At 63.5% G+C, this 56,220-nt stretch carries 54 protein-coding genes, 1 tRNA gene and 2 riboswitches (1 of these 57 only partly in view); of the genes, 32 read left to right on the forward strand and 23 right to left on the reverse strand.

Translation table 11 applies throughout. From position 1 onward, the window contains the following. Positions 1–328: 328 nt before the first annotated feature. The 6 genes from GSQ83_RS10660 to GSQ83_RS10685 form a co-directional block, all read right to left on the reverse strand. Positions 329–1,486, reverse strand: a complete 1,158-nt coding sequence (locus GSQ83_RS10660) for a CaiB/BaiF CoA-transferase family protein (protein WP_158802872.1) — start codon at positions 1,484–1,486, stop codon at positions 329–331. Further along, positions 1,486–2,925 (reverse strand): aldehyde dehydrogenase family protein, encoded by a 1,440-nt coding sequence (locus GSQ83_RS10665; RefSeq protein WP_158802873.1) that lies wholly within the window; start codon positions 2,923–2,925, stop codon positions 1,486–1,488. The genes GSQ83_RS10660 and GSQ83_RS10665 overlap by 1 nt, the downstream gene beginning before the upstream one ends. 240 nt (positions 2,926–3,165) lie before the next feature. Further along, positions 3,166–4,089: a hydroxymethylglutaryl-CoA lyase gene (locus GSQ83_RS10670; RefSeq protein WP_158802874.1), complete on the reverse strand. Its 924-nt coding sequence runs from the start codon at positions 4,087–4,089 to the stop codon at positions 3,166–3,168. Continuing rightward, entirely contained in the window at positions 4,086–5,324 is a 1,239-nt protein-coding gene (locus GSQ83_RS10675; RefSeq protein WP_254065612.1) for a CaiB/BaiF CoA-transferase family protein, read from the reverse strand. Before GSQ83_RS10675 ends, GSQ83_RS10670 begins: the two co-directional genes overlap by 4 nt. 55 nt (positions 5,325–5,379) lie before the next feature. Beyond that, positions 5,380–6,192, reverse strand: coding sequence for a class I SAM-dependent methyltransferase (locus GSQ83_RS10680; protein ID WP_158802876.1), 813 nt, complete (start codon positions 6,190–6,192; stop codon positions 5,380–5,382). 70 nt (positions 6,193–6,262) lie between these two features. Further along, entirely contained in the window at positions 6,263–6,907 is a 645-nt protein-coding gene (locus tag GSQ83_RS10685; protein WP_158802877.1) for a hypothetical protein, read from the reverse strand. Between the two features lie 391 nt (positions 6,908–7,298). Here GSQ83_RS10685 and GSQ83_RS10690 point away from each other — a divergent pair, with 391 nt between their 5' ends. Next, positions 7,299–8,627, forward strand: a complete 1,329-nt coding sequence (locus GSQ83_RS10690; protein ID WP_158802878.1) for an MFS transporter — start codon at positions 7,299–7,301, stop codon at positions 8,625–8,627. Positions 8,628–8,787: 160 nt separating this feature from the next. On the opposite strand, the gene araD is transcribed toward GSQ83_RS10690, so the two are convergent. After that, positions 8,788–10,527: an L-arabinonate dehydratase gene (araD, locus tag GSQ83_RS10695; RefSeq protein WP_158802879.1), complete on the reverse strand. Its 1,740-nt coding sequence runs from the start codon at positions 10,525–10,527 to the stop codon at positions 8,788–8,790. Between the two features lie 274 nt (positions 10,528–10,801). On the opposite strand from araD, the gene GSQ83_RS10700 reads away from it, so the two are divergent. From GSQ83_RS10700 to GSQ83_RS10710, 3 genes are all read left to right on the forward strand, one after another. Beyond that, a complete protein-coding gene (locus tag GSQ83_RS10700) occupies positions 10,802–11,167 on the forward strand; it encodes a copper resistance protein CopC (protein WP_158802880.1) in 366 nt (121 codons plus the stop codon). Between the two features lie 4 nt (positions 11,168–11,171). After that, on the forward strand, positions 11,172–12,248 hold the full coding sequence (locus GSQ83_RS10705) for a YeiH family protein (protein WP_158802881.1): 1,077 nt from the start codon (positions 11,172–11,174) through the stop codon (positions 12,246–12,248). A 227-nt stretch (positions 12,249–12,475) separates the two neighbouring features. Further along, on the forward strand, positions 12,476–12,757 hold the full coding sequence (locus GSQ83_RS10710) for a hypothetical protein (protein ID WP_158802882.1): 282 nt from the start codon (positions 12,476–12,478) through the stop codon (positions 12,755–12,757). A gap of 29 nt (positions 12,758–12,786) precedes the next feature. Here GSQ83_RS10710 and GSQ83_RS10715 read toward each other — a convergent pair whose 3' ends face one another. The 3 genes from GSQ83_RS10715 to GSQ83_RS10725 are packed head-to-tail and all read right to left on the reverse strand — an operon-like array spanning position 12,787 to position 14,697. Then, positions 12,787–13,008: a Trm112 family protein gene (locus GSQ83_RS10715; protein ID WP_254065613.1), complete on the reverse strand. Its 222-nt coding sequence runs from the start codon at positions 13,006–13,008 to the stop codon at positions 12,787–12,789. Between the two features lie 16 nt (positions 13,009–13,024). Beyond that, a complete protein-coding gene (locus GSQ83_RS10720) occupies positions 13,025–13,690 on the reverse strand; it encodes an LON peptidase substrate-binding domain-containing protein (RefSeq protein WP_158802884.1) in 666 nt (221 codons plus the stop codon). Between the two features lie 50 nt (positions 13,691–13,740). Beyond that, positions 13,741–14,697, reverse strand: a complete 957-nt coding sequence (locus GSQ83_RS10725; protein WP_254065614.1) for a tetratricopeptide repeat protein — start codon at positions 14,695–14,697, stop codon at positions 13,741–13,743. Between the two features lie 173 nt (positions 14,698–14,870). Between GSQ83_RS10725 and GSQ83_RS10730 the strand changes: the two genes are divergently transcribed. Together GSQ83_RS10730 and GSQ83_RS10735 are read left to right on the forward strand one after the other, a co-directional pair. Then, positions 14,871–14,945, forward strand: a tRNA-Gly gene (locus GSQ83_RS10730). Positions 14,946–15,249: 304 nt separating this feature from the next. Further along, positions 15,250–16,176: a CatB-related O-acetyltransferase gene (locus tag GSQ83_RS10735; RefSeq protein ID WP_305782244.1), complete on the forward strand. Its 927-nt coding sequence runs from the start codon at positions 15,250–15,252 to the stop codon at positions 16,174–16,176. 142 nt (positions 16,177–16,318) lie between these two features. On the opposite strand, the gene acnA is transcribed toward GSQ83_RS10735, so the two are convergent. Next, positions 16,319–19,012, reverse strand: a complete 2,694-nt coding sequence (acnA, locus tag GSQ83_RS10740; RefSeq protein ID WP_158802885.1) for an aconitate hydratase AcnA — start codon at positions 19,010–19,012, stop codon at positions 16,319–16,321. A gap of 127 nt (positions 19,013–19,139) precedes the next feature. On the opposite strand from acnA, the gene ccmA reads away from it, so the two are divergent. Both ccmA and ccmB read left to right on the forward strand, forming a co-directional pair. After that, a complete protein-coding gene (gene ccmA, locus GSQ83_RS10745; protein ID WP_254065615.1) occupies positions 19,140–19,736 on the forward strand; it encodes a heme ABC exporter ATP-binding protein CcmA in 597 nt (198 codons plus the stop codon). After that, a complete protein-coding gene (ccmB, locus tag GSQ83_RS10750; RefSeq protein WP_158802887.1) occupies positions 19,733–20,401 on the forward strand; it encodes a heme exporter protein CcmB in 669 nt (222 codons plus the stop codon). Before ccmA ends, ccmB begins: the two co-directional genes overlap by 4 nt. 19 nt (positions 20,402–20,420) lie before the next feature. Here ccmB and GSQ83_RS10755 read toward each other — a convergent pair whose 3' ends face one another. From GSQ83_RS10755 to GSQ83_RS29620, 4 genes are all read right to left on the reverse strand, one after another. Continuing rightward, a complete protein-coding gene (locus GSQ83_RS10755) occupies positions 20,421–21,926 on the reverse strand; it encodes a HAMP domain-containing sensor histidine kinase (protein ID WP_254065616.1) in 1,506 nt (501 codons plus the stop codon). 22 nt (positions 21,927–21,948) lie between these two features. Continuing rightward, positions 21,949–22,635, reverse strand: a complete 687-nt coding sequence (locus GSQ83_RS10760) for a response regulator transcription factor (RefSeq protein WP_158802888.1) — start codon at positions 22,633–22,635, stop codon at positions 21,949–21,951. A 27-nt stretch (positions 22,636–22,662) separates the two neighbouring features. Beyond that, positions 22,663–23,676, reverse strand: coding sequence for a S1C family serine protease (locus GSQ83_RS10765; RefSeq protein WP_254065617.1), 1,014 nt, complete (start codon positions 23,674–23,676; stop codon positions 22,663–22,665). Positions 23,677–23,752: 76 nt separating this feature from the next. Continuing rightward, positions 23,753–23,935 (reverse strand): hypothetical protein, encoded by a 183-nt coding sequence (locus GSQ83_RS29620; RefSeq protein WP_174246653.1) that lies wholly within the window; start codon positions 23,933–23,935, stop codon positions 23,753–23,755. On the opposite strand from GSQ83_RS29620, the gene GSQ83_RS10770 reads away from it, so the two are divergent. Together GSQ83_RS10770 and gpt are read left to right on the forward strand one after the other, a co-directional pair. Next, positions 23,934–24,257 (forward strand): tRNA-binding protein, encoded by a 324-nt coding sequence (locus tag GSQ83_RS10770; protein ID WP_254065618.1) that lies wholly within the window; start codon positions 23,934–23,936, stop codon positions 24,255–24,257. The genes GSQ83_RS29620 and GSQ83_RS10770 overlap by 2 nt on opposite strands. Continuing rightward, entirely contained in the window at positions 24,257–24,733 is a 477-nt protein-coding gene (gene gpt, locus GSQ83_RS10775; RefSeq protein ID WP_158802890.1) for a xanthine phosphoribosyltransferase, read from the forward strand. Before GSQ83_RS10770 ends, gpt begins: the two co-directional genes overlap by 1 nt. An 11-nt stretch (positions 24,734–24,744) precedes the next feature. Here the strand turns inward: gpt and GSQ83_RS10780 are convergent, their stop codons facing one another. Continuing rightward, positions 24,745–25,953 carry a UbiH/UbiF/VisC/COQ6 family ubiquinone biosynthesis hydroxylase gene (locus tag GSQ83_RS10780; protein WP_158802891.1) on the reverse strand — a complete coding sequence of 403 codons (1,209 nt, stop codon included), beginning with the start codon at positions 25,951–25,953 and terminating at the stop codon, positions 24,745–24,747. Between the two features lie 163 nt (positions 25,954–26,116). Here GSQ83_RS10780 and GSQ83_RS10785 point away from each other — a divergent pair, with 163 nt between their 5' ends. Further along, positions 26,117–26,455: a P-II family nitrogen regulator gene (locus GSQ83_RS10785; protein WP_158802892.1), complete on the forward strand. Its 339-nt coding sequence runs from the start codon at positions 26,117–26,119 to the stop codon at positions 26,453–26,455. A gap of 13 nt (positions 26,456–26,468) precedes the next feature. Further along, positions 26,469–27,794, forward strand: coding sequence for an ammonium transporter (locus tag GSQ83_RS10790; protein WP_371417999.1), 1,326 nt, complete (start codon positions 26,469–26,471; stop codon positions 27,792–27,794). A 242-nt stretch (positions 27,795–28,036) separates the two neighbouring features. Here GSQ83_RS10790 and GSQ83_RS10795 read toward each other — a convergent pair whose 3' ends face one another. Continuing rightward, a complete protein-coding gene (locus GSQ83_RS10795; RefSeq protein ID WP_158802894.1) occupies positions 28,037–29,701 on the reverse strand; it encodes an alpha-amylase family protein in 1,665 nt (554 codons plus the stop codon). A 79-nt stretch (positions 29,702–29,780) separates the two neighbouring features. Between GSQ83_RS10795 and GSQ83_RS10800 the strand changes: the two genes are divergently transcribed. Genes GSQ83_RS10800 through GSQ83_RS10815 form a run of 4 tightly spaced genes read left to right on the forward strand, consistent with a single transcriptional unit; the run spans position 29,781 to position 34,458 of the window. After that, positions 29,781–31,361, forward strand: coding sequence for an alpha-amylase family glycosyl hydrolase (locus tag GSQ83_RS10800; RefSeq protein WP_216850040.1), 1,581 nt, complete (start codon positions 29,781–29,783; stop codon positions 31,359–31,361). Between the two features lie 48 nt (positions 31,362–31,409). Beyond that, entirely contained in the window at positions 31,410–32,192 is a 783-nt protein-coding gene (locus tag GSQ83_RS10805) for a DUF3750 domain-containing protein (protein WP_371417996.1), read from the forward strand. A gap of 48 nt (positions 32,193–32,240) precedes the next feature. Next, positions 32,241–33,194 (forward strand): dicarboxylate transporter/tellurite-resistance protein TehA, encoded by a 954-nt coding sequence (gene tehA, locus GSQ83_RS10810; protein WP_158802896.1) that lies wholly within the window; start codon positions 32,241–32,243, stop codon positions 33,192–33,194. A gap of 25 nt (positions 33,195–33,219) precedes the next feature. Next, positions 33,220–34,458: a D-arabinono-1,4-lactone oxidase gene (locus GSQ83_RS10815; RefSeq protein ID WP_158802897.1), complete on the forward strand. Its 1,239-nt coding sequence runs from the start codon at positions 33,220–33,222 to the stop codon at positions 34,456–34,458. A gap of 2 nt (positions 34,459–34,460) precedes the next feature. Here the strand turns inward: GSQ83_RS10815 and GSQ83_RS10820 are convergent, their stop codons facing one another. Next, the gene (locus tag GSQ83_RS10820; RefSeq protein WP_158802898.1) at positions 34,461–34,688 is read right to left on the reverse strand and encodes a hypothetical protein; all 228 of its coding nucleotides are present in this window, start codon (positions 34,686–34,688) and stop codon (positions 34,461–34,463) included. 120 nt (positions 34,689–34,808) lie between these two features. Further along, positions 34,809–34,961, reverse strand: a complete 153-nt coding sequence (locus tag GSQ83_RS10825; RefSeq protein ID WP_158802899.1) for a hypothetical protein — start codon at positions 34,959–34,961, stop codon at positions 34,809–34,811. Positions 34,962–35,288: 327 nt separating this feature from the next. Next, positions 35,289–35,390, forward strand: a riboswitch (glycine riboswitch). 1 nt (position 35,391) lies between these two features. Then, a riboswitch (glycine riboswitch) is annotated at positions 35,392–35,489 on the forward strand. Between the two features lie 62 nt (positions 35,490–35,551). Here GSQ83_RS10825 and GSQ83_RS10830 point away from each other — a divergent pair. After that, positions 35,552–36,787 (forward strand): D-amino acid dehydrogenase, encoded by a 1,236-nt coding sequence (locus GSQ83_RS10830; protein ID WP_158802900.1) that lies wholly within the window; start codon positions 35,552–35,554, stop codon positions 36,785–36,787. Between the two features lie 27 nt (positions 36,788–36,814). Here GSQ83_RS10830 and GSQ83_RS10835 read toward each other — a convergent pair whose 3' ends face one another. Together GSQ83_RS10835 and GSQ83_RS10840 are read right to left on the reverse strand one after the other, a co-directional pair. Further along, a complete protein-coding gene (locus tag GSQ83_RS10835; RefSeq protein ID WP_158802901.1) occupies positions 36,815–37,111 on the reverse strand; it encodes a hypothetical protein in 297 nt (98 codons plus the stop codon). A 35-nt stretch (positions 37,112–37,146) separates the two neighbouring features. Then, the gene (locus GSQ83_RS10840; RefSeq protein WP_158802902.1) at positions 37,147–38,940 is read right to left on the reverse strand and encodes a sulfatase-like hydrolase/transferase; all 1,794 of its coding nucleotides are present in this window, start codon (positions 38,938–38,940) and stop codon (positions 37,147–37,149) included. A 364-nt stretch (positions 38,941–39,304) separates the two neighbouring features. Here GSQ83_RS10840 and GSQ83_RS10845 point away from each other — a divergent pair, with 364 nt between their 5' ends. The 11 genes from GSQ83_RS10845 to GSQ83_RS10895 all read left to right on the forward strand — a co-directional run bounded on the left by GSQ83_RS10845 (position 39,305) and on the right by GSQ83_RS10895 (position 50,614). Further along, the gene (locus GSQ83_RS10845; protein WP_158802903.1) at positions 39,305–40,048 is read left to right on the forward strand and encodes an FkbM family methyltransferase; all 744 of its coding nucleotides are present in this window, start codon (positions 39,305–39,307) and stop codon (positions 40,046–40,048) included. A 279-nt stretch (positions 40,049–40,327) separates the two neighbouring features. Continuing rightward, on the forward strand, positions 40,328–41,920 hold the full coding sequence (locus tag GSQ83_RS10850; RefSeq protein ID WP_158802904.1) for an ABC transporter substrate-binding protein: 1,593 nt from the start codon (positions 40,328–40,330) through the stop codon (positions 41,918–41,920). Positions 41,921–41,935: 15 nt separating this feature from the next. After that, positions 41,936–42,898: an ABC transporter permease gene (locus GSQ83_RS10855; RefSeq protein ID WP_158802905.1), complete on the forward strand. Its 963-nt coding sequence runs from the start codon at positions 41,936–41,938 to the stop codon at positions 42,896–42,898. Continuing rightward, complete coding sequence (locus tag GSQ83_RS10860) at positions 42,895–43,800, forward strand: ABC transporter permease (RefSeq protein WP_158802906.1); 906 nt, start codon at positions 42,895–42,897, stop codon at positions 43,798–43,800. The genes GSQ83_RS10855 and GSQ83_RS10860 overlap by 4 nt, the downstream gene beginning before the upstream one ends. Then, positions 43,797–45,578 (forward strand): ABC transporter ATP-binding protein, encoded by a 1,782-nt coding sequence (locus GSQ83_RS10865; RefSeq protein WP_158802907.1) that lies wholly within the window; start codon positions 43,797–43,799, stop codon positions 45,576–45,578. Before GSQ83_RS10860 ends, GSQ83_RS10865 begins: the two co-directional genes overlap by 4 nt. 131 nt (positions 45,579–45,709) lie before the next feature. Continuing rightward, positions 45,710–46,309, forward strand: coding sequence for an NAD(P)H:quinone oxidoreductase (gene wrbA, locus GSQ83_RS10870; protein ID WP_158802908.1), 600 nt, complete (start codon positions 45,710–45,712; stop codon positions 46,307–46,309). Between the two features lie 162 nt (positions 46,310–46,471). Continuing rightward, positions 46,472–46,615 (forward strand): hypothetical protein, encoded by a 144-nt coding sequence (locus GSQ83_RS10875; RefSeq protein ID WP_158802909.1) that lies wholly within the window; start codon positions 46,472–46,474, stop codon positions 46,613–46,615. A gap of 11 nt (positions 46,616–46,626) precedes the next feature. Continuing rightward, entirely contained in the window at positions 46,627–47,481 is an 855-nt protein-coding gene (locus GSQ83_RS10880; RefSeq protein WP_158802910.1) for a hypothetical protein, read from the forward strand. A 307-nt stretch (positions 47,482–47,788) separates the two neighbouring features. Then, entirely contained in the window at positions 47,789–48,769 is a 981-nt protein-coding gene (locus GSQ83_RS10885) for an ABC transporter substrate-binding protein (RefSeq protein ID WP_158802911.1), read from the forward strand. Between the two features lie 22 nt (positions 48,770–48,791). Next, positions 48,792–49,796 carry an ABC transporter permease gene (locus GSQ83_RS10890; RefSeq protein WP_158802912.1) on the forward strand — a complete coding sequence of 335 codons (1,005 nt, stop codon included), beginning with the start codon at positions 48,792–48,794 and terminating at the stop codon, positions 49,794–49,796. A gap of 5 nt (positions 49,797–49,801) precedes the next feature. After that, the gene (locus GSQ83_RS10895; protein WP_158802913.1) at positions 49,802–50,614 is read left to right on the forward strand and encodes an ATP-binding cassette domain-containing protein; all 813 of its coding nucleotides are present in this window, start codon (positions 49,802–49,804) and stop codon (positions 50,612–50,614) included. Between the two features lie 9 nt (positions 50,615–50,623). On the opposite strand, the gene GSQ83_RS10900 is transcribed toward GSQ83_RS10895, so the two are convergent. Then, a complete protein-coding gene (locus GSQ83_RS10900; protein ID WP_158802914.1) occupies positions 50,624–51,688 on the reverse strand; it encodes a tartrate dehydrogenase in 1,065 nt (354 codons plus the stop codon). 51 nt (positions 51,689–51,739) lie between these two features. Further along, positions 51,740–53,119: an MFS transporter gene (locus GSQ83_RS10905; protein ID WP_158802915.1), complete on the reverse strand. Its 1,380-nt coding sequence runs from the start codon at positions 53,117–53,119 to the stop codon at positions 51,740–51,742. 301 nt (positions 53,120–53,420) lie between these two features. On the opposite strand from GSQ83_RS10905, the gene GSQ83_RS10910 reads away from it, so the two are divergent. The 4 genes in view from GSQ83_RS10910 to GSQ83_RS10925 are tightly spaced (at most 15 nt apart) and all read left to right on the forward strand, a layout consistent with a single transcriptional unit that may run on beyond the window. Then, positions 53,421–54,431 carry an extracellular solute-binding protein gene (locus GSQ83_RS10910; protein ID WP_216850041.1) on the forward strand — a complete coding sequence of 337 codons (1,011 nt, stop codon included), beginning with the start codon at positions 53,421–53,423 and terminating at the stop codon, positions 54,429–54,431. A 15-nt stretch (positions 54,432–54,446) separates the two neighbouring features. Then, positions 54,447–55,352, forward strand: coding sequence for an ABC transporter permease (locus GSQ83_RS10915; RefSeq protein WP_216850042.1), 906 nt, complete (start codon positions 54,447–54,449; stop codon positions 55,350–55,352). Continuing rightward, complete coding sequence (locus GSQ83_RS10920; RefSeq protein ID WP_158802917.1) at positions 55,349–56,146, forward strand: ABC transporter permease; 798 nt, start codon at positions 55,349–55,351, stop codon at positions 56,144–56,146. Before GSQ83_RS10915 ends, GSQ83_RS10920 begins: the two co-directional genes overlap by 4 nt. After that, positions 56,143–56,220 carry the start of an ABC transporter ATP-binding protein gene (locus tag GSQ83_RS10925; RefSeq protein WP_158802918.1) on the forward strand. 993 nt of this gene lie beyond the right edge of the window, so only the first 78 of its 1,071 coding nucleotides appear in the window; the start codon lies at positions 56,143–56,145; its stop codon lies off the right edge, out of view. Before GSQ83_RS10920 ends, GSQ83_RS10925 begins: the two co-directional genes overlap by 4 nt.

Genomic DNA, 56,220 nt, shown 5'->3' on the forward strand with positions numbered 1-56,220 from the left:
TGTCGCTGCTGACGAGTTACAGCGTCGGAAAGCCGCTGTTGTTCCGATGGCCGCAGGTCCGGCGAAGCGCGGCTACGACTGGCTGCATAGCGAGTTCGTCACACAGGCAGAGTTTGGCTGCGATTTTCGGTTCTTGATGAAGGATGCGGCGGATCGCTGAAGCGGCAGTCGCCTATATTCAACCTATCTTGCGCGCGCCTCGCGGGCGCCTCGTCATGCTCGGCGAAGGCCGAGCATCCACGCGTCGCCTTTGCGCCGCGAGTAAGGCGTGGATCCTCGGCCTTCGCCGACGATGACGTTGGAGACTTTGCCAAAAAACTCGCAGCCGTCATCCGGCAAATTCCGCGCGAATGGCGGCGGAGTGTTCGCCGATGCCTGGAACCTTGCCAAGTCGCCGATTGCCACCGTCTATAAGAACCGGCGCCGCTACAATATCGGCCGTGCCATCCGTCAGTTCGACCCGCGAACGCCGCAGAGCGGGATGGGCGGCGAGACCGCTCAGGTCATTGACGAAGCCGAACGCCGTCTGCGCCGCACGCAGACGGACAGAAGCCGTCTCGCGGTCAAGCGCACCAAGCGAACGGCCGACACGCGCATCCACGGCCTCACGATGAGCGACGCGCGTGGTGTTGCTCTCGAAACCCGGCTGCCGCGGCAAATCAGGCTCCAGCAGAACCTCATTGCAAAATTTCGCCCACTCCCGCTCGTTCTGAATCGCAATCAGGACCAGGTGGCCGTCACTTAGCGCGAAAGCGCCGTAGGGGCAGATGGAAGGATGCGCGAGATCCACACGCTTCGGCGCATTTCCGGTGCCCTCGAAATACAGCAGCGGCACATTCATCCAATCCGCCATGGCGTCGAACAGGCTGACCTCCAGCCGCGCGCCTTGCCCGGTGACGCCTCGGCTGATCAAAGCCTCGAGCACCGCCGAATAGGCATACATGCCGCAACTCACATCGCAGACGGAGACGCCGACACGCCCCGGCCCGGCCGGATGGCCGGTGATGGAAGCGAGACCGCTCTCGGCCTGCACGAGCAGGTCATAGGCCTTCATGTCGGCGTAGCTGTTGCCGGTTCCGTAGCCGGAAATATCGACGGTGATCAGTCTGTGATGCCGTGCACGCAGCTGCACGCTGTCGAAACCCGCCCGCGCCGCGGCTCCCGGCGCCAGGTTCTGAATGAAGACATCGGCGCGCGCGACAAGGCGATGCAGAAGCGCCGAGTCCTCTGCATTCTTGATGTCCAGGACGAGGCTTTCCTTGCCGCGGTTGAGCCAGACGAAATAGCTCGACGTGCCATGCACGGCGGCGTCATAGCCGCGCGCGAAATCGCCTTCCCGCCGCTCGATCTTGATGACCCGAGCCCCGGCATCGGCGAGACGCGAGGAGCAGTAGGGCGCCGCAACCGCCTGCTCCAAGGCGATCACCAGCAGACCGCGCAACGGCTTGCCGGGCGCCGGCCTCGGCGCGGATCCCGGCTGCGCCATCAGGCGGCCTTGTGCTTGATGGCGATGGTCTTCAGCGTGCCGAAACCGTGCAGCGCCGCGAAACCCTTCTCGCGCCCATGGCCCGAACGCTTCACGCCACCGAAGGGCAGCTCCACCCCACCACCCGCACCATAGTTGTTGATGTAGACCTGGCCGGATTTCACACCATGCGCCAGGCGCAGCGCGCGCCCGATATCGCCCGTCCAGATGCCAGCGACCAAGCCGTATTCAGTGCTGTTCGCGATGCGTAGTGCATCCGCCTCGTCCTTCATACGGATGGCGACGAGCACCGGCCCGAAGATCTCCTGCTGGGCCAAGGGATGATCGAAGGGCACGTCGCCGATCAGTGTCGGACGCACATAAAACCCGTCAGCCGAAACATTAGTGCCGAGATCGCCCTGAGCCAGGATCGGCAACCCGTCGCGCTCGGCCAGCGCGAGGAAACCCTCTATCCGCTCCTTTTGCACCGCATTGACCACAGGACCCATATCGAGATCCTGGTCCGATGCACCGATGCGGAGCGCCTTAAACCGCTTCGCCAGATCGGCGGTGAAGCTGTCATAGGCACGATCCTCGATGATCACGCGGGAGCCGGCGCTGCAGGTCTGACCAGAATTCTGCGTGATAGCGCGGGTTATGGTGGCGGCCGCATCGTTCAAATCCGCATCCGCGAAGACCACCTGAGGCGACTTGCCGCCAAGTTCCAGCGTCACCGGAATCGTGCGCTGGGCGGCGGCGGTCTGCACCAGCGTGCCGACCTCGGGCGATCCGGTGAAGCTGATGTGGCTGACACCGGGATGCGCGCATAACGCTGCCCCGGCTTCCTCGCCCAGCCCGGTGACGACATTGAGGACGCCGGCTGGAAACCCCGCCTCCTCCGCCAGCCGCGCCAGTGCGAGCGCCGTGAGCGAGGTATCCTCGGCCGGCTTGACCACGATCGCATTGCCCATGGCGAGCGCCGGCGCAATCGAGCGGCCAGTCATCTGCAACGGATAATTCCACGGCAGGATATGCGCCGTCACGCCATGCGGCTCCCACACCGTCATCACGGTGAAACCGTCCTGGAACGGAATGGTTTCGCCGTGCACCTTGTCCGCCGCGCCGGCATAGTATTCGAAGTAGCGCGCGCAGACGGTGACATCCGTGCGTGCCTGGGACAGTGGTTTGCCGACATCGAGGCTTTCCAGTTTCGCGAGGCTTTCCGCGTCGCGCCGGATGAATTCCGCCATGCGGAGAAGCAGCCGTCCGCGCGCCGCCGCATCCGTCCGCCCCCACTCGCCCTCCACCGCCGCCAGCCCTGCCCTAACGGCCGCATCGACGTCGGCGGCGGTGCCGCGCGCGATGCGGCCGACCTCCTGGCCATCGGATGGATTGATGATCGGCAGCGTCTGCGCGCCCGCGCGCCAGGAACCGCCAATGAACTGCTGTTGTGTCTGCATGCCGAGATCTCCTCTTTCCCCGCCTATCACAGCCCGGCAGGCCGAGATCGTGCTCGACCAGATATGGCAGGGTCATATGCGTGCTGGACGGCGCCCGCTGATGGCAGCGCCTCTTTGGAACCTACGCTCGGCAACATATTTCACCCGCCCCAGAGCAGGCGCAAGGCTTGGCGGCCGCCCCTCGCAAGCGAATCGGCCGTGGCAGCGATGCCTATTCCGGAGATCAGCGACGACAGGCCTTCAGGCCCCGGCGGCAGCCACACGCCTCCGAGCCTGGGCCAACACGGCTTGGCGAACACGGCCGCCTGAAAGGCCGCCCGGCAATGCCGCCGCCTCTTCCGCCACGACGACGAGGCGATCGAGATCGACGCCTGTCGAAACGCCCATCTTCTCGAACATCCAGACGAGATCCTCGGTCGCGACGTTGCCGGTCGCGCCGGGCGCGAAGGGGCAGCCGCCGAGGCCACCGCTCGCCGCATCGATCACCCGCACCCCGGCATTGTAGGCGGCATAGGCATTAGCGGTTCCCATCGCGTAGGTGTCATGGCCATGGAAGGCCCAGCGATCCACACCCGGATAATGCGCGATCGCGAGTGCCACGAGCCGATCGACCTGATCCGGTGTCGCCCGGCCGGTGGTATCGCAGAGGCCAACCTCGACCTCGGGCCTCAAGGGCAGAAGGCGTCCAAGCAACGAGATCACCGCATCCTCCGCGACCCGTCCGGTGAAGGGACAATCGAAGCTGGTCGCGAGATTGAGCCGGATCGCGATATCCGGCGGCGTTTCGTTCACGAACCGACCATAATCGGCGACCGATTCATCGACCGACCGGCGCAGATTCGCTTGGTTATGGGCTTCAGATACCGACAGGACGAAGGCCAGTTCCCTCGCCCCAGCCGCCACCGCCTCGGCCGCCCGCCGCGCCGTCGGTACCAGCACCTGAGCGCGCATGCCAGGGATCGCCAATGCGGCTTCCAGCACAGCCAAGGTATCGCGCATCTGCGGCATCGCGTTGGCGCTGACGAAGGCGCCGACTTCCATGCGCCTGAGGCCGGTCGCGGCCAGACTATGCAACAGCGCGATCTTGCGCTCGGTCGGTATCCACGGACCGATGGGCTGAATGCCGTCCCGCAGCGTCACATCGACGATCTCGATCGCGTTCACCGACTGACGCCTTCCGAGACCAGCTCCGCTATTGCAGCGTCGGACATGGCGAGCAGGCCGCCGAAGACCTCCCGGTTATGCGCGCCGATCGCAGGACCGGGCCAGCGGATTTGCCCCGGATCCTCCGGCACATGCGGCACGATGCCGGGATGCAGCACGCGGCCGAGGAGCGGATCCTCGACCTCCCGCACCATGCGACGGAACCGAAATTGCGGATCGGCCGCGACATCGGCGATGGAATAGGCGCGGGTCGATGGAACATCGGCCGCGGCCAGCACTGGCTCCAGGGCCGCGACGTCCCATTGCTGGGTCCATTGCGTGATTCGGGCATCCAGCGCCTCGGCATTGGCGACGCGCGCCTGATTGCCCGCGAAGCGCGGATCTTCCAGAAGGTCGGGCGCTTCCATCGCCCCCGCCAAGCGGCGAAACAGCGCATCCGAATTGGCGGCGATGAGCAGCCAAATGTCGTCCCGTGTGCGATAGGCATTGGTCGGTGCCGCCGTCGCGATGCGTCCACCGCTTGGCTGCCGAATAATTCCGAGTGCCCCGTATTCGGGCAGAGCCCCCTCCAGCAGACTGGCAATGGCCTCACTGAGTGCAACGTCGACCGAGACGCCTTGGCACCCCGCAGCACCCCGCTTCCACAGCGCCGCCATGATGCCGAAGCAGGCATAGATGCCGGCCACCGAATCCCCAATGCTCAAACCAACCCTCACCGGCGGCAGATCGCTGGTGCCGGGCGCGTGGTTGGTGAGGTAGCGCAGCCCGCCGACCGCCTCGCCGATGACGCCGAAGGACGCCCGGTCGCGCTGCGGACCATCCTGGCCGTAGCCGGAAATGCGGGCGATGACGAGATCGGGCCGCGCGGCGCGCAAAGCCACTTCGGTCAGGCCCAGGCGGTCGAGTTGCCCGGGCCGGAAATTCTCCACCAGCACATCGCAATGGGCGACAAGTGCCAGAACGGTCTCACGACCCTTCGGATGCTTGAGATCGAGCGTGACGCAGCGCTTGTTCCGGCCGTGAACAGACCACCACAGCGGTTCGCCTGCCAGCCGGGCACCCCATTCGCGCACCGGATCGCCCTTGGGCGGCTCGACCTTGATGACATCGGCGCCAAGATCGCCAAGGAGCCGTGTGCAGAACGGGGCGGCGACGAAATGGCCGAGTTCCAGCACGCGCAACCCCGTCAGGGGACCCGATGAGGGCGGCGCATCGCTCGTCGTGTTGTCGGTCACGCGATCTCTTTGCTTGTATGGGCCAGACGCACACTCGCCACGGCGGCCCCCATCGTCAATGGCGTTGCGGCTCATGCCTCCTTGCATCAGGCGGCCGCGCCAGCACATCGACATGACCAACCCGGCAGGAGGCGCCGGTTTTCAGGGTCGCCAGCCGGAAGGTCCTCCAATCGCGAAGCTCCGCCGCGGCCATGCCGCCCGTCTCCGCCACCGCCCGGGCGACCCCCTCGATGAACGCGATTTGCAAGGCCTCCACCCCCTGCGACAATTGCCAGGCACTGTCCGCGCGAATGACATCATAGCCGAGCGCGGCAAAGGTATCAGCCAATGCCCGACCGGCCTCCGGTCCAAGCGCCTGGCCCATTCCCTTGTCCGACCGCTGATGCCGGTTGAAGAGTGCAACGATCGCCCCATCGGACTCGTGAAGGGGTGACCAGATGATGGTGCCGTCATAGTTCAGCGCGGCGTAGAGATCGAGACGCCGCTCGGCAAGCCGATCCGCGAGAGCCTCGATGAAGGATGCCGCGCAAAGGTCGAAGAGCGCGGAGGCGGTAACGAATGTGGCATCGCGCAGTGGCAACTCATCGAGCTGCGCGAGGTCCAGTTGAACTGCTTCAGCTAGCGCTCCGATGGACACCATGGCGGCATCCAGTAAGCTCCGGTCATTGTCGATGAGGCGCCAACGCACCGGCGCGAGAAGCCATGGCGACAGGGCTCGGAATGTCGCACCGGTGCCGCAGCCAAGATCGACGACGACGCCGCCCGATGCGCCCAAGGCAGCCGCGACAGTCCTGAGCAAATCCGGATTGCGAGCCTGGAGATCCGCAGGCTCGCGCAGTTCCAGCCACGACGCATCGAACCGCGTCATAACCGGTGCTCAAAGGGCGTTGCCATCACGAGGAGAATGTTCGCTGGGGTCCGATCAACCAAACCCTGAATCAGCTGGTGGTCTTATGTTTGTGCTTTTTCTTGTGCTTGTCGCTGTGTTTGTGGTCGTCGCTGTGCTTGTGTTTCGTGCTGTGCTTGTGATGTGTCGAGTCGCCAGAGGATGTCTTGGTTGCCTCTGTGGAGGTCTTCGTTGCCGGCGCAGGAACCACAGCGCTGGGAGAGGCCTCCGCGACATCGGCCGCTGCATTCCCGGCCGAATGATCCCGAGAGGACTTCACGGCATTTTGAGATGAAGCATCGACCACATTGTTGGAAGGAGCGGCCACGAGCCCGGTATAGGCTTTGACCACATCGTCTGGCGAAAGTTTGACAACGTTGTCCGCGATCTCGGATGGTGTGGTTCCGAAATATGAGCGCGCATCCGCAATCTCGCTTCCAAAAGCAAGCGGGCGCCATTTGTCCACGCGGGCCTGAAAAGCTGGCCAAGCTTGATAGGGTGTGGCCGGGCCCGGATCCGCGACCCCTCGATCGATCATGTCCTTGCGGACGATTGCGTCCACATTGAGCGCCGATATGTCCCACAGCATACAATCGACAACGCTTTGCGGGGCCTCTTTCGCATCGACATAGCATTGCGCGATATCGCTCGACACGAGCTTCATGCCCCCGGCATGCAGGGCCTTGCGGAAATTCATGACTGTGGCCGAAACGGTGTCGGGGCTTGGATGAGCCAGTAAGTTGCTGGCGTAGCTCGACCCGGAAGCGGTTACCAAGCCCGCAATCAACCACAAGACTGCACGTCCGCTTTGCATATGCTCCCCCGCCCTCACCGAAAGGCTAGGCTCTTCTCGCTTGACTGTCACTCAACCGGGCGCTGAGTTGTTATCCCTCGGTTTTTCCTGTGTGGCTCCGAATCTATTCAGCGACTCGACATCGCCTACACGGGCCACAGTCGATCACGAATCGAGCCGCCTATCCAGGTTTTTGCGCCCCACCGGCGGCCAGTTGACGCGATCGGAGTCGCATCGATCTTATATCCCAAACGGGTGCCCGGTCGTGCTGGGTGCCGAGGGAGGACTGACTTCGATGGATATCGAAACGCGAACAATCCGCCGCGTAACGAGGCGACTCATCCCGTTTCTCATGCTCTGCTATTTCGTCGCCTATCTCGATCGCGTGAACGTCGGCTTCGCGGCACTCGGCATGAACAAGGAGCTTGGCTTCACCGCCACCGTCTTCGGTTTCGGCGCTGGCATTTTCTTCATCGCCTATTTCTTCTTCGAAGTGCCTTCCAATCTCGCGCTTGAGAAATTCGGCGCCCGGAAGTGGATCGCCCGGATCATGTTCAGCTGGGGCGTGGTCGCGGGCGCGATGGCCTTTGTCCCGCAAATCTCGGCGCTGCTCGGGGTCCGCGCATCGACGACGTTCATCGTGTTGCGCGTGTTGCTCGGGCTTGCCGAGGCGGGCTTTTTCCCCGGCATCATCTTCTTTCTGACGATCTGGTTCCCGGCACGCTACCGCGGGCGGATGATCGGCTATTTCATGGCGGCCATCCCGCTCTCTACCGTCGTCGGCGGCCCGATCTCCGGCGCACTGCTCAATATTACCGGGCTTGGGCTGAGCGGCTGGCAGTGGATGTTCCTCATCGAAGCGCTTCCGGCGATCCTGCTCTCCGTCGTCGTGCTGTTCTACCTCACCGACAGGGCAGCCGACGCGACATGGCTTGCCCCGGACGAGCGCGCCTGGCTCGTCGAACGCCTGGCGTCGGAACGCGCCAAACGCGAGCGGGCGAAGCGTTTTGGCATCCTCGAAGCGATTTCCAATACGCGCGTTCTGCTGCTCGCCTTCGTCTATTTCGGCATCAACGGAACCAACTACGGGCTGAGCTTTTTCCTCCCGCAGATCGTGCGCGGCTTCGGATTGAGCTACACGGCGACCGGCTTCGTGACCGCCCTTCCCTATGTCGCGGGAACGATCGGGATGATCTATTGGGGGCGCCATTCGGACCGCGCCGGCGAAAGGCGAGAGCATGTCGCGATCGCTGCTCTGATTGCGGGACTCGGCATCGCGGGCTCGACTCTGGTCGATGATCCGGTTGGCAAAATGCTGCTGCTGACGCTTGCGGGCTTCGGCATTTTCGGCGTGCTGCCGGTGTTCTGGACTTTGCCGACCAATTTCCTCGCCGGAGCGGCGGCGGCGAGCGGCATCGCGGCGGTGAATTCCCTCGGCAATCTTTCCGGTTTCTTTGGCCCTTACGTCATGGGCAAGATCAAGGATTCCACGGGGAGCTACACGATCGGGCTACTCGCGATCGCCTGTGTCGTCGGCTTCGCGATGCTGGTGGCGTTGTCGCTCAGCCATGACCAGCAGCTTGAAAACCTCGAGCCGGATGAGGTGCTTCCGCCGGAGCTGTAGTTGAACGGCGATCCGAGATCCGTCATGGCACGCGAAGGCGGGGCGGCCCCCCGCGTGCCATCCGCGCCTTGCCTTCATGGGCAAGCGAGGCGTGGATGCTCGGCCTTCGCCGAGCATGACGTGGGGGAATGAACACGGCTCGGGCCAGAGACACGCCCCTCTAATAAATCGCCGGTTCGCCGACCGCCGCGCCGAAGCCTGTTTGCAGGAAGTCGAAGTCGCAGCCCTGGTCGGCCTGAAGCACGTGGCGCGAGAACATCCAGCCGTAGCCGCGCTCGTACGGCCGGGGCGCTGGCACCCATGCCGCGCGGCGGCGCTCTAGCTCAGCCTCGGAGACTTCGAGGTTGATGCTGCGCTCCGCCACATTGACGGAGATGATATCGCCGGTTCGCGCGAGTGCCAGCGGCCCGCCGATATGCGCTTCTGGCGCCACATGCAAAATGCAAGCGCCGTAGCTCGTCCCGCTCATGCGTGCATCGGAAATACGAATCATATCGCGCACCCCCTGCTTGAGGAGTTTCTTGGGAATGGGCAGCATCCCCCATTCCGGCATCCCAGGACCGCCCAGCGGCCCGGCATTGCGCAGCACAAGGATGTGGTCGGGTGTTACATCGAGGTCGTCACGGTCGATATTCGCCTTCAGCGAAGGATAGTCGTCGAAGACGATGGCCGGGCCGGAATGCTGCAGATATTTGGGCTCACAGGCGCTTGGCTTCATCACGCAGCCATCCGGCGCAAGATTGCCCCGGAGCACCGCGATTGCGCCATCCGCATAAACCGGATTGTCCAGCGTGCGAATGACATCGTCATTGTGCACCGTGGCCTCGGCTATGTTCTCGCCAAGCGTCTTGCCCGTGACGGTGAGCGCATCGAGGTGAAGATGCGGGCGTAGCCGAGTCATGAGGCCAGTGAGTCCTCCGGCGTAGTAAAAATCCTCCATCAGATATAATTTGCCGCTCGGCCGCACATTCGCGACAACCGGCACGCGACGGCTCGCTTTGTCGAACTCGTCGAGACCAACATCGAACCCCGCTCGCCGCGACATGGCGGTCACGTGGATCGTCGCATTCGTCGAACATCCCATCGCGATCGCCACGGTAACCGCGTTCTCGAACGAGTTGCGCGTCAGAATCTTGGCAGGAGTCAGATCCTCCCAAACCATCTCCACGATCCGGCGCCCGGACTCGGCGCACATTCTGATATGGTCGGCATCGGCGGCGGGGATCGACGACGCCCCGGAGAGCGTGAGGCCGACCGATTCGGCGATCGCCGTCATCGTGCTGGCCGTCCCCATCGTCATGCAGTGGCCGTGGCTCCGGGCGATGCCACCTTCGATCTCCAGCCACTCCTTATCCGATATATTCCCGGCGCGCCGCTCATCCCAATACTTCCAGGCATCGGAGCCGGAGCCCAGCACCTTGCCCTTCCAATTCCCGCGCAGCATCGGGCCGGCCGGAACAAAAATGGCCGGCAACCCCGCGCTTATTGCTCCCATGATGAGCGCGGGCGTTGTCTTGTCGCAGCCGCCCATCAGCACCGCGCCGTCTATGGGATGGCTGCGGAGAAGCTCCTCCGCCTCCATCGCGAGCATGTTGCGGTAGAGCATTGTCGTGGGTTTGACGAAGTTCTCGGACAATGACAGCGCCGGAAGTTCCAACGGCAAGCCGCCCGTTTGCAGAATGCCGCGTTTGACGTCCTGAACGCGGTCCTTGAAATGCGCATGACATGGATTGATGTCGGACCATGTATTGAGAATCGCGATGATCGGCCGCCCCTCCCAGTCCGCGGGCCCATAACCCATCTGCATGATGCGAGACCGGTGCCCGAACGTCCGCAAATCGTCTGGACCAAACCAGCGCGCGCTTCTTAAGGAGTCTGGCGTTTTTCTTGTGCTGGTCATGACGCTCTCCGGAGATCGCTGCAGGCATGCGGCGCTCACGCTGCGATGCCGCCGGCTAGAAGCGTCACACGCCTGCCGCCGTAGCGTCAACGATCAGGGTATAGGGAGTCCCGCCGATCAGCCCGGCGCGCGACCCGCGCCCATTGACAAGCCCCGAGGTCTGCCCGGACTGTGCCGGCCGGCTCGTGAAGGCACGCGCCCGCGCCGGACCGTCTCGTGAAACACGACGCGCCCCGGGAGTTGCTTGTTTGTCGCATTCGTAGAGAGACCTGCCATGTCAAACCGCATTCCCATCGCGGCGGCTTGTGCCGCCATGCTTCTCGCCCCCACCGCCGTCTTCGCCCATGCCTATCCGCAAAAGGGAATACCGCCGATCAACGGCACCGTGCGCGTGGCGCCGCATGACCTCTCGATCACCTTCGATGACGAGTTGGAGCCTAAGTTCACGGGCGTTGTCGTCACGGATAGCAAAGGTGTCCGGGTGGATCTCGGCAATGCCCATGTCCCCGCTGGCCATGCGAAGGAGCTTGTCGTCGGCCTGAAGCCGTTAACCCCCGGCCGCTACGAAGTGCGGTGGCACGCGACGGACACCGACACGCATAAGACCCACGGCTCCTACTACGTGACGATCGCGCCATAGCCGGATGATCGACACGCCGGTTGCAACCCGCTCGACCCGCCATGGGGTCCTGCGAAGCTTGCCCGGCATCCTGCTTTGCATCTTGGTCACAGGCTTGGCAACGGCGCTCCAACTGGTCGAAACACGGCTGGTCGGGCAGCCCTATCTCGAAGCTCTTGTCCTCGCGATCCTTCTTGGAGTTGCCATCCGCTCGCTCTGGACGCCAGGCGATCTCTGGCATCCGGGCATAGTCTTCAGCGGCAAAATCCTGCTCGAAATCGCGGTGGTGCTGCTCGGTGCGGCGATAAGTGCGCGTGCCGTGCTGGCCCTCGGGCCGGGGCTCCTGGTCGGCATTGTCCTGATTGTCGCCGTCGCGATCGTGGCGAGCTACGGCATCAGCCGAGCCTTCCGCTTGCCGTGGCGCATGGCGATGCTGATCGCTTGCGGCAATTCCATCTGCGGCAATTCCGCGATTGCGGCGGTGGCCCCGATCATCGGCGCTGACAGCGACGATATCGCCTCCTCGATCGCCTTCACGGCGGTTCTGGGCGTCGTCGTCGTGTTGCTGCTGCCGTTGCTCGTGCCGGTCTTTCTCCTGTCACTGACGCAATACGGGGTGCTCGCCGGGCTGACAGTCTATGCAGTGCCGCAGGTTCTGGCAGCGACCTTGCCGATCGGTGCGCTAAGTAACCAGGTCGGCACGGTCGTCAAGCTGGTGCGTGTGCTGACTTTGGGTCCTGTCGTCCTCGCGCTTTCGCTCCTCACACGCCGGATGCGTGATGAGGCGAGCGAGGCAGAAGCCCCAGCCAGCCACACAAAACGACGGTACCCACCGCTGCACGAGTTGGTGCCCTGGTTTATCGTCGGCTTCCTGATCATGCTGACGCTTCGCTCGACTGGCATGATCCCGACATCCCTGGTGGCACCGATTACAAGGTTCGCGAATCTCCTGACAACCATCTCGATGGCGGCACTGGGTCTTAGTGTCGATGTGCGTGTCGTGGCACTGGCCGGGCCGCGGGTCGCGGCCGCGGTTACCCTGTCGCTCGTGATGCTTGGTGTGATCAGCTTCGGTCTGATCCGCGTTCTCCAGATCGGCTGAAGACCGAATACGGCTTCAGCGTCGGAAGGGCGTAGTCCAGGCAGGGGCATCACACTGAAGGTCTATGGATGTCAGCCGAATGTCCGTCTGAACAAAGCCCTCGCCGAGGGCTAGAGATCACAATGCGGCTGAATAACGGGTCCAGCAACGACGCAAGCAACAACCCGATAACCGACGTCTGGCCCAGACTGGAAAGTTGGAGTTCAGCGCGACAAAAGGACACGCCCATGCGCAACTTTTATTTTGCCTGCTCGGAGGATGGCCATGTTGCACCCCTGCAACCCACCTCGGTCATCAGCAATTGCGCCCGTCTCATGCGCGCTATCAAGTTGGAGCCGGCCATCTGCGTCGAGGCTTCCAGCGTCGCCCAAGCGGAGCGCATTTTTCTCGAGCATGGCGCGGGAAACCCATTTCTCCGCAAGATCCAATGTCAGCACGACGGCTATCGGTTCAGCCTGATCCGCCGCCATGTGCCCGGCCCCGAAGCCCATCACGCCTCATCCCTTTGAAAAGGGGCCGCTACGCCGCCAGTAGCGCCTCAGTCGTCGAGAACGCGTGCCTCGTCCGGTAGCATAATCGGGATGCCGCCCCGGATCGGATAGGCCAGACCCGCGGCGCGGCTAACCAATTCACCGCGCACCCGGTCATAGATGAGCGGCTGCTTGGTCAGGGGACACACAAGGATCTCCAGCAGCCGCGGATCGACGGGTTGCGGGGGAAGGGTCTCTTCGGCTTCGGATGTCGGCGGTTGATCCGTCACGTGGTCAAATCCCTGTTCAGCTTGGACGTAGGCCCCCGGGCGGGCTCTCGGTGCCATGCATTCCAATGCGGAGCAAGGCGAGCAGGATCTCCGCGCGCTTCGGCACGCTCGGCGCCTCCAGAAGCGCCTGTTTCTCCGAGGGCGAGAAGGGACACATCATACAGAGTGCGGTCAGCAGGCTCGCATCATCAAGCTGGCCGATGGAGTCCCAATCAGCATCCAGGCCCTGTTGCGAGAAATAGCCGCGCAGTTCACCCAGCAGCTTTGTGCGCGGCATACCGATGCCGCTTGGCTCCTCGCCGACATCCTCGGCATAGGCGCCGAAGTCGCCGCGCACACGCCGGTAGCCGCGCTTTGGAGCAAGCTCCTCCGCGACCGCGAAACGAACCACGCCGATCAATGAAATGAGCAGGCGCCCATCACCCGTTTCGGTGAAGGAGGTGATGCGGCCAAGGCAGCCGACACCGAACAGCGCGGGGCCGGACGGGGTCTCGGGCTTCGACGCATCGGGCTGGATCATCCCGAACAACCGGCCGGCCGCCAGAGCATCATCGACCAAAGCCAGATAGCGCGGCTCGAAGACGTTGAGCGGAAGCCGCCCATAGGGCAGCAGCATGGCACCGGCGAGAGGGAAGATGGGGATCGCCTCGCTCATGTCGGGCCAGGCAGCGGCGGAGTCCATAGTCTGTCGTCCCCGGGTCGGCTCTGCGGCAAGGCTTTCCGTGTGGCGCCCTAGCTAAAGAGGAGCGCCGAAAGACGCCGCCGAGCCTGGATGGAGGCCGGATCCTCAAGCCCCCAGGCCTCGAAGAATTTGAGCAGCTGAAGCCGCGCCGCATCCTCGTTCCAGCCACGCTGGCGTTTCATAATATCGAGCAGGGCGGCAGCCGCCTCTTCCCGCCGTCCCTGCGCATTGAAGGCGCTGGCGAGGTCGTAGCGCGCCTGGTGGTCGGCGGGATCGGCCGCGAGACGGGCCTCCAACTCCTGCACCTGGCTGGTGGCCTGGCGGCCCTCCACCGCCAAGGCGAGCGCGCTACGCGCACCTGCGACCTCGGCATGATCCGCGATCTTGGGCGGAACGCGGCCGAGCAACGCTTCCGCCTCGTCTTCCTCGCCAGCAGCGAGCAGGGTGCGGATGAGGCCGCCCCAGGCCTCGGGCCGCTCGGGCTCTTCTTCCAACAGCGCCTGGTAGAGCTCGATCGCGCCCCCGAAATCGCCCTCCTCCTGCGCGGCCCGCGCCTCGGCGAGCAGATCGGCGGAGGGCATCGTGCCACCGGCGACCTTCAACAGCGCCTCGACGAAGCGGCGCGCCTCGGCCTCGGCCATGGCGCCCTGCACGAGGTCCGCGATCTGGCCCTGCCAGAAAGCGGCGATGGTCGGCACCGACTGCACCGGCAGCCCGAGTTGGGCGAGCTGCTGCACCAGCGCCCGGTTGGTGTCGATGTCGATCTTCACCAGCCGCACGCGGCCGCCCGCGGCGGTGACGACCCGCTCCAGGACCGGCGAAAGCTGCTTCGAGAGGGTGGAACGCGCGGACCAGAAATCCACCACGACGGGGAGTTGGCGAGACGCCTCGACCACGTCCTTGAGGAAGGTCGCCTGGTTACCCTCGAGGATGAAGGAGGCGCCGGCTGGGGCGGCCGCCCCGGATGTCAGATCCATATCACCCCGTCCATTGTCTAGCTCGTCCATCTCAGTTGCCTGTCAGGTGATGTGGTTCGGCGCTGCCAACAACGCCTTTTCGGGCGCTTGGGAAGACCTCTACCACATGACTGAACTGGGCCATGCGCGGTCCGCGTGATGGCACGGCGGAGAGGCGCTTGCAATCATCCCGGAAGCCGCATAGAAGGCGCTCCCGCTGGAGCGCGGGCGTAGCTCAGGGGTAGAGCACAACCTTGCCAAGGTTGGGGTCGAGGGTTCGAATCCCTTCGCCCGCTCCAAAGAACAAAGTGAAATTAACGGGTTAACCCCGCTCGCGCCTGTGTGGCAACAGTGCAGATAAATCAGACCGAAAATCGGCCGCTTGTGAGTTACATCACTGCGCGCCAAGCCAGAAGTCTCGATCCTGCCCGTGTTGAGGGAGTGGACGAGATGTTGGCCTATTTCAAGGCGGTCGGGACGGTATTGGGACTGGTGGCTATCTGGGCTGTCATGGTGCAGCTCGGGGCGTGATGCTCGAAGAAATTGAGGCGGCAGTGAGCTCGTTCAGGTAGTCTCGACAGCTCCTCTGGAGCTGCCGAGTCCATGTCCGACGACGTGCCTGCGACCGAAGCTTTGATGACGCAGGACGTCTGGATCTTAGCTGTGGCGGAAACCATCCCCCGACGCTGGGTCAGAATTCAGTTCCTTCCTGATGGGGCAATTGACCTCTTCGATCATCCGAACCAGAGGCGGTGGGCGATCGCTGATGGCCGGCTCACCCTCTCCTCAGACAAGGGAGTGCCCACGGTTCGATTTGGCAAAGGTGTAGCGGAGAACGGCATAATGCAGTTCCAGGGCACACTTTCCCTTCCGGGCCGACCGCCTGTGGCCCTCAGTCTCGAACAGTTCAACCGCGCCAAGATACCGCAACAAGACAACCTGACGAGAGTCCACCTGCAGGAGGGAATCGACAAGGCGGGCTGGACAGTTGGAGACCATACCTATGGTTACCCGCGCATTCTGGACGTGGGCCTGGCAAACCCGAAGATCCACATTGGCAGGTTCACGTCGATCGGGGCTGATGTAACGATCTCGATGGGGAACCACAGGACGGATTTCGTCAGCACTTATCCGTTCGCGGATCTGCGGGCACAGTGGCCCCATGTTCCCGATCTCATCACCCATACTTCCCGGGGCGACATCCGCATCGGCAACGACGTATGGATCGGCCGGTCGGCCATAATCATGTCAGGCGTCACGATCGGAAATGGCGCTGTCATTGGAGCCGCGTGCGTGGTTACCAAAGATGTCCCGCCGTATGCGGTAGTCGTCGGCGTCCCAGGGTCAGTCGTTCGATACCGCTTCTCCCCGGACATCATTGCCGAACTTCAGGCAATCGCCTGGTGGGACTGGCCCGATGGCAAGATTGACCGAATGCTGAAGCACATGCTGACCGACGACATTGAGGCGTTTGTCGCGGTTGCAAAAGGCGTGTCACATCCGGGGCAGCGGCCTGTGGGTAGCCAATAGCGGCGCCCGACTTAGCCTGAAGAGCCTTGAGGTCCGCCGTTTACGGAACCTCAAACGTCTTCGAATAGCGCCCCTGCCCCTGCCTTGGCAGGGGCAGGGAAAGCTACGATCGGTCTGTCACATGCTTGCTCTCAAACGGTCTTCAAGCAGCGCGGGCCATTTCGCGCAGGACGTAGTGCAGGATACCGCCGTGGCGGTAATAGGCCACCTCGTCCAGCGTATCGACGCGGCAGAGCAGATCGACCGTGTCGGTCTGCCCGCTCGGCCGCCGGATCACCATCTTGATGTCCATGCGGGGCCGCAAATCCTCAAGACCGAGGATGTCCAGAGTTTCCTCGCCCGTCAGGCCCAGCGTCTTGCGGTCCATGCCCTCTTTGAAGGTCAGCGGCAGCACGCCCATGCCGACAAGGTTCGAGCGGTGGATGCGCTCGAAGCTTTCCGTCACCACCGCCTTCACACCCAGCAGCATGGTGCCTTTCGCCGCCCAGTCGCGTGACGAGCCAGTGCCGTATTCCTTGCCGCCGAACACCACCAGCGGCGTGCCCTCGGCCTTGTAGAGCATCGCCGCGTCGTAGATCGGCATCACCTTGCGCGAGGGGTAATGCGTGGTCACGCCACCTTCGGTGCCAGGCGCCATCTCGTTCTTGATGCGGATATTGGCGAAGGTGCCGCGCATCATGATCTCATGGTTGCCGCGCCGCGCGCCGTAGCTGTTGAAGTCCTTTTGCTGGACTTGGTATTGCAGCAGATACTCGCCCGCCGGTGATGACTTCTTGATGCTGCCGGCCGGGCTGATGTGATCCGTCGTGATACTGTCGCCCAATACCGCCAGCACGCGCGCGCCGATGATATCCGTGACCGGCTTGGGCTCCATCGTCATGCCCTCGAAATAGGGCGGGTTGCGGACATAGGTGGAGCTATCCGACCAGGCATAGGTTTTAGCGTCACCCTCGACCGTGATTTCCTGCCACTGCTTCGGGCCCTTGAAAACATCCGAGTAACGATCGACGAACATCGCGCGCGTGACATTTGCGCCGACCAGCGCGTTGATCTCAGCCGCGGTCGGCCAGATGTCCTTGAGGTAAACCGGCCTGCCATCCTTGCCGGTGCCCAGCGGCGCCGTCGTGATGTCCTCATTCATCGTGCCAAGTAGCGCATAGGCGACAACCAATGGCGGGCTCGCGAGATAATTTGCGCGCACATTCGGATGCACGCGTCCCTCGAAGTTGCGATTGCCCGAAAGGACGGACACGGAAACCAGCTTGTTACCCTCGATCGCCTCGACAATCTCATCGTCGAGCGGGCCGCTATTGCCGATACAGGTGGTGCAGCCATAGCCAACTGTCTGGAAACCGAGCGCATCCAGATCGGCTTGCAAGCCCGACTTTTCCAGATACTCCGTCACCACTTGCGAGCCCGGCGCCAGAGAAGTCTTCACCCAAGGCCGCGCCGTCAGGCCCAAGGCCCGCGCCTTGCGCGCCACAAGTCCGGCGGCGACGAGTACGTAAGGGTTGGATGTATTGGTGCAGCTCGTAATGGCCGCGATCACCACGTCGCCATGGGTGATGTCGTAGTTGCGCCCGGCCACGCGCGCCGTGACGCCAACATCATTGGCCGGCACGCCCAGGCTGCGCGTCAGTTCGAGTTTAAACGCCTGCGACGCATCTTTCAGCGCCACGCGATCCTGCGGCCGCTTCGGCCCAGCGATCGAAGGCTCGACACTGGAAAGATCGAGTTCCAGCGTATCGGTAAAGCTCGGATCCGGCGTCTGGCTGTCGCGCCAGATCCCCTGCGCCTTGGCATAGGCTTCCGCCAGCGCGATGCGATCCTCGGGGCGGCCGGTCAGGCGCATGTAGTTGACAGCCACTCGGTCGAGCGGGAAAAAGCCGCAGGTCGCGCCATATTCCGGCGCCATATTGGCGATCGTCGCGCGGTCGGCGAGCGGCATGTGGTCCAGCCCAGGGCCGAAGAACTCGACGAATTTGCCGACCACGCCCTTCTTCCGCAGCATTTGCGTCACGGTCAGCACGAGATCCGTCGCGGTCACGCCCTCGGTGAGCTTGCCCGTCATGCGGAAGCCGATGACGTCGGGGATCAGCATGGCGATCGGCTGGCCGAGCATGGCCGCCTCGGCCTCGATGCCACCGACGCCCCAGCCCAGCACGCCGAGGCCGTTGACCATGGTCGTGTGGCTATCGGTGCCGAATAGCGTATCTGGATAGGCGAAGCTCTCGCCCTCCTCGACCGTCACCCAGACGTTCTGCGCGATATGCTCGAGGTTCACCTGGTGGCAGATGCCGGTGCCGGGGGGCACGACGCTGAAATTGTTGAAGGCGGTTTGGCCCCAGCGCAGGAAGCTGTAGCGCTCACCGTTGCGCTCGAACTCGATTTCCACGTTCTTCTCGAGCGAGTCGGCGGTGCCGCTGATATCGACCTGCACGGAATGGTCGATGACCAGATCGACGGGCACCAGCGGATTGACCTTCTGCGGGTCACCGCCCAGTGCCAGAATGCCGTCGCGCATGGCGGCGAGATCGACCACGCCGGGAACGCCGGTGAAATCCTGCATTAGGATGCGCGCCGGGCGGAACGGCACTTCCTGGGTCGAGGAGGCGTCCTTCAGCCAGCCGGCGATCGACCGGGCGTCGTCGGTCTTGTAGGACGTGCCATTCTCGAAGCGGAGCACATTCTCCAGCAGCACCTTGAGGCTGACCGGCAGGCGGCTGATGTCACCCAACTCGGCCGTGGCCTCCGGCAGGGAGAAGTAGCTGTAGTCCTTGTCCCCGACGCGCAGCACGCGCTTCGTCTTCAGACTGTCTTGGCCACTGATTTTCATGCTGTTTCGCCTCTTTGCGATCGCGCCGGCCGTGCCCGGCAGGTGCAAGGGATCTTGGTCTTGGTTAAACCATAGCCATCCGCCGGGGTCCACGTCGGCCGGTGCATGGAAGAGGGGCCGACGGCGGGTGCTGGAGCTACGGGATATCGCGGCCTTCCGCGGCGAGCGGCTCGTCTTCGAGGCGATCTCCTTCCGCCTTGACGCCGGAGAGGCGCTGGTGCTGACCGGTGCCAATGGTTCCGGCAAGACCACGCTGCTGCGGCTGCTCGCGGGCTTCGTGCCACCGGCGGCAGGCGACGTGTTGTGGCAGGGCGCTGAGGCGCTTGGCGATCTTCCAGCTCTCGGCCGCCGCACCAGTTTCCTCGGTCATCAGGATGCCGTGAAGTCGGGCCTGACGATGGCCGAGAACCTATCGCTCGGCGCGGCGAGAGGCGGCGATGGGCAGCGGGCTGCGCTGGAGACGATGGCGCTCGCCGACCTTGCCGACCTCCCTGCCCGCTTCCTTTCGGCCGGTCAGAAGCGCCGCCTCGCAATCGCGCGGCTGGTGCTGCAGCGCCGGCCGCTTTGGCTGCTCGATGAGCCGACCACCGCGCTCGATGCGGCCTCAGTGGTGGCCCTGGGCGTTGTGGTGGAGCAGCACCGCGCGGCGGGCGGCATCGTCGTAGCCGCAACCCATCTGGATTTGCCGCTCGCCTCGCCACGGTCGTTGCGGCTCGGCGAATGAGCGCCTTCCTCCAGCTGCTAAGGCGCGAGCTGCGGCTGGCGCTCCGCCACGGCGGCGACACCCTCGCGGTTTTGCTGTTCTTCGTGCTCACGGCGGCGCTCTTTCCTTTGGCGATCGGGCCGGAGCCGCAATTGCTTGGGCGGCTGGGGGGCGGTGCCATCTGGGTCTGCGCCCTGCTCGCCGCGCTGCTGCCGCTCGACCGGATGTTCGGCGCCGATTTCGAGGATGGGTCGCTCGATCAGCTTCTGCTGTCCGGCGCCCCGGCGGCGGTGATGGCGCTCGCCAAGGCGGTGGCGCATTGGATGACGACGGGACTGCCCCTGCTGCTGATCGCGGCGCCGGTCGCGATCATGCTACGCCTGCCGCCCGCCGAACTTGCGCCGCTGCTACTCGGTTTGCTGCCGGGCACCGCCGCCCTGTCGCTGATCGGCACGACGGGGGCGGCGCTCGTCATCGGGGCGCGGCGCGGCGGCGTCCTGCTGCCGCTGCTGGTCCTACCACTCGCGACACCAGTCTTGATCTTCGGGGCAGCGGCGGTTGGCGCCGTGAATGCCGGGCTCTCCGCGCGGCCGGACCTGCTGCTGCTCTGCGCGCTGCTCGCGCTGGCCCTGCCGCTTTGCCCGCTGGCGGCCGGCGCGGCAGCAAGGGCCGCGGCGGCCGAGTGACTCTCTGTGCGCGGTCAACCTACACCGCCGGTGTTTCGACCGCTGGCGCACCCTTCAACCGGCGGCTCGCATTGAACTCCGCGGGCAGGCTGAGCACCGCTCGAACCCCCGGCTGGTTGTCCTCCAGCCGCAGCGAACCGTTGTGTAGCTGCATGACCGCCTGGACCAAAGCGAGTCCAAGCCCCGAACCCGGCGTGCTGCGCGCGCTCTCGCCGCGAAAGAAACGTTCGGTCACGCGGTCCAGATCCTCCGGCGGGATGCCGCAGCCACCATCCGCCACGACGATCTCGATTTTGTCCCCGAGCCGCCCTGCGCCGAGCAGGATCGGCCGGCCCGGCGGCGAGAATTTCAGGGCGTTTTCCAGCAGATTAGCCACCGCTTGCTGCAACAGATCGCGGTCGCCGAAGACCGGCAGCGGCGGCTTGGCAAGCAGCTCGATCTCGAGCCCCTGCTCCTCCGCGACCGCGCCATAAAGCTCCTGCATATCGCTCAGCAGCGCATAGAGGTCGAGCGAGGCGAAAGCCGAGCGGCGCGAGCCGACCTCGATCTCGGCGATCCGCAGCAGACCCTGGAAGACCGAGACGATGCCGTCCAGATCGAAGGTCGCGCGCTCAACCGCGGCATGCAGGTCCCCAGCGTCGCGCGCATGCAGCGCCGCATCCTCCAGCCGCGCCCGCGCCCGGGTGATCGGCGTGCGAAGATCATGGGCAATGGCATTGGACACCTGCCGCACGCCGTCCATCAGCCGGGCTATGCGGTCGAGCATGTCGTTGATGGTCTCGGCCAGCCGGTCGAATTCGTCGCCGCGCCCGGACAGCCGCACGCGGTTCGACAAATCGCCCCGCGCGATCGCCGCCGCCGTCTCCGACACATCGGCGAGGCTGCGGCGGAACAGGCTCTGGATCACGATGGCGCCGACCGAGCCGAGCACGACCATGAGCAGCAGCGCCCAAAGGAGGCCAGCGGTCAGCAGCGAACGCAGCTTGGCGCGAGATGCCACGTCCCGCCCGATGAGCAGATGAAAGCCGCCGGGTAAATCGTAGCGATGCATGCGCGCCAGCGCCTCGTGGCTGCCGCGCTCCACCGGCAGCTCGAACCAATCGTCCGGACCTGAGACCTGTCCCGGCCACACCGACAGGTTGCCGGTGATGGGCTTGAGCTGCGCATTCGCCAGAAGATAAATCGCGTTCTCGTCGAGGCTTTGCGCCAGCCGGTCCTGAATGGTCAGAACCAGCGCCGCCAGGCCGCCTTCCTGGTAGCGCTCGCTCAATCCTTGAGCATCGGCATTGATTGCCGCCTCAACCTGACGGTTGAGCAGCCCAGCCGTCGCCCACCATAGGAAGATCGCCAAGGCCAAGGCGCTCACGCCGAAGATGAGGGCGTAGAGCAGCGCGAAGCGCAGCGCCGAGGAACGCAGGAATTTCACGCGCCGCACCCGTGGCAGGAAACGCGGCCGGGGCTCCGCCGGAGCATCGGCCGCATCCGGCGCCCGTGCCGGGAGCGGCCTCGCGACCTGGCTCATCATCCGGCCGCCCCGCTATCCGTCCCTAGGCCTCGTTATCCGGCCGCATGATGTAGCCGGCGTTGCGGACGGTATGCAGCAAGGGCCGGGGGAAAGGCTTGTCGACCTTCTGCCGCAGCCGGGAGACATGAACGTCGATCACATTGGTCTGCGGATCGAAGTGGTAGTCCCACACGCCCTCCAGCAACATGGTCCGCGTCACGACCTGCCCGGCATGGCGCATCAGATATTCGAGCAGCCGGTATTCCCTCGGCTGCAAATCAATCTTCTGGCCGGCGCGGCGCACGCTGCGGGACAGCAGATCCATCTCCAGATCGCCCACCGCTAGGCGCGTCACCACCGAATCGGCCTTGCCCCGCCGCGTTAGCGCCTCGACCCGCGCCAGCAGCTCGGCGAAGACGAAGGGCTTGGTGAGGTAATCGTCGCCGCCGGCCTTCAGGCCCTTTACCCGGTCATCGACCTGGCCGAGAGCGGAGAGGAACAACACGGGAGTCGTATTCTCCTGGGCTCGCAGCGTTTCCAGCAGCCGCAACCCGTCGATGCCGCCCGGCAGCATGCGGTCCAGGATGATCGCGTCGAAGGATTCGCTCGCCGCCATGAACAGCCCGTCGCGCCCGTTCGCGGCATGCTCGACGACATGCCCCGCCTCCCGCAGGCCCTTGACGACGAAACCGGCGACGTCCCGATCATCCTCCACCAGCAAGATCCGCATCTTGGCCTCTCCTCGCCTTCAGTCGTTCTACTCTGCCTGAGTCATGGGCCGTAGCCCGACCACGACAGTCGCCACCATGGGTCTGCCGCGCCGCACGACATTGAGCCGCGCGGAGCGCCCCGGATGAATCCCGGCGATCTTGCGGATCAGGCCGAGCGCGGTATCGACGGGCGCGCCATCGACCGTGAGGATGCGGTCCTTGGAGCGCAGACCCGCGCGCGCCGCTGGCCCCGAAGGCTCTACGCCCGTCACCACGACGCCGGGCGCCGCCGCGTCAGCCTCCGCATCCGAGACACCGATACCCAGCCAGCCACGGTCGATATGCCCGCGCTGTTCCAGCTCCGTCACGATCCCTTCGGCCAACTCGCTCGGGATAGCGAAGCCGATGCCGACCGAGCCGCCGGTCGGGGAAATGATGGCGGTGGTCACGCCGACGACCTCACCCGTCATGTCGAAGGTGGGTCCGCCGGAGTTGCCGGGATTGATCGGCGCATCGAGCTGCAGGAAGTCGTCGAACGGCCCGCTCATGATGTCGCGCCCACGGGCGGAGATTATGCCGGCGGTGACGGAGCTGCCGAGGCCGAAGGGATTGCCGGCGACTAGGATCCAGTCGCCGACCTCGACCTGTCGCGAATCGCCCCAGTTCACAGCGGGCAGCGCGTGGCGGGCGGCCACCTTGATGACCGCGATATCCGTCAGCTCGTCGATCCCCACGACTCGTGCCGGAAGCTGCGTGCCGTCTGCCAGGGAAACGGTGATCCGGCTCGCACCGCCCACCACATGGTCATTGGTCACGATGTAGCCGCTGGGATCGATGATGAAGCCCGAACCCGCCCCAAGCACACGATTCTTGCCGGGACGGTGCCGGCCGGGAACCTGATCCTGACCGTCGTCAGGGCTTTCGGCTGATTGTTCCTCGGTTACCGAGATATTGACGACGGAGGGTGCCACCTTCTTTACGAGGTTGCGAAAGCTCGGGAAGCCGTTCTGAGCTTGGGCGCAGCCGCAAAAGGAGAGCGTGAGCAGGCTAGCCGCGGCCAAGATGCCTGCGCGGGCGGGGCAGCGAGCCCTGAAGGCATAGGCAGGCCGAAGCGAGGAGTGGAACATTCTTCTCTTGTCACACAGCCAGGGCACGGTCATCCAGAGCCCGAGCCGCCTGATTGCGGTGATTGCCAAGGTTTAACGACAGGACAATCTGCCACAAGGTAACGGCCGGGGATCGGCCGGTCTCCGCCAAGGTAATGGCGGCAAGAGCGAGCGGGATTGGAAGAGGTTTGAGCGTGAGCAGCACCATCTCCATGGACGACTTCCATAAAGTGGATATCCGAGTCGGGACGATCGTCGATGCCCAGCCTTTCCCTGAGGCGCGAAAGCCCGCGATCAAGCTATGGATCGACTTCGGCCAGCCGCTCGGTGTGAAGCGATCCTCCGCCAAGCTCACGCGCCATTACATGCCCGAGACGCTGATCGGGCGGCAGGTCTGCGCCGTGGTCAATTTCCCGACGCGGCAGATCGGTCCTTTCGTTAGCGAGGTCTTGACCTTGGGGATGCCGGATGCGAGCGGCGAGGTTGTGCTCATCAAACCCGATTTGCGAATCCCCGACGGAGGCAGGCTCTTCTGATGGCCCAACATTACTACACGGTCACCTGGGACCAGCTTCATCGCGATGCGCGTGCCCTGGCATGGCGGCTGATGGGCGCCGGCCCTTGGGCGGGCATCGTCGCGGTGACTCGGGGCGGCCTGATCCCCGCCGCCATCATCGCGCGAGAACTGGAATGCCGTTTGATCGAAACCGTCTCGGTCGTCGCCTATGAGGATGAGGACCTTGGGCAGCCTCGGGTCACCAAGGCGCCGATGGCTGCCGGGGATGGCACTGGGTTCCTGATCGTCGATGATCTCGTGGACACCGGAGCAACCTCCCGGGTCGTGCGCGCCCTGCTTCCACGTGCCCATTTCGCCACGGTCTATGCGAAACCCGCCGGCAAGAACGAGGTGGATACCTTCGTGACGGAGGTATCGCAGGACACCTGGATCCTTTTCCCGTGGGACACCGACGCGACGCCCCAATTCGTGGCGCCGATGGCGCGGGGGTCGTAGCGGGTCCTCCTTCAGCCAGCACCCATCGCGCGCCGCATGAAGAAGCGCTTCACCGGCGGCAGGCGGTGGACGGCGGCGATTCCCAGGTCACGCGCGCCACGCAGCAGCGGATTGTCGTTGCTGAATAGCCGGTCGAGCACATCCGTCGCCGCCAACATCATGAGATTGTCCGGCCGCCGCTGGCGCTGATAGCGCGCGAGCACGCCGCTCTCTCCCGGATCATTGCCGCGCTCCAAAGCCTCGAGCACCAGGCGGGACAGTTCGGCCGCGTCGCGCAGCCCCAGATTAAAGCCCTGGCCTGCGATCGGATGGATGCCATGCGCCGCATCACCCACCAAGGCGAGCCGCGTATCGACGTAGCGCGTCGCCAGCAGGGCCGAGAGCGGATAGTGCCAGCGCCGCCCCAGCAGGCGAATCCCGCCGAGATGATCGCCCAGCCGCCGGGCCACCTCGCGGGTGAAGGCTGGCGCGTCCAGCGCCGCGAGGCGCTTGGCCACGTCCGCGCGGTCGGTAAAGACGATCGCCGAGACATGCGGGGCGCCCGGCGTCGGGCCCATGGGAAGCTGCGCGAAGGGTCCGCCGGGCAGGAAATGCTCCAGCGCGACGTTCTCGTGGTGACGCTCATGCGCGATGGCGCAAACGATGCCGCTCTGGCGATAGGGGTAGCGGATGACCGGGATACGCGCTTGGCGCCGCAGTGGACTCTCTCGCCCCTCGGCCGCGATGACGAGACGGCAGGTGATGCGCTCCCCGGCTTTGGTGCGGACCACGACCCCCTCCGCGCTCCGCACGACGTCGATCTGAGCCGGGGCGAAGAGGGTAATGCCGCGGCCGGCATGCAGCCGCCGGTTCAACGCGATCCGCAAAGCCCGTGCCTCAACCATCCAGCCGAAGGGTCCGCCATCCAGCTCGGCCTGATCGAAATGAAGGAATAGCGGCGAGGCTGGCCGGCCTGGCCTGCCATCGGACACCCGGATCTGCTCGATCGGACTGGGCTCGAAGGGCAGTGCATCCCATAGCCCGCCCTGGCTCAGCAGCGGCACCGAGCCGGCGGCTATGGCATAGGCCCGGCCATCGAAGTCGGGATGTTCCATCGGCGACAGCGGCGCGCGGTCGAATACCGCCACTCGCGCCCCCGCCTCGGCCAGACGGCAGGCGAGCGCGCCGCCCACCGGCCCGGCTCCCACGATACAGACGTCGACAGTCAATTCGGTGGTCATCACGGTCCCGGCGCTAAAGGCTGCCCGTTATATAGGCGGCATCCCATCGAGCCAGAGCCCTTCTCCTCGGACGGCCAGCGAAATTGTTCCGTGGCACGCCGCTTGCAAGCCTCCCCGGCAATCACGTTTCGCGTGATCGACAACCGGGAGAGAGGACGGCGACATGAAGCTGGTCATGGCCATCATCAAACCTTTCAAGCTCGACGATGTTCGGGAAGCACTGACACCCCTCGGGGTTCAAGGGCTCACGGTCTCCGAGGTGAAGGGTTTTGGCCGACAGAAGGGGCAGACCGAGATCTACCGCGGCGCGGAGTACCACGTGAACTTCCTGCCGAAGGTCAAGATCGAGGTCGCGGTGCCATCGGACCTCGCGGAGCAGGTGGTCGAGGCCATCATGCGTGCCGCGCACACAGGAAAGATCGGAGACGGCAAGATTTTTCTGATGGACGTCGAACGCGTCGTGCGGATCCGCACCGGCGAGCTCGACGCCGAGGCGCTTTGAAAAGGAACCGATGATGCAGCGACTTCTCTCGAGGCGCGTGACGCGCGCCGCGGCACCGCTTCTCGCGCTGCCGTTCCTTGCTATCTCGGTTCCCGCCTTCGCCGCGGATGCCCCGAAGATAGACACGGGCAACACTGCCTGGATGCTGGCATCCACCGCGCTCGTTCTCATGATGACCATTCCAGGCCTTGGCCTGTTTTACGCTGGTATGGTGCGTAAGAAGAATGTGCTGGCGACGCTGGCGCAATCCTTCGCCATCTGCTGCCTTGTCACGATCGTCTGGTGCGTGGTCGGCTACAGCCTCGCCTTCACCCCCGGCAACGCCTATATCGGCGACCTTTCGCGCTTCATGCTGAATGGCTTTGGCGCCAACTGGAACAAGGACTTCCTGCTGGGCGGCACGGTGGATCAGACGATCCCCGAAAGCGTCTACATGATGTTCCAGATGACCTTCGCGATCATCACCCCGGCGCTGATCTGCGGCGCTTTCGCGGACCGCATGAAGTTCAGCGCAATGTGCATCTTCATGGTGGTGTGGTCGATCGTCGTCTACAGCCCGATCGCACATTGGGTGTGGTCGACGACCGGCTGGGCCGGAGCCGCTGGCGTGCTCGACTTCGCGGGCGGCACCGTCGTGCATATCAATGCCGGTATCGCTGGCTTGATGTGTGCCATCGTGCTCGGCAAGCGCACCGGCTACGGCAGCGAGAATATGCATCCGTATAACGTGGGCTATTCGATGATCGGGGCGAGCTTGCTCTGGGTCGGCTGGTTCGGCTTCAACGCGGGTTCCGCGGTTGCCGCCAATGGCCGCGCCGGCATGGCGATGGCCGCGACTCAAATCGCGACCGCCGCGGCGGCGCTCGGCTGGATGTTTGCCGAGTGGATCATCCGCGGCAAGCCGAGCCTCCTCGGCATTGTTTCTGGCGCCGTCGCCGGTCTCGTCGCGATTACGCCGGCTTCGGGATTCGTGTTGCCTGGTCCGTCCATCATTATCGGCGTCGCCGCCGGCGTCGGCTGCTTCTTCGCCGCGACCACGATGAAGAACTTCCTCGGCTACGACGACAGCCTGGATTGCTGGGGCGTACATGGCATCGGAGGTATTATAGGTGCTTTGCTTACCGGAGTATTCGCCTTCGGTCCGCTGTACGGAGGATCGGGAGGAAGTCTCCATCAGCTCATGATCCAATGCGAAGGCATTGGCGCCACACTGATCTGGAGCGGAGTGCTCTCCTTCGTCATTCTCAAGATCATCGACATGACCATCGGCCTCCGCGTCTCGCGGGACGACGAGGTGGAGGGTCTCGACATCACCATGCACGGCGAGCAGATCGTCTAACTTCGGCTGCTGTTCGGTTGGCAAAAGGGAGCGCCTCGCAAGGGCGCTCTTTTTTGTTGGTGCGGCGCAGTTCGGGCCAAACTAGAGCGTGATGATCGGACGTTGAACCGCGACCTAAAGATTCGTCATGGCACGCGAAGGCGTGCCATCCACGCCTTCTTCGTTGCGCAAGCAAGGCGTGGATGCTCGGCCTTCGCCGAGCATGACGTGGTAGCTCAAAAACAGATCGAAGGCATCCCGAACTAAACGTCGCTCCGACGAAGCAGATAGTCGAGGCCACCGACGCGGAACCAGCGATAGCCATAAGGTTCGAGCAGCACGCTGTGCCGCCCGTTCGTCCCTGGCTCGCTGTGATCGTTGGACAGCAAATTCACCAGCAGGCTATCATGCGTTCCCTCCGCGCCGGGCCGCAGCGTCACTTCCCGCGGAACCGCGCCGAAATTGTGCAGGAACAGCACGGCATTGCCTCGCCAATCGTAACGCATCGCCAGCACCTCGTCGGTGTCGACGCGTAGAATAGCGAAGGTCCCCCAGCCGATCTCCGGAACCTCCTTTCGCATGCGGATGATCCGCTCCATCCAATTCAGCATCGAGTCCGGATCACGGCGCTGGTCAGCGACGTTCACATGCTCATACGAATACGCGCCGTCGCCAATCACCGGCAGAACGGGCGAGTCACTATACGTAAACCCGCCCTGCGCCTCAGATGACCATTGCATCGGCGTCCTAGCGCAATTGCGCTCGGGCAGACTGAGATCGTCACCCATGCCGATTTCGTCGCCGTAGCGAACGACCGGCGTGCCCGGCAGCGTCATCATCAGGCTATAGGCCATCTCCAACCGCCGCCGGTCGCCTTGCAGCATGGGCGCCAGGCGGCGGCGGATCCCGCGATTATAGAGCTGCATATTCTTGTCCGGCCCGAAAGCGGCGAACACCACGTCCCGCTGGGTTTTGGTCAGGCGTCCGAGATCAAGTTCGTCATGGTTGCGCAGGAACAGGCCCCATTGCGCGGTCGCCGGCCGCGGTTCGGTCGCCTTCAGCGCGCGTGCCAGGGGGCGCGTGTCGGAGCTGGCCAGTGCATAAAACAGATGCTGATTGACCTGGAAATTGAACATCATCTGCATGCGTTCGCCGGTCTCTCCGAAATATTCCATGTCGGTATTCGGCAAGACATTCGCCTCGCCGAGAATGATCGCCTCGCCCTGCCGCCACTGCAGGAACTCGCGAAAACTCCGCAGCATGTCGTATTGCTCAACCGGCTTCGTGATTCCTGCGCCCTTGCGGGCAATCACGAACGGCACCGCATCCATCCGGAAGCCGGAGACGCCGAGCTGCAGCCAGAATCCCATGATCTTGAGGATCTCCGCCTGGACAACGGGATTCGCCGTGTCGAGATCGGGCTGAAATTCGTAGAAGCGGTGGAAATACCAGGCTTTCGCGAGCGGATCACGCGTCCAGGTCGATTTCTGCACGCCGGGGAAGACCACGCCATCCTCGCTATGCGCCGGCTTCTTCTCCGACCACACATACCAGTCGCGATAGCGGGACTTCGGGTCGCGCCTAGCCTCCTGGAACCAAGCATGCTGATCGGAGGTGTGATTGACCACCAGATCGATCAGCACCCGCATGCCGCGCTGTTTGCACCCATTGGTGAATTCAACGAAGTCGCCAAGCGTGCCGAAGCGCGGATCGACCCCGTAGTAATCCGCCACATCATAACCGTTGTCGCGCTGCGGCGAGGGCTGGAACGGCATCAGCCAGATTGCCGTTACACCGAGGCCCTGCAGATAGTCCAGCCGGCGGATCAGGCCTTTGAAGTCCCCGACCCCATCGCCATCCGCATCCATGAAGGTGCCGACCGACAGGCAGTAGATGATCGCGTTCTTGTACCACAGGTCGTTGATCATGCGTCCATCCCTGCCATCTCTTGGGGCGGGCGACGTGATCGCCGCCGCCGTCCGGTCTGACATGAGGTGGAGTGCGTGAATGGAAATGGCTTGGTGGCAGCGCGGGATCGTTTATCAGGTCTATCCGCGATCATTCCAGGATACCAACGGGGATGGCGTCGGCGACCTCCGGGGGATTGCCGAGCGACTGGATTATCTGGTTTCGCTTGGCGTGGATGCGGTCTGGCTCTCGCCGATCTACCCCTCGCCAATGGCGGATTTCGGCTACGACGTCGCCGATTACTGCGGGATCGATCCGATCTTCGGCACGATGGCGGATTTCGACGCGCTAGTGGCCCGTGCCCATGGCCTAGGACTGAAGCTCATCCTGGACTTCGTGCCCAACCATACCTCCGACCAGCACCCCTGGTTCCTCGACAGCTCCGCGAGCCGGACATCCCCACACCGCGACTGGTATCTCTGGCGCGACCCGGCGCCCGATGGAGGACCGCCCAACAACTGGCTGAGCAATTTCGGCGGTCTTGGCTGGACGCTGGATGAGCGCACCGGCCAATACTATTACCACTCCTTCCTGCCGCAGCAGCCCGACCTCAACTGGCGCAATCCGGCGGTGCGGGCGGCCATGGCTGATGCGCTGCGTTTCTGGCTCAACCGCGGGGTGGATGGATTCCGCGTCGATGTCATGTGGATGATGATCAAGGACGACCAGTTCCGCGACAATCCGCCGAACCCGGACTACACACCCGGCGGCTCGTCTCATGACAGGCTGATCCCGCTGTACACCGCCGATCGGCCCGAGGTGCATGATGTCGTCGCCGGATTGCGCAGGGTTCTCGACGAATATCCTGATCGCGTCATGATCGGTGAACTCTACCTGCCGATCGATCGGCTGGTGACCTATTACGGTCCGAATCTCGACGGCGCCCAGCTGCCCTTCAACTTCCAGCTGCTGCTGAGCGCCTGGAACGCGGCGACCATCGCGGCCATCATCGAGACCTACGAGGCGGCCTTGCCGGCGGGTGGCTGGCCTAACTGGGTGCTCGGCAACCACGATCGTCCCCGCATCGCGAGCCGGATCGGCGCGGCCCAGGCAAGGGTCGCCGCGATGTTGCTGCTGACCCTGCGTGGCACGCCGACGATCTTCTACGGCGAGGAGATCGGCATGGAGGATGTGCCGATCCCACCAGCGGAGGTGCAGGACCCGGCGGAAAAGCGCGAGCCCGGCCGTGGCCTGGGGCGCGATCCGGAGCGGACCCCGATGCTTTGGGATGGCTCGTCCGGCCATGGCTTCAGCACCGGCACCCCCTGGCTGCGCTTCGGCGCGCAGGCCACCGATGCGGCGAGACAGGCGGCTGACCCCACCTCCATGCTGGCTCTCTACCGCGAACTCATCGCACTTCGCCGGGGGAGCCCGGCCCTGCTGCATGGCCGAGTGGCTCACGTAGTGGCGGATGGCGACGTGCTCTCGTACGAACGCCACAGCGACACTCAGCGACTCGCCATTTTCCTCAACCTCGGAGAGACGCCCCGAAGCATCTACACCTCGGCGGGCAAAATCATCCTCTCTACCCAAGGGCGCGGCGAGACTTTGGCTGGCGAGACCACCCTCGGAGGATCGGAAGCGATTGTCGTCGAGATCCGGGCATCAGATCAGCCATAGGACGCCGTTGAGATCTGCTGCGCCGCACCAATTTCCTGCCGCATGCGCTTGTTCGAAACTTCGTTGCTGCTGTTCCTGGTCTTCTACCCGCTGCCGCTCGGCATCTCGGCGGTGCTCTACCGGCTCAAGGGCGTCGGCGCGGGATGGCGGACGGCGGACCGGTCGAGCATCGGCCACCTGCCGCCGGCCAGCCGCCATCCGCAGGCCGTGGTTCGCATCTTCGCCGCGCAGACGGTCCGCTGGCGCGGCATCTTCGCGACCCATTGCTGGATCGTCTTCAAGCCCACCGGCGCTGCCACCTATACCCGCTACGACTACACGGCCTGGGGCGACCCGATCCGCCTGAACGGCTTCGAGCCCGACGGGCGCTGGTTCGGACAGCGCCCAGAGGTGGTCTTCGCGACCGACGGCGCCGCCGCCGCCGCCCTGATCCCGCGCGTGCAGGCGGCAATCCAGGGCTATGCCCTAAGGAACCATGGCGACTACCGCGCCTGGCCTGGTCCGAACTCCAACACCTTCGTCGCCGCCATTATCGACGCGGTGCCGGAAATCCGCGCTGCTTTGCCGCCCACGGCGATCGGCAAGGACTTCCCCTATGACGGCCGCTGGCTGCGCCGAGCCCCCTCCGCCACCGGCTTACGCCTCACCATCGGCGGCTATCTCGGCGTGACGCTGGCCTGGGTTGAGGGCGTCGAGGTCAATATCCTCGGCGCCGTCGCTGGTCTCGATCTCAGGCGCCCGGCGATCAAGCTTCCCGGCCTCGGTCGCCTCGGCATGCGCGGGCCGGACGGACCGGCGGCACCGCTGGTCAATGCCGTGGCGCCGGGCTGACAAAACCGCCATAGCTTGAGGCTTGTCCCGGAGAGCAGGCCGCCACGGATGTCTTCACGGATCGCCTTGCCGATGATCCCGGCAGCCCTCTTCGGCATCGTATTGGGCGTCGCGGGCCTCGGTTTCGACTGGCGCTCCGCCCATCGAGCCTGGGGATTGCCGAGCGCTGTCGGCGAGACGATCCTCGCGATCGCCGCCATCATCTGGGCTGTGCTGATCGTCCTTTATACCGCCAAGTGCATCTTCGCGCGTGACGCCGCGCTGGTCGAACTCGGCCACCCCGTGCAGTGCTGCTTCTTCGGGCTGATCGGCGTCGCGACCATGTTGATCGCGGGGGCCGCCCTGCCATATTCCCGAGCGATGGCCTGGGTCTTTTTCACGCCGGGCGCGCTTTTCACCCTGGGCTTCGCACTCTGGCGCACCGGTCTGCTGTGGCGCGGCGAGCGTGATCCTGGAACAACAACCGCGGTGCTGTATCTCCCCGCCGTCGCGGGGTCCTTCGTCACCGCTATCGTGGTCTCGGCACTCGGCTATCCCGACTGGGGTCAACTCGCCTTCGGGGCCGGCCTATTTTCCTGGATCGCCATCGAGTCGGTGTTGCTGCACAGGCTCTATACAGGGGCGGTCATGCCGGCAGCATTGCGACCGACTCTCGGCCTGCAGCTTGCGCCACCGGTGGTCGGTGCCGTCGCTTATCTCTACGTCTCAGGCGGTGCTCCGGACCTCGCGGCGCGCGCCATGCTGGGATATGGCCTGCTTCAGGCCCTGTTGCTCCTACGGGTGCTGCCTTGGATCACGGAGCAGCGCTTCGCCGCCTCCTATTGGGCCTTCAGCTTCGGCGTAACGGCGCTCGCCAATGCACCGCTAGTCATGGTGATCCACGGTGAAACCGGCGCTGTTGCCGAGCTTGCGCCGGTCTTGTTTTGCGCGGCGAATTTGGTCGTGGGCTTGCTTGCGATCCGCAGCCTTGTGCTGCTGCCTGGGAGCTTCAGGCGGAACTAGAACCGGCCAGTTTGGGGAGCGAGCGATGGACTTCGAAAAGGGCGGCCTGTGGCGCAACTGGGTCGGCAACCAGTCCTGCATCAGCCGCTACAAGGGGGCGCCCGAGAGCGAGGCGCAGCTCGCCGAAATGATGGCCGAAGCCGATGCCCGCGACCTCAATCTTCGCGTTGCCGGCTCCGGCCATTCCTTCACGCCCGTCGTGGGCACCAACGGGCTGCTGCTATCCCTCGCCAATCTGCGCGGCATCATTGATGTCGATGAAAGCCGTCACCGCGTAACGGTTGCCGCCGGCACGCGGATCGGGGATCTCGGCCGTGCCCTGAAGGCGCGCGGCCTTTCCCTCACCAACCAGGGCGACATCGACACGCAGGCGATTGCCGGCGCGTTCACCACCGGCACGCATGGCACTGGGTTGCGCCTTGGGAACCTGGCCTCGCAGATCGTCGGCCTGCGTCTGGTGCAAGCGGACGGCACCATCCTCGCGATCGACGAGAGCGACCCGGAACTGCTGCATGCGGCCCAGGTCTCCGTCGGCACGCTGGGGGTAATTTCGGCGCTCACGCTGCAGACGATGCCGGCCTACAATCTGCACGAGCGGCTATGGCGCGATGATTTCGAGACCTGCATGGCGCGGCATGACGAACTCGCCGCCACCCACCGGCATTTCGGCTTCTTCTGGTGCCCGACTCCCGAAAGCCGCCATCTCTATTGCCTCGCCGATACCGCCGCGGTTTCCAGCACCGACAAAACCGCCGATGTCTGCGAGATGAAGGTGATGGACATTACCGAGGCGCCGCCGAAGGAAAGCCCCTTCGAGCGCGTCGCCTATAGTTCCGATGTGTATCCCATCGAATACGTGCCCAACTTCGTCGAGCTGGAATACGCGGTGCCGCTGGAACACGGCAAGGACGCCGTGCGGGCGGTGCGCGACCTCATGCTCACCAAACACACCAATTGCATCTTCCCGATCGAGTATCGCTTCACCGCCGGCGACCCGGCCTGGATGAGTCCCTTCCATCATCAGGACAGCATCACGCTTTCGGTGTCCGGCGGTCCCGGCATCGACTATTGGGACTTCCTCCGCGACACGGACACGATCCTGCGCCGCTACAAGTCCCGACCGCATTGGGGCAAGATGCATTTCCTCGACACGGAGGATGTGACGCAGATCTATCCCCGCGCCGAGGATTTCCGCGCGCTCCGCCGCCGCCTCGATCCCCAGGGCCGCTTCCTCAACGACCATCTGCGCATGCTGCTGGGGTGAGCCTAGCCATGCAAGGCGGCGTGCGTCAGCCCCCACACGTGCTGGCGTTGCTCGTCTGGTGGTAGCGTGTCCAGTGAGACGCCGTTCACGAATATTGTCGGTGATGGTCCGGGGATCAGCCGATAGTGCTTCAGGTGCAGCAGGTGGCTCGGAGGTGCCCCGTTCAAGGTGCCTTTGGACGTCACGTCTATCTCGCCATTGGCGTGACGTACCGCTGTGTAGCCGATCATAGCACTTTCCGGTGTTATCACACTAAGCAGCAACGGCTGGTTAACGTTCGGGACGAGCTGCGATATATTTTGGATCGCAGGCAAGCAGTCGATTCGAAGTCTCGAACGATCCTTTGTATATCATAGACGCATATTATTCGCCGCATCGGTCTTGATGTTCCGTTTGGGTTCGATCGATCCCAACCTTTCCTCGAAGAGATTGCACGGATCGCGCAATGATTCGGCCGAGGTTACCGTTTTAGCTGCGAAACCTGTTGCGAGAGTGGTGGTCATCTAGTCCTCATACCCGCCGTGTTGAATAACATCCCCCGCGCCATTGCTGAGACCCGCGCGGAACCGATTGGTTGCGAGAGAATGGGCCGACAGTTTTCGATCTAACGTGACTAACCTTTCCGAATAGCAAAGGCGGCCTGGACGGCACCCTCCCTGGCGCGATGTTCCAGGAGGGCGGCGTCTGCCGAGTCGGCCTCGCAAGACCGTCCCTGCCCAAGACTCGAGGAAGATCCATGGGCAGCACTGAACCGCGCGCGAGCAGGAACCCAGCCATCGGCCGATTATCGTTGCCAGCAACCTCTGCGGGTGGAATACTCGTATGTCCGCTACAGCCTTGCGGGAGAGACCGGACGGGGCCTTCAGCCTCCATCCGGCGCCGACGGAGCAACCTCCCGGAATCTCTCAGGCACCAAGGACCGCAAGGCCAGGACACTCTGGAGAGAGGTGCGATAAGGGCACCCACCGAAGGGGAAGCCGTGATCGCCGCGTGGCGATCGGGGTTACACTCTCAGGTAACGGGACAGAGGGGGGAGCCGACTGGACATGCGTGTCCAGTTTTTATCGTCTCTCTCTCGCCCGGAGGTCGCCTTTTGTCTCATGTCGCCGTTATCGGAGCCGGTGTAACCGGCATCACGACCGCCTATGCCCTCGCCCTGCGTGGCTACGATGTCACCGTGCTGGACCGCAACCGCGATCCCGCAATGGGCACATCCTACGCCAATGGTGGCCAGCTCTCCGCAAGCAACGCCGAAGTATGGACCACGGCCGCCACCATCCTCAAGGGTATCAAATGGATGATGCGCCGGGATGCCCCCCTCCTCGTTAACCCCTGGCCGTCCTGGCACAAATACTCCTGGATGGCCGAGTTCGTCGGGCAAATCCCGAATTACCGGCGCAATACGGTCGATACCGTCAGGCTCGCGATCATCGCGCAAAAACACCTCACCCGGATCGCCGAGACCGAGGGAATCGAGTTTCACCGGGAAAATACCGGCATCCTCCACCTCTATCGCGCCAAAGCCGGATTCGACCACGCGATGCAGGTGAACGAGCTTTTGTCGGAGGGGGGCCTCGACCGTAAGGCCGTGACACCCGAGGAAATGCGGGCGATCGAACCCACGCTGCAAGGCGACTATTACGGCGGCTTCTACACGGCCTCGGACTTCACCGGTGACATCCACGCCTTCACGCGCGGCCTGGCCAGTGCTTGCGAGCGGCGCGGCGTGAAGTTCATGTATGACACGGATGTCCGGCTGCTCGCGCATCAGGGTGGTGGCATCGCCGTCGACTGGCACCATGCCGACAAGCGCCGCGAGCCGCGCGCTCTGGAAACGCTCAAGGCCGATGCAGTGGTGATTTGCGCGGGGGTAGCGAGCCCGCGCTTTGCCCGGCAGCTTGGCGATCGCGTCAATATCTACCCGGTCAAAGGCTACTCCATCACCATCCCCCTGCTAACCGAACAAAGCAGCCGCGGCGCACCGCGTGTCAGTCTGCTCGACGACGAGACCAAAATCGTCTCGAGTCGCCTGGGCGAGCGTTTCCGGGTGGCAGGAACGGCCGAATTCAACGGCTACAACCTCGATATCCGTGCCGATCGCATAAGGCCTCTGGCGGAATGGACCCGGGATCTTTTCCCAGAGGTCGATACGAGCTCAGCGATCCCCTGGGCAGGGCTGAGGCCGATGACCCCGAGCATGGTGCCGCGCGTCGGCTCCGGGAGTCGCAAGGGTGTCTTCTACAACACCGGGCACGGCCATCTGGGTTGGACACTCTCCGCCGCGACCGCGGAAACCGTCGCGGAAACCGTCCACGCCGCCATCCACTGAGCCAATCGCGGGCGCCTGGGACCCGGCTTAGGGCGTCCCGCCATTCGCATGGGTCTTGAGCGGCTTGTCGAGGAGCTTGTCGTAAAGATGATTGATCTTCGCGTTGATGGCGTCGTTTTGCTGCGCTGACGGCGCCACGCCGGCCGCGCGCTCTTCGGGGTCCACAACGCCTGGATTCGGATCGTGGGCCACTCCACCCCAGATATTGCCTTCCCGAAGGGGAACCGCATTGCTTTGAGTCTGGGCCGAAACCGGCAACGCCGCCCCGGCCAAACCCGCCGCTAGAACGGCGAGCCCCAGAAACGACGGGATGGTTCTCTTCATCTTGCGCTCTCCATCATAGCAACCGGCCCGAGCCCTCACCGTTCCGATTTTGGGGGAAAATACCACTTTCCATCTCGGATCGGTAGGAAGCTCCCGTCATCATCGCCGACCTCCTCGGCAAGGCGCTGGTTGAGCGTGGTGTTCATCGCCATGATGAGATCGGTATGCGCGGACGGAGTGAGCGCGAGGTTATCGACCTCCTCCGGGTCGTTCCGCAGGTCATAAAGCTCAAGGTCATTATTGGCGGTCAGATCCTCATAACTCGTGGGCGTATTGAAATCGAGCGGAGCGAAATAGCGGCTGAACCGATAGCGCCCATCGAAAACGCTACGAATGCCGCAGCGGTCGTGGAAATCGGGCTCGGTCTTGAGCAGCGCCGCGATCTTATCGGGCGCCGAAGCCGATGAATCCATATAGTCGTCCATCATCTTCGCCCATTTGGCGTCCTGAAACGACAGCATGTTGTAGTTGAAGAGCGATGCCGGCCTGAGCGAGTTATAATCGGCCTTGTCCGGCGCGCCCATCAAGCCTGAGAAATTGCGTCCCTTGAGGCCGAACCCGACCGTGCTCAGCGCCTCCGGCTCGGCGCCGGTGAGCGCCATCAGTGTCGGCGCAAGGTCGATCTGCGAGGTCACTGCCTTGCAGGTCACGCCGCCGGGATAGGCGGGATGGACAATCATCAGCGGCAGATGGTTCTGCTGGCGATAGGCGCAATTCCCCTTGCCGCGCATCTGATGATTGCCGCCAAGCTCGCCGTGATCGGCGGTGAAGACGATGATGGTGTTCTTGTCCATGCCATTGTCTTTGAGCGACTGCAGCACACGAACGACTTGCCGGTCGCAGTCGCGGATGCAGTTGTAGTAATAGTTGCGCAGCAGCCGCCAGCGGCGATCCTCATCCGGCCAGGCGCCGACGAGGGTGTCCTGCACGCTCTGATAAATCTTCTGCCCGCGCGGGCGGCCGGGCGCATCGAAGGACTGGCCGCGCGTTGCCGGAAGTGCCACGTCCCATTCCGACTGGTAGATCGCATCGGCGGGCGGTCGCGCGATCGGCATAGCATGGGACTTCCCCTGCACGGTCTCGCCTGGCAAATCGGAATCTACATACATCACATCATGCGGGTTGACGAAATTGACGGCGAGATACCAGGGCTTGCCCGCCGCTCGCAAAGTCTCACCCTGCGTGCGCAGCCAGCGCGTTGTGAACGCCGTGGTGGTGTCATCGTAATTGTAGCCGCCGAGCGTCGTATCGATGATGTCGCCGACGCCGAAGAAATCGTCGAAGCCATAGGATTGGATGATCTTGCGGTAATCCGCCAGCGGCGCGTCGATCGCTTTCTTCGCCTGGTCCAGATTGTAGCTCAGATGCCATTTACCCTGATAGGCCGCGTGATAACCCAGCGCTGCCATGCGGTGTCCGATGGTTTTCACCTCGGTGGACATATCGGGCTGCCAAAGCGAACCGGCATTGTCGAAGATGCCGGTGTTCTGGATGTGCTGGCCGGTATAGATGGTCGAACGCGCGGGCGAACAAACGCAAGACGCCGCCTGATGGTTCGTGAAGGTGACACCGTTTTTCTTGATCCATTCGCGGCCGGGAACCGGAATTGGCCATTCCTCAAAGAAATGCTCTTGATCGACGAGGATGAAGAGAATGTTGTAACCGCCTGGCGGCGCACCTGGCGCGATGATGGGCTCGGCCTTCGCGGTCGCCGCATGCGCCGAGGGAATCAGTTCCGCCAGCAATTGGGCGGCACCCAGCGCCGCGATCCCGCCAGTCATCAATCCGCGGCGGGATGGATTGCGCGTGCTGCTTGGCGTGTCGGTCATCGTCGTCTCCGGATCGGGGGCAGGCGAGCCCGCAACAACCGCAAGGTATTTGCGAAGCAGCGAAGAGACTTTCTTCTTGAGCAGACGAGAGGCCAAACCGCAAGGCGCGGCTTGGTTATCTTAATCCTCTAGGCGCAGTAGTTGGGGTGGCTCTGAGATCTTGATCCGTTTCTCGTGCCACGACGAGAATCAGCATCTTAATTGATCCAAATCTCTCATTTCTGTCTCAGTCGGCAAAATTGCCATGCGCTGAAAGGGTGGCCGGAATTTGCTCCAACATCATCTTGCGCGTTTACGACTGACGCGCTTTTCATTACGATATCGTTCCACTTGTCGCGTTTACTGGAGAGGTGTCCCCACGGCCATGGCTCTTCCATTTAGCTTCGTTGCCCCGACGGTGTACGGCCAGATGATCTTAAGCCGATACGATATCAATCAGACTGGAGCCTTGCTGCGCACGGGCGCAGCCGAGGGGCATGGCGATATCGAACTAATGAGAAGCATCCTCGCCACGATCGAGGCGCCTCATGTCTTCGTTGACGTTGGTGCTAACGTCGGCGCCTACTCTCTTGGGTTAACTAGCGCCATCGGCAGTCAAGGCAAGATTTACGCTTTCGAGCCACAACGGATTATCTTTAATATGCTCGCGGGCACAATGGCTTTGAACGGCGTCACGAATGTTTTTTGCCATAACATCGCTTTAGGAGAGAGAGAAGATCTTATAGAAATTCCTCAGTTCGATTACGATAAATCACTAAATTTTGGAAGTATCGAGTTTGGCCCACAACAGAAGGAGGCCTTATCCCAGACACGAGGGAAGAATCCCGAAAAGATAGAATACGTGCGTCTGGCAACGCTTGATTCTTTTGAATTCACTAATGTCAATCTTCTGAAAATCGATGCTGAAGGGATGGAAATGCAGATCCTCGAAGGCGCTAACCAAACTATCAGCAACTGCCGACCGGTCATGTATATCGAATTCTTCAAATCCGACCGCACTGCACTACAACAGAAGATTATCAGTCACGATTACGATGTCCACGTAAACGGAGTCAACTTTCTTTGTATCCCACGCGAACGATCAGCCGATATCCGCGTAAGAAGTTAGCAACAAACCAGCAGACGAGAGATAACTGGATGCCGATGCTGACAGATTGTGTCTGGCGAAACTCCGAACCCAACGCAGCGCTTTCGCATCCAACTGTTTTGCTAAAATAACGTACTCAGCATACGCCTTTTGGGTGATGTCCACGCCCGCCCAGTGCGGTGGGCAGCCAGTCCACCCCGAAACCCCGTCCACTTGTCATCAATGCGGGTGCCCGTCATGCTGACGGCACATGACGAGGCGCGCGCCTGATCGCAGGGCGCCCGGGGGGGAAGTGAAGCCATGAGCCAGCGACATGATGGGCCGCAGGATCGTCTCCTGACGCCGACCCGACGCGGATTCCTCGCCACCACCGGTGTTGGCCTGGGCGCCGCCGCCACCCTGATGGCGGGCGGGCAAGCGGCGCGGGCGCAGAGCACGACGCCCAAGCGCGGCGGCAATCTGCGTGTCGGCATGACGGGCGGCAGCAGCTCGGACACCATCTCCGCAAGCAATACCGTCACGCAGCTCGACAATCCGCGCATCCTGGCGCTGTTCGAGCCGCTGGTCTCCGTCGATCGGCATGGCGTGGTCTCCAATATCCTCGCCGAATCGCTCGAGCCGAATGCAACGGCCACGGAATGGACCATTCGTCTTCGCGCCGGCCTGACTTTCCACAACGGCAAGGACGTGACGGCCGACGACGTTCTGTTCTCGCTCAAGCGCATCGTCGATCCCAAGGCGCCGCTGCCGGGTGCGACACCCCTTTCACCCGTCGATTTCGCCAATGCCAAGTCGCTCGATGCACGGACGCTGCGCCTGCCGATGAAGACGCCTTATGCGGATTTCCCCGGCGGCATGTCGGCGCCGGAATACTTCTCGATCGTGCCCACCGATTACGATGTGAAGAACCCAGTCGGCACTGGCCCGTTCAAATACAAAAGTTTCACCCCCGGCGAGCAGAGCGTCTACACACGCAACGAGCATTATTGGCGCAGCGGCCAGCCCTATCTCGACACGCTCACCATCATCGATTTTCCGACCGACGAGGCGGCCTTCGCGGCGCTGCAAGGTGGCGTCATCGATGTATTCTGCCAGGCGCCGATTTCACTCATGCAGCAGATCGGCTCGGGTGGCCCGATCAAGGCTCTGGTCTCGGACCCGGGACAATGGGTGCCCTTCACCATGCGCGTCGACAGCCCGCCCTTCAATGATCCGAAGGTGCGCAAGGCCCTGCGCCTGCTCGTCGATCGCCAGCAACTCGTCGATGTCGCGCTGAACGGCTACGGCGCGGTCGGAAATGATATCTTCTCGCCCTGGGATAGCTGCTACGACGCTTCGGCCTGGAAGCGGGACCGCGATGTCGATCAGGCGAAGTCGCTGCTCAAACAGGCGGGGCAGGAGAAGCTGACCGTCGAGCTGGTCACCTCGGATATCGCCAGTTCCTCGGTGCGCTTCGCGGAGGTCATTGCCCAGCAGGCGCAGGATGCCGGCGTCACTATCAATCTCCGCAAGGTGACGACCGATGTGATCTACGGATCGCAATATCTCAACTGGCCGTTTTCGCAGGATTGGTGGAACTACAAGCCCTATCTCGCCCAGGTCGCGATGGAGCTGCTCACCACCTCGCCCTTCAACGAGACGCATTGGCAGAAGGCGCCCTCCTACGACCGCTATCTGAAACTGTACAATGACGCGCAGGCGACCTTGGATCACGGCAAGCGCTGCGACATCATCCACGAGATGCAGAAGATCGATTTCGAGGAAGGGGCGCTCATCATCCCCTGCTTCAACAAGAATATCGATCTCATGACCTCGAACGTGCAGGGCTTCCAGCCGAGCAACACCGGCTATGCGCTGGGCAATTTCGGCTTCGCGGATGCCTGGCTTGGCTGATCCGGCGAGCCGCCGGTGAAGCGGCTCATCATCCGGCGGCTCCTTTTTGGGCTGCTCACGCTGTTTCTCGTCTCGGTGGTGATTTTCGCCGCCACCGAGATCCTGCCGGGCAACGCGGCCCGCGCTCTGCTCGGCCGCGATGCGACGCCCGACGCACTGGCCGCCGCAGTGGCCAGACTCCATCTCGACCGGCCGCTGACGACGCAATACGGGCTTTGGCTGGGCGGCATCCTGACCGGCCAGCCCGGCAATTCGCTGGTCAACGGCCGCTCCGTGCTCGGCCAGGTCATGCCGCGCGTCGAGAATTCGCTGACCCTTCTCGTGCTCGCGGGTCTCGTGGGTGTGCCGATCTCTCTGCTCGCGGGCATCTTCGCGGCGAGCAGGCGCTCCGGGTTCTTCGACAATGTCGTCTCGGTGACCGCTTTGGGACTCGCGGCGACACCCGAGTTTGTCGTCGGCTTCTTCACCGTGATCGTCTTCGCGACCTCCGTCTTTCACTGGTTGCCGCCTGTCTCCATGGTCGCACCCGGCGCCAGTGTTTTGGCGCGGCCGCAGATCCTCGTGCTGCCGGTTCTCACGCTTATATTGGTGATCTTCCCTTACCTGTTCCGCATGATCCGCAGTTCGATGATCGAGATCCTGCAAAGCGATTACGTGGAGATGGCACGCCTTAAGGGCGTCAGCCGCGGCCGCATCATCTTCGTCCACGCATTACCCAATGCCATCGCGCCGACCGTGCAGGTCATCGCGCTCACCTTCGCCTATCTGGCTGGCGGCGTCGTGCTGGTGGAATATGTCTTCGCCTATCCCGGCATCGGCCAGAGCCTCATCTACGCGATCTTCGCGCGCGATGTTCCGGTGATCCAGTTCGAGGTCATCCTGCTGGCCGCCTTCTACGTCGGCCTCAACATCCTCGCCGACCTCATCACCATTCTGGTGACGCCAAAGCTGCGCGCCCGCGCCTGGCAAACCTCGTGACGCGGGTTCTCGGGCGAATCCTGTCGCTCGGCTCCGGCGCGGTCGGGCTCGCGCTGGTGCTGATCGTGGTCGCCATTGCGCTGATCGGCCCCTTTGTCGCGCCGCATTCGCCGACCGCCTTCGTCAGTTTCTCTTTCGCGCATCCGACGGGGAAATATCCCCTCGGCACGGACATGATGGGGCACGACACGCTGTCGCGCGTGCTGAAGGGCGGCTGGCGCATCCTGATCATGTCGACGGGCGCCACGATACTGGGCGTCGGCACCGGCGCGCTCTTTGGCATCTGGGCCGGCTATGCGAAGGGCGTCACGGACGAGGCGATCATGCGCGCCGCCGACGTATTGATGGCCTTCCCGCAGATCATCCTGGCGCTGCTCTTCATCAGCCTGCTCGGCCCCAGGCTTTGGCTGCTGACCGTATTGGTCGGCGCCATCCATGCGCCTCAGGTCGCCCGCGTCTTCCGCGCCGCCACGCTGCGGGTCGCGGGCGAGGATTTCGTGCGTCACGCGGAATCGCTCGGCGTCGCGGCCTGGAAGATCATCCTGCGCGAGATCCTGCCCAACGTGACCTCGCCGCTCATGGTCGAGTTCGGCCTTCGCCTCGCCTATTCGGTCACCCTCATCGCGGGCCTCAGCTTCCTCGGTTTCGGCGTCCAGCCGCCAACCCCCGACTGGGGCACGATGATCAACGAGAACCGCATCGGACTGATGGCAAGCCCCTGGCCGGTGCTCATACCCATTCTTCTGATCGCGCTTCTCACCATTGGCATGAACCTGCTGACTGACGCCCTCGCCCGCGCCATGCTCGGAGGCGCCCGCAGAGTCGATCTCGCAAGCCCGCCAATCGAGGACATGCCAGGCGCCGCCGAACGGGAAATCGCGGTGGCGGGCGTGCTGCGATGAGCGCGGCGGCCGACAATCGCGAGGCGCTGGCGGTCACCGGCCTCGAAGTCGCGATGGCGGGCGTCGGCCTGCCGGTGGTGAGCGACGCCTCCTTCACGCTGAAGCCCGGCGAGATCCTTGGCCTTGTCGGCGAATCCGGTTCGGGCAAGACCACGCTCGGCCTTGGTCTGCTCGCGCATCACCGGCGCGGGCTCGTCATCAGCCAGGGCCGCGTGATGATCGACGGCCGCGACCTGCTCACCATTCCGGCGCATGACCTGCCCGCGATCCGCAAATCGCTGATCCGTTACGTGCCACAGGATTCCGGCACCGCGCTGAACCCCGCGCTGCGCATTCGCACGCAGCTCGCGGAGAATTTCGACGATCCTGGCAAGGTCGATGACGACACGCTCATCGCGCTGCTGGAGGAGGTAAAACTGCCCGGCAAGCGGGGTCTGCTACGCGCCTATCCGCATCAACTCTCAGGCGGCCAGCAGCAGCGTGTGGCGATCGCGATGGCCTTCGCCGGGCATCCGCGCGTCGTCGTCATGGACGAACCGACCACCGGACTTGACGTCACGACGCAAGCCCATGTGTTGCAGACCGTGCGCCAGCTCTGCCGCGAGCATGACATCGCCGCCGTCTATGTCAGCCACGACCTCGCGGTCGTCGCCTCCCTCGCTCAGCGTGTCGCTGTCATGTATGCAGGCCGCATCGTCGAGATCGGCCCGACCGACCAGGTGCTTCGCCGCCCGCTGCACCCCTACACCACCGCGCTCATCAAAGCGGTGCCGGATATCGACAAGCGCAGCCGGATCGAGGGGATCCCGGGCCAAGCGCCGGAGCCAGGGCGCCGCCCACCCGGTTGTTCCTACGCGCCGCGTTGCCCGCTGGTCATCCCGGCCTGCCGCGCTGAGATGCCGGCATTGCGCGACCAGATAGAAGGCCATGCGGTGCGCTGCATTCGTCCGGGCGAAAGCATCGGCGGCGCGGAAGCCACACTGCTCGCCCCCACCGCCGCGGCGTCGCAACCCGCGCCGGTACTGCGGCTTGCAAGTCTCGTCGCGCATTATGGCGCCACGGAGATCCTGCACGGCATCTCCTTCGACGTGCCGGAGCGTGGTTGTGTCGCGCTGGTCGGAGAATCCGGCTCGGGTAAGACCACGCTTGCCCGCACCATCGGCGGGCTGCATGCCGAGGTTCATGGCGGAATGTTCTTCCGCGGCGCCCCGCTCCCAGCCGGTTCACGGCACCGCAACGCCGAACTGCGCCGCCGCATCCAATACGTCTTCCAGAACCCCTATGCCTCGCTCAACCCGCGCCGCAGCATCGGCCAGTCCATCGCCATCGCCCTCCAGACCTTCGAATCGCCCGGCCGGACCGAGTTGCGGCGGCGCATTTCCGAAGCGCTCGAACAGGTGGCGCTTCCCGCCAGCGCCGCCAGCCGGCGGCCGCATGAGCTTTCCGGCGGCCAGTTGCAGCGCGCGGCGATTGCCCGTGCGCTCGTGGTCAAGCCGGAACTGCTGATCTGCGATGAGGTGACCTCGGCGCTCGATGTCTCGGTCCAGGCGGTGATCATCGCGCTGCTCAGCGACCTGCAGCGGGATCATGGCCTGTCGATGCTCTTCATTACGCATAACCTCGCCCTCGTCCGCAGCATCGCTCAGAGCGCAGTCGTTATGCAGAGCGGCAGGATCATCGAGGCAGGCGAGATCGATCAGGTTCTCGATCACCCTCAGGCCGCCGAAACCAAACTGTTGCTGGCGGACGTGCCCCGCTTCGAAAGCGCGGTTGCCTGACCTTTCGGCGCCGCACACTGTTAAGCGGGATGATCGTGTCCTTCGACTTTATCGGGGTTTTCGCCCGGTCGCCCGGCGTCCATCTTGCGGCCCCGCGCCAACCTTCGGCGCGGTAACGTTAGGAGTTCGCCATGGCGAAAGTTCTCGTCCTCTACTACTCGACCTACGGCCATATCGAGCGCATGGCAGAAGCCGTCGCCGAAGGCGCGCGGGAGGCCGGGGCCGAAGTTGCGATCCGTCGGGTGCCCGAGACCGTGCCGGAGGCAGCTGCCACAGCCAACCATTTCAAGCTCAACCAGGCAGCTCAGGTCGCCAATATCGAAGAGCTTGCGGATTACGATGCCATCATCATCGGCTCGGCCACGCGCTTCGGGCGCATCACCAGCCAAATGGCCTCCTTCCTCGATCAGGCCGGCGGCCTTTGGATGCGCGGCGCGTTGAACGGCAAGGTAGGCGCCGCTTTCACCTCGACCGGAACGCAGCATGGCGGGCAGGAGACGACGCTGTTCTCCCTGATCACCAATCTACTGCATTTCGGCATGGTCGTTGTCGGCCTGCCCTATAGCTTCGCGGGCCAGATGAAGCTCGACGAAATCACCGGCGGCAGCCCGTATGGCGCCAGCACCATCGCGGGCACCGATGGCTCGCGCCAGCCGAGCGAGAACGAATTGGCGGGCGCCCGCTTCCAGGGCAAGCATGTCGCCGAGGTCGCAGCGAAACTGGCCGCCTAACGCAAACGCCGCGCCGCCACCTTCACCTTGCCGTGACCGCGCGACCGGCGCCGCAGCGTGGGAGCGTGGCGGACAGGTCGCGCGACGGTCTTTCCTGCGCAACCTGAGCTTGCAGATAGCGCGATCCGCCTAACCTTCGGAAACCCAGGCTTGGAACCGGGATTGAGTGCCGACGCAGGCGCTTGGTCCAGGTTCGACGCCCGGAAGACCCAAACGAAGGTGGCTCTCATGGGACGTGGCATTCTACTCTGGCTCCTGGGCATTCCGCTGCCCATCATCATCCTGCTCGCGATCTTCTGGCACTGAGGAGAGCGGACATGGCCATCACATCGGGCGGCTACGCGCCCATAGTCTCGCCGGTCGGCGAAGTATCGGCCCGGGAATCCCAGGTGACCGCCGTCGCCTGGCCCGCCATCATTGCCGGCGCTTTCGTCGCGGCGGCCGTCACCATTCTTCTGGTGGCGCTCGGCTCCGGCATCGGGCTCGCCTCGGTCTCACCCTGGTCGGGCTCCAACCCCTCACCCACCACCTTCACGGTTCTTGCCGCGATCTGGCTCATTCTCGTGAATTGGATCGCCTTCGGGCTAGGTGGCTACATCACCGGCCGGCTGCGGACCAAGCATGTCCAGATGCACACCGACGAGGTGTTCTTCCGTGACACGGCGAACGGCTTCGTTACCTGGGCAGTCGCCTCGGTTCTCGCGATCGGCTTTCTGGCAAGCGGCGCCTCGTCCATCATTGGAACCGGCACCCACGCCGTCGCGACGGTCGCCTCCGGCGCGACCGCAGCCGCCAGCCAGACGAGCTATCTGACCGACACGCTGTTCCGGCCGGGCCAAGCCTCGGCGGCGGCATCAGCCGGCGACTCTCGCGCCGAGGCTGGGCGTATCCTCGCCACCGGTCTCGACGGCGATATCGCTCCAGCCGACCGCACTTACCTCGCGCAGCTCGTTGCCGCGCGGACCGGCGTCTCGCAAGCCGACGCTCAGAAGCGCGTCGATGCCGTGATTTCGACGGAGCAGGCTGCCGTTCAGAAGGCTAAACAGGCCGCGAACGCCGCGCGCAAAGCTGCGTCCGCGCTCTCGTTCTTCACCTTCTTCTCGATGCTGATCGGCGCCTTCATCGCCTGCGTCGCCGCGGCAATCGGCGGCCGCCAAAGAGACGCTTTCTAACCGCGTCCTCGCGAAGGCTCGGAAAGTCCGGGAAGGTTCCCGGACTTTCCGATTGCAGCCGCCGAGAGCCTATCGCGCAACCAGCCGCACCCCGTAACAGTAAACGCCTTGCTCGCCATGTTGCAGCGCAGCATCGGATATACGGCCTCCGGGTTTCCCGGAAGCGACGCGCGCCGCTAATCGACTTCTGTAAAGCTCAGGGAACATCTCAGGGCCGCCGCTTGACAGGCATTCGATAGCCAGTTGAATGGCGCGAGGAAATCCAAGCGTCCGCCTCCGTGGCGCACAGCAAAAATAGGGAACGTCGATGATGAAATTCCAGGTTCGTGGCATCCGATCGGCGCTTCTCGGCGGTTGTTGTTTGGCACTGGTCGCCGGTGCCGCCTTGATCGCCAGCCCGCAAGCCAAAGCGCAGCAGGCGACGATCGGCTTTGTCCCTAGCATCGCCTCCGACCCGTTCTTCGTCTCGATGCAATACGGCGCGCAGGAAGAAGCGAAGCAGCTTGGCGTGAAGCTGGTGTGGCAGGGCGCGATGGGCGTCTATTCCCCCACCGCGCAGCTTCCCTTCGTCAATGCGGTGCTGAACCAGAAACCGAGCGGCTTCGTTCTCGTGCCGACCGATGGCAATGCGCTCATGCCCTCCGTTAACCGCGCCGTCAGCCTCAAGATTCCCGTCGTGACCGCCGATACCAGCGTTGCCGACACTACTAATATCGTGGGCGCCGTGACCGGCGACAATATCGGCGGCGGCGCGCTTGCGGCCGATCTGCTCAACGAGGCGCTCGGCGGCAAGGGCGAAGTCTATCTGATGAACGGCCTGCCCGGCACCAGCACCGACCTGCTGCGCAAACAAGGCTTCGAGGGCAAGCTGCCCAGCTATCCGGGCCTCAAATATCTCGGCCAGCAGTTCAGCAGCGATCAGCCGAGCCACGCGGCTCAGGTGGTCCGTGACCTGTTGCTGCGCTATCCGCATCTCGGCGGCGTCTTTTGCATCGACGACGAGACGGCCATCGGCGTGATCCAGGGTCTGCGTAATGCGGGCAAACTTGGCCAGGTCAAAGTCGTCGCCTATGACGCCGAACCCGGCGAGGTTGCCGCGCTGAAGGCCGGAGACCTCATCGGTTTGATCGCCCAGCAGCCAGTGCTCGAAGGGCAGATGGCGGTGAAGATGGCCTACGACGCGACCAAAGGCATCAAGCCCGCGCAGAAGAACAACATCCTGCCGGACATCCTGATCAAGCGCGAGACGATGGATCAGCAGTCACAGTATTTCTACCGCGGCCAGTAAGCGACTAGACGAGGGCGGCGGAATGGCGACACCTGCGACGACCGTGCCGGCCAATGACTCCTGGCTGTCCCGCCGCCCTCTCATCAAGCAACAATTGCTGCTGGTGGTGGCCCTTGCGGTCATCGTCGGCATCTTCGACGTGCTCAATCCGGGTTTTCTCGGAACTGACAATATCAGCAGCATCCTGCAGGATTCGACCGAGACGATTCTGCTCGCCTTCGCCGAAACGCTGGTCATCATCACCGGCGGCATCGACATATCGGTCGGCGCCACGCTCGGCCTCTCCGGCATCATCGGCTCGATCGTGCTTGTCGCGCTCGGACAGGCCGGGTTTGGGGCTTTGCCGAGCCTGCTGGTCGGCACATTGGCGGCGCTGGCGGTCGGTTTTGTCACCGGATTGTGTAATGCGCTGATGATTACCCGCGCACGCGTCACGCCGTTTATCGCGACGCTTGCCATGCTCGGCATCGCGACGGGCCTGACCTTCGTGCTGACCAATGGCGTCGATATCTCGGGCCTCGCGCCGCAGATCGCGACCTGGGGCAATCACGTCTTCCTCGGCGTCCTGACGTTGCCGATCGTTGTCACCGCGATCCTCGGCATCGGCGTCGGGCTGTTTCTGCATCGCGCGCGCTTCGGCCGATGGACTTTCGCGATCGGCTCCAATGCGCGCGCGGCGCGCGGCGCCGGCATTCCCGTGGCGCGGCATCTCACCAAGATCTACGTCATCGCCGGGTTGCTTTCGGCAGTCGCCGGCGTTCTCGTCTTCATGCGCCTCGGCACCGGATCGCCGCTCGAAGGCGCCAATGACGAACTCAACGCCATCGCCGCCGTTGTCATCGGCGGCGCGAGTCTTTTTGGCGGTACCGGCACCATCATCGGCACGTTGCTCGGCGCGCTCATCATCGGCACGATCGTCAACGGCCTCATCGTCGCCGGCATCCAGCCTTACTGGCAGACCGTCATCATCGGCGTGATTATCGCCATCGCCGTGATGGTGCAGGAACGTGGCCGGGCGAGGGACTGACGCGCATGAACCTCACCGCCGCCACCAACACCGATCGCAAGCCCGCGGGCGAGACCCTGCTATCGCTGCGCAATGTCACGCGCAGCTTCGGCTCCGTCACCGCATTGCAGGACGTGACCTTCGATGTGCGCGCGGGCGAGGTGCTCGGCCTGGTCGGCGACAATGGCGCGGGCAAATCGACGATCATCAAGATCATCTCCGGCATGTTCCCGCAAACCAGCGGCGAGGTCATTCTGGAGGGCAAACCGCGCCACTGGTCCGCGCCGCAACAGGCACTCAGCGCAGGAATCGAAACCGTCTACCAGGATGTCGGCCTGGCTTCGACGCTCTCCATCACCGCCAATATTTTTCTCGGACGCGAGCTGGTGAAGCCGGGGCTGCTCGGCCGCATGGGCTTCCTCGACAATAGCGCGATGACCAAGGTGGCGCGGGAAGACACCGCCAAAACCGGCATCCGCCTGCCGCATCTGGAAACCACTGTCGGCAATCTGTCCGGCGGTCAGCGCCAGGCGATCACTATCGCCCGCTCGATGTCCTGGGCGCGCAAGCTGCTCATTCTCGACGAGCCGACCAACCATCTCGGCGTGCACGAGGTCGAGGAATTGCTGCGCCTGATCCGCCATGTGCGTGATGAGGGCGTCGCGGTCATTCTCATCTCGCACACGCTCGCGCATGTCATGGCGATCACCGACCGCATCATCGTCATGCGTCTCGGCCAGGTCGTGGCGGAGCACAGCACGCGCGAAACCACCACCTCCGCCGTCGTCAACGATATCGTCGGCGCGACAGAGGCCGAAATCGCGCGCAGCGTGAACTGAAGCCAGCGACTACGCCGGCCCGCGCTTGATCTGCTCCGAGACAGCGGCGGCGACATCGGCCGTGGTCGCATTGCCGCCTTGATCGGGTGTGCGAGTCGCGCCAGCCGCCGTGACGCGCTCCATCGCCGCGAAGATTGCGGCGGCGCATTCCTTCTCGCCGAGATACTCGAGCATCATCGCGGCGGACCAGATCGTCGCGATCGGATTGGCCTTGCCCTGCCCCGCGATATCGGGCGCCGAACCATGCACAGGCTCGAACATCGACGGACCGCTACCGGTCGGGTTGAGATTTGCCGAAGCCGCGAAGCCGAGACCACCCTGGATGGCAGCGCCGAGATCGGTGAGAATATCCCCAAAAAGATTCGACGCCACCACGACATCCAGCGAATGCGGATGGGTCACGAAACGCGCCGCCATCGCATCGATATGATACCGCGTGACCTCGACATCCGGATAGTCCCGCGCGACCGCCTCCGTCACCTCGTCCCAGAAAACCATCGAGTGTTTCTGCGCATTCGATTTCGTCACCGATGCCAGCCGATGGCGACGCAACCGCGCCTGCTCGAAGCCGTAGCGGAGAATCCTCTCGATGCCGCGCCGCGTGAAGATCGAGGTTTCGACGGCCACCTCATCCGCCGTGCCTTGATGCACGCGGCCGCCCGCGCCGCTGTACTCTCCCTCGGTATTCTCTCGAATACACAGAATGTCGAAACCTTCCGCGCGAAGCGGCCCGACGGTACCCGGCAGAAGGCGATGCGGCCGAACATTGGCGTATAGGTCGAAGGCTTTCCGGATGGGCAGCAACAACCCATGAAGCGAAACGGAATCCGGCACGCGGGCCGGCCAACCAACCGCACCGAGGAAAATCGCCTGGAAGGGCCGGAGCTGTTCGATACCGTCGGCCGGCATCATCACGCCATGCTCCAGGTAATAGTCGCACGACCAGGGGAAGCGGACGCCGTCCAGCGCGAAGCCAAAACGCCCGGCTGCTTGTGACGCAACGTCCCAGGCGGCTTCAACCACTTCCGGCCCGACGCCATCGCCGGGGATCAAAGCAGTTCTGTATGTCTTCACGTCGAAAACTCCTGTGTCGCGCGAGCGCTCGCGTTCTTAGCTGTTGGGCTCTCAGCCCCACTTCCGCGCCGAGGGAGGCAGCAGCAATCTCAGCGACGATACCCCAGCCGCGATCGCCGCAACACTCGCCGCGAGGATGAGGCAGACCACAGTCCCGTTGGACGTGAAGACGTTGAACATCAGCGCCACCAAGGTCGCGCCGATCGTCTGGCCCAACAACCGCGACGTGCCCAAAGCGCCGCTCGCGCCGCCGGTGCGTCGAGGCGGCGCGGCTGAGATCATGGCGCGGTTATTCGGTGACTGGAAGAGTCCGAATCCGATACCGCAGACCGCCATCCGCCACATGATATCCACCGGATGCGCATGAGCCGGGAGCATCGCCAAGGTTGCAAGACCGCAAGCGAAAATGGAGAGTCCGATGCCGCCCAAAACGCCGGCCGAATAGCGATCCGCGAGCCGCCCCGAAATTGGTGCCGCGATCACTGTCGCCATCGGCCAAGGCGTCATCAGCAGGCCGGTCTGCACCGCAGTGCGGCCGAGTGATCCCTCGATGTAGAAAGGCAGCGCCGTGAAGGCCAGCATCTGCGCCATGAAAGAGCAGGTCGAGGTTATCGCCGAGAGCCGGAACAGCGGAATGCGCAGCAGATCAATCGGCAGCAGCGGCGCGGTTCGCGTCAATTGCCGCTGGACCAGCAATGCGCCGGAGACCAGGGCCAGCGCAAACTCCAGGACGATGAATAGCGCCTTCTGCCCATGCGCCAGGCCCTCGAGTGTAAAGATGAAGGACGCCATCATCACCCCGTGCAATGCGGCCGAGGCAGTGTCGAATTTATGCGAGGCGAGCGGCGTCATCGGCAGAGAACGCAATGCCGCGACGAAGGCGATCAAGCCCACAGGCACATTGACCGCGAAAAGCCATGGCCATGGGCCGACCGAAAGCAGCGCCGAGGCAATGGTGGGCGCAATGGCGGCCGAGGTCGCCGCGATGAGCGCATTGATGCCCATTCCACGCCCGAGCAGCTTGCTGGGATAGACGAATCGCGTGAGTGCGGCATTGACGCTCATGATGCCCGCGGCACCCAGCCCCTGCAGCACGCGCGCAAGCGTCAATGTCAGCAGCGATCCCGACAGCGCGCAAGCCAGCGAGGCGAGCGTGAACACGACCAATCCGCCAAGATAAACTCGCCGGTAGCCGATAATCTCGCCGAGGGACGCCAGCGGCAGCAGGAAAATGGTCGCCACCAGCTGATAGGCATTGATGACCCAAATGGATTTCGAGGGCGAGGCATGGAGATCATGGGCAATCGACGGCAGTGCAACATTCGCGATCGCGCCATCCATCACCGCAAGCGTGACGGCGAGCCCGATGGTCAGCACCGCCAGATAGCGCTGGGGTACGGGCACACCGTTGCTGCCGTCGCTGAAGTTCATGGTAAATACGTTAGGTGTCTTGTCCGATTCCGACTACCGCCTTCTGATCAGGTATGGCGCGCATTGCCCGTGCGGGAGGTGCGCTCGGCCGGGGCTGCAACCCAATCGGGAGGCGGCACCAATTTGCCTGATACCGACCTAGTAGCCAAAATCGGATTTTATGGCGCAAGCTGATCCCGGAACCTATTCTGCGTTTCTCGTAAATCGAAGTTGGGTGGAGAGTGTGATGACCAGTCCGTGCCGAACAGATACGAAAGCCGCACGCGGGGCTCTCCTGGCGCTAATAGCGGGCGTGGCTTGGATGGTCGTCAGCACCCCCGCTTTTGCGCGGAATACCCTCGATGTGCTGACCTGGTGCGACCATGAAGATCCCGCGCTGCTCGGTCCCTTCGAGAAGGCCAATGACGTCAAGGTCAATTTCAAGGACATCGATTCGACTGCGGCCGCCCTGGCGGTGCTGGGTCAATCCAAGCCCGGCGATTGGGATGTTCTGGTCGCCGACGAAACCGATACCGGCCGCCTCGCGGGCCTCGGCCTGCTCGCGCCTCTCGACGCGAAGGACTTTCCCTTCGGAGATATTCCTACGGCAATCGCCAGTCCGAAGCTGACCTCCGTCAATGGCGTCCTCTATTCCGTGCCGGAAAAATTCGGCTACAACACGATCGCCTACAACAAGACGACCTTCGATGCGGCCGCCGCTGCCGACATCAACTCCCCCTGGGATCCCAAATATAAGGGACGGGTCGCGGTCTATGACTATTACGTTCCGGAAATTGAATACACCGCCATCGCCCTGGGGATGAACCCGGAAAAGCTTACCGACGCCGACCTCCCCGCGATCAAGGCTAAGCTCATCGCGCTGAAACAGAACGCCGCCATGGTCGGAGACGTAACGACAGTGCAGCAAGCCTTGGCCACCGGCGCGGTCGACGTTCTCTTCGGTGGTGGCGAATGGGTGACCGCCGGGCTCGCGCATGACAATCCGAACCTCAACTACACGATCCCGAAACAAGGTGGTGTCCGCTGGCAGCAGGGCCTCAGCGTTTTCGCAACTTCTCAGAAGAAGGATCTCGCGACGAAATTCATCCAGTATATTCTCAGCCCCGAGGGTCAGGGAAAACTCGCGACCTCGAGTTGTTACTGGGGAATGCCCGCCAATAGCAAAGCGGTGCTGACGGATGATCAGAAAACCATCCTCCGCTGGTCGGACCAGCCGACCTATATCAAGACGACCTTCCCCTATCTGCAAATGACTCCGGACTTCGACAAGAAACTGCAGGCGATGTGGGCGGAGGTGCTGCAGAGCAAATAGGCGGTTTGCCGACAGATGGCGCGGACATTAGCGCCTGTGGTTGCGGTTGAGAGGTCCGCGAATGAAGCGCGGGCGGCGCGGCGCGACAGGCTGGCGGGCGCCGCCTTCACATTGCCCGCTCTCATATGGATCCTCATATTTTTCGCCGCGCCACTGGTTCTGATGGCCTATTTCAGCTTCACGCCGCTCTCTCCGACCGGCGGGCGCGGCGCCATCGGCCTGGGCAATTACCGGGCGTTCTTCGCGGAGAGCGCCTATGTCGAGGCGCTGTGGAATTCGGTCGTCACCACCGCCATCGTCGTCGTCCTCAGCCTATTGCTGGCCTATCCTTTCGCTTTCGCGATCGCGACCAAAGTTCCGCGATCCTGGCAGCGCCTCGCCCTTGCTGTTGCCATCCTGCCGTTCTGGACCTCCTACGTCGTGCGATCCTACGCGTGGCTGCTCGCGCTATCGCCATCGGGCGTCATCAACTGGACGCTGCATGCCTTGGGCGTCACACATCATCCGCTGATGCTGGCCTATAGTCCGGGCGCGACAATTCTGGGCTTCGTGCATTTCTTCATCATGCTCAATACACTGACGATCTATGCCAATCTGGTGCAGATCAATCCGCGCTACGTCCTAGCGGCGCGGGACCTCGGCGCCGGAGCCTGGCGCAGTTTCCTTACCATTACTTTGCCGCTCAGCATTCCGGGCGTCATGGTCGGTGCTTTCCTCACCGTTGTGCTCTGCATTGGCGACTATGTGACTCCGCAAATCCTTGGCGGATTTCGCGAGTTGCTGCTGCCGCAGGTCATCATGATGCAGATCCAGCGTCAGCTCGACTTGCCGATGGCCTCCACCATGTCGCTGCTGATGACGATCGTCGTCGCCATCGTCTATCTCGCGATGCAGCGCTGGTTGCGGATGGCACGGTTATGATTCGCTTCTTCTCCCGCTATTTCGGCACCGCCCTCGCCACGCTCTATATGCTCGCCTGCTACGCCTTCATTTTTCTACCGGTTGGCGTGCTGGTGCTGTTTTCCTTCCAGGATGGCCGCTTGCCCGTGCCGCCCTTCCACGGCCCGACTCTCGTCTGGTATGGCCGCGCTTTGGGCAATGATCGGCTGATGGCCGGCCTCGGCAATTCGCTGATCGTCGGCGCGGTCTCTTCCGCGCTCTCCGTTCTTCTCGGCTTCCTCGCCGCTTATGGCATCGCCCGCTATATCTTTCCCGGCCGTCGTGCCTTGCAGGCTTTCCTCGTTCTGCCGCTCGCCGTTTCTTATTTGCTCATCGGCATGGGCCTGCTGGTCACCCTCTCCGCCTTCGGTCTTTCGCCATCACTCGAGATGGTCGTCGTCGGCCATGTCGTCATCAATATGCCGCTCGCCTTCGCGATCGTTCTTGCACAGCTCGGGGAACATCAGCGCCGTATGGAATGGGCGGCCCGGGATCTCGGCGCCTCCACCGCCCGCATTCTGCTCACCATCGTGGTGCCGCTTATCGCCCCGGCGCTGATCGCGGCTTTCTGCCTGTGTTTCACGCTGTCCTGGGACGAATTCCTCATCTCCTTCCTGGTCACACGCTTCGATGTAACCTTGCCTGTGGTGATCTGGACCATGCTGCGCGGCGGCCTCAACCCGCAGACCAACGCGGTCGGCTCCATCATTTTCGCCGGTTCCATTCTGCTTGTGGCAACCGTCGAGGCTCTGCTTTTCGGAAAGCGCCGCGCATGACCGCACCCATCCATCTGTCGGTCGAGGGTGTCGGCAAGGTCTATGATGACGTTGTTGCTTTGGCAGATGTCACG

The sequence above is a fragment of the Acidisoma sp. L85 genome (assembly GCF_009765865.1).
Lineage (GTDB): Bacteria > Pseudomonadota > Alphaproteobacteria > Acetobacterales > Acetobacteraceae > Acidisoma.

What these genes read in the sequence shown, in the direction of transcription:
- GSQ83_RS10800 (WP_216850040.1), top strand. Translation starts at nt 29,781, where the DNA reads ATGGAAATGGCTTGGTGGCAGCGCGGGATCGTTTATCAGGTCTATCCG.
- acnA (WP_158802885.1), bottom strand. Translation starts at nt 19,012, where the DNA reads ATGAAAATCAGTGGCCAAGACAGTCTGAAGACGAAGCGCGTGCTGCGC.
- GSQ83_RS10720 (WP_158802884.1), bottom strand. Translation starts at nt 13,690, where the DNA reads ATGGACTCCGCCGCTGCCTGGCCCGACATGAGCGAGGCGATCCCCATC.
- GSQ83_RS10665 (WP_158802873.1), bottom strand. Translation starts at nt 2,925, where the DNA reads ATGCAGACACAACAGCAGTTCATTGGCGGTTCCTGGCGCGCGGGCGCG.
- GSQ83_RS10840 (WP_158802902.1), bottom strand. Translation starts at nt 38,940, where the DNA reads ATGACCGACACGCCAAGCAGCACGCGCAATCCATCCCGCCGCGGATTG.
- GSQ83_RS10710 (WP_158802882.1), top strand. Translation starts at nt 12,476, where the DNA reads ATGCGCAACTTTTATTTTGCCTGCTCGGAGGATGGCCATGTTGCACCC.
- GSQ83_RS10795 (WP_158802894.1), bottom strand. Translation starts at nt 29,701, where the DNA reads ATGATCAACGACCTGTGGTACAAGAACGCGATCATCTACTGCCTGTCG.
- GSQ83_RS10760 (WP_158802888.1), bottom strand. Translation starts at nt 22,635, where the DNA reads ATGCGGATCTTGCTGGTGGAGGATGATCGGGACGTCGCCGGTTTCGTC.
- GSQ83_RS10680 (WP_158802876.1), bottom strand. Translation starts at nt 6,192, where the DNA reads ATGACGCGGTTCGATGCGTCGTGGCTGGAACTGCGCGAGCCTGCGGAT.
- GSQ83_RS10755 (WP_254065616.1), bottom strand. Translation starts at nt 21,926, where the DNA reads ATGATGAGCCAGGTCGCGAGGCCGCTCCCGGCACGGGCGCCGGATGCG.
- GSQ83_RS10820 (WP_158802898.1), bottom strand. Translation starts at nt 34,688, where the DNA reads ATGATCGGCTACACAGCGGTACGTCACGCCAATGGCGAGATAGACGTG.
- GSQ83_RS29620 (WP_174246653.1), bottom strand. Translation starts at nt 23,935, where the DNA reads ATGGAGATGGTGCTGCTCACGCTCAAACCTCTTCCAATCCCGCTCGCT.
- GSQ83_RS10915 (WP_216850042.1), top strand. Translation starts at nt 54,447, where the DNA reads ATGGCGCGGACATTAGCGCCTGTGGTTGCGGTTGAGAGGTCCGCGAAT.
- GSQ83_RS10700 (WP_158802880.1), top strand. Translation starts at nt 10,802, where the DNA reads ATGTCAAACCGCATTCCCATCGCGGCGGCTTGTGCCGCCATGCTTCTC.
- GSQ83_RS10895 (WP_158802913.1), top strand. Translation starts at nt 49,802, where the DNA reads ATGAACCTCACCGCCGCCACCAACACCGATCGCAAGCCCGCGGGCGAG.
- GSQ83_RS10690 (WP_158802878.1), top strand. Translation starts at nt 7,299, where the DNA reads ATGGATATCGAAACGCGAACAATCCGCCGCGTAACGAGGCGACTCATC.
- GSQ83_RS10905 (WP_158802915.1), bottom strand. Translation starts at nt 53,119, where the DNA reads ATGAACTTCAGCGACGGCAGCAACGGTGTGCCCGTACCCCAGCGCTAT.
- GSQ83_RS10790 (WP_371417999.1), top strand. Translation starts at nt 26,469, where the DNA reads ATGCAGCGACTTCTCTCGAGGCGCGTGACGCGCGCCGCGGCACCGCTT.
- tehA (WP_158802896.1), top strand. Translation starts at nt 32,241, where the DNA reads ATGTCTTCACGGATCGCCTTGCCGATGATCCCGGCAGCCCTCTTCGGC.
- gpt (WP_158802890.1), top strand. Translation starts at nt 24,257, where the DNA reads ATGGCCCAACATTACTACACGGTCACCTGGGACCAGCTTCATCGCGAT.
- GSQ83_RS10770 (WP_254065618.1), top strand. Translation starts at nt 23,934, where the DNA reads ATGGACGACTTCCATAAAGTGGATATCCGAGTCGGGACGATCGTCGAT.
- GSQ83_RS10835 (WP_158802901.1), bottom strand. Translation starts at nt 37,111, where the DNA reads ATGAAGAGAACCATCCCGTCGTTTCTGGGGCTCGCCGTTCTAGCGGCG.
- GSQ83_RS10815 (WP_158802897.1), top strand. Translation starts at nt 33,220, where the DNA reads ATGGACTTCGAAAAGGGCGGCCTGTGGCGCAACTGGGTCGGCAACCAG.
- araD (WP_158802879.1), bottom strand. Translation starts at nt 10,527, where the DNA reads ATGACCAGCACAAGAAAAACGCCAGACTCCTTAAGAAGCGCGCGCTGG.
- GSQ83_RS10685 (WP_158802877.1), bottom strand. Translation starts at nt 6,907, where the DNA reads ATGAATTTCCGCAAGGCCCTGCATGCCGGGGGCATGAAGCTCGTGTCG.
- GSQ83_RS10885 (WP_158802911.1), top strand. Translation starts at nt 47,789, where the DNA reads ATGATGAAATTCCAGGTTCGTGGCATCCGATCGGCGCTTCTCGGCGGT.
- wrbA (WP_158802908.1), top strand. Translation starts at nt 45,710, where the DNA reads ATGGCGAAAGTTCTCGTCCTCTACTACTCGACCTACGGCCATATCGAG.
- GSQ83_RS10825 (WP_158802899.1), bottom strand. Translation starts at nt 34,961, where the DNA reads ATGACCACCACTCTCGCAACAGGTTTCGCAGCTAAAACGGTAACCTCG.
- GSQ83_RS10920 (WP_158802917.1), top strand. Translation starts at nt 55,349, where the DNA reads ATGATTCGCTTCTTCTCCCGCTATTTCGGCACCGCCCTCGCCACGCTC.
- GSQ83_RS10785 (WP_158802892.1), top strand. Translation starts at nt 26,117, where the DNA reads ATGAAGCTGGTCATGGCCATCATCAAACCTTTCAAGCTCGACGATGTT.
- GSQ83_RS10845 (WP_158802903.1), top strand. Translation starts at nt 39,305, where the DNA reads ATGGCTCTTCCATTTAGCTTCGTTGCCCCGACGGTGTACGGCCAGATG.
- GSQ83_RS10725 (WP_254065614.1), bottom strand. Translation starts at nt 14,697, where the DNA reads ATGGACGAGCTAGACAATGGACGGGGTGATATGGATCTGACATCCGGG.
- GSQ83_RS10735 (WP_305782244.1), top strand. Translation starts at nt 15,250, where the DNA reads ATGTCCGACGACGTGCCTGCGACCGAAGCTTTGATGACGCAGGACGTC.
- ccmB (WP_158802887.1), top strand. Translation starts at nt 19,733, where the DNA reads ATGAGCGCCTTCCTCCAGCTGCTAAGGCGCGAGCTGCGGCTGGCGCTC.
- GSQ83_RS10660 (WP_158802872.1), bottom strand. Translation starts at nt 1,486, where the DNA reads ATGGCGCAGCCGGGATCCGCGCCGAGGCCGGCGCCCGGCAAGCCGTTG.
- GSQ83_RS10880 (WP_158802910.1), top strand. Translation starts at nt 46,627, where the DNA reads ATGGCCATCACATCGGGCGGCTACGCGCCCATAGTCTCGCCGGTCGGC.
- GSQ83_RS10865 (WP_158802907.1), top strand. Translation starts at nt 43,797, where the DNA reads ATGAGCGCGGCGGCCGACAATCGCGAGGCGCTGGCGGTCACCGGCCTC.
- GSQ83_RS10910 (WP_216850041.1), top strand. Translation starts at nt 53,421, where the DNA reads ATGGTCGTCAGCACCCCCGCTTTTGCGCGGAATACCCTCGATGTGCTG.
- GSQ83_RS10780 (WP_158802891.1), bottom strand. Translation starts at nt 25,953, where the DNA reads ATGACCACCGAATTGACTGTCGACGTCTGTATCGTGGGAGCCGGGCCG.
- GSQ83_RS10890 (WP_158802912.1), top strand. Translation starts at nt 48,792, where the DNA reads ATGGCGACACCTGCGACGACCGTGCCGGCCAATGACTCCTGGCTGTCC.
- GSQ83_RS10850 (WP_158802904.1), top strand. Translation starts at nt 40,328, where the DNA reads ATGAGCCAGCGACATGATGGGCCGCAGGATCGTCTCCTGACGCCGACC.
- GSQ83_RS10705 (WP_158802881.1), top strand. Translation starts at nt 11,172, where the DNA reads ATGATCGACACGCCGGTTGCAACCCGCTCGACCCGCCATGGGGTCCTG.